At 45.9% G+C, this 57,671-nt stretch carries 42 protein-coding genes and 1 tRNA gene (2 of these 43 only partly in view); 10 read left to right on the top strand and 33 right to left on the bottom strand.

The genetic code is table 11. The annotated features are described in order from the left end of the window. The 6 genes from nuoL to ANPL_RS01840 all read right to left on the bottom strand — a co-directional run. Nucleotides 1-1,762, bottom strand: the 5' portion of a protein-coding gene (gene nuoL / locus ANPL_RS01865) for an NADH-quinone oxidoreductase subunit L (protein ID WP_169193104.1). Its footprint begins 110 nt before the window's first position; only the first 1,762 of its 1,872 coding nucleotides appear in the window; the start codon lies at nucleotides 1,760-1,762; its stop codon lies off the left edge, out of view. A 73-nt stretch (nucleotides 1,763-1,835) separates the two neighbouring features. Next, a complete protein-coding gene (nuoK, locus tag ANPL_RS01860; protein ID WP_169193103.1) occupies nucleotides 1,836-2,162 on the bottom strand; it encodes an NADH-quinone oxidoreductase subunit NuoK in 327 nt (108 codons plus the stop codon). 39 nt (nucleotides 2,163-2,201) lie between these two features. After that, nucleotides 2,202-2,879, bottom strand: a complete 678-nt coding sequence (locus tag ANPL_RS01855; RefSeq protein ID WP_236822875.1) for an NADH-quinone oxidoreductase subunit J — start codon at nucleotides 2,877-2,879, stop codon at nucleotides 2,202-2,204. 683 nt (nucleotides 2,880-3,562) lie between these two features. Next, nucleotides 3,563-4,855, bottom strand: coding sequence for an NADH-quinone oxidoreductase subunit NuoF (gene nuoF / locus ANPL_RS01850; protein WP_169193102.1), 1,293 nt, complete (start codon nucleotides 4,853-4,855; stop codon nucleotides 3,563-3,565). A 70-nt stretch (nucleotides 4,856-4,925) separates the two neighbouring features. After that, nucleotides 4,926-6,008, bottom strand: a complete 1,083-nt coding sequence (locus ANPL_RS01845) for a hypothetical protein (protein ID WP_169193101.1) — start codon at nucleotides 6,006-6,008, stop codon at nucleotides 4,926-4,928. 54 nt (nucleotides 6,009-6,062) lie between these two features. Further along, the gene (locus tag ANPL_RS01840) at nucleotides 6,063-6,518 is read right to left on the bottom strand and encodes a hypothetical protein (RefSeq protein ID WP_169193100.1); all 456 of its coding nucleotides are present in this window, start codon (nucleotides 6,516-6,518) and stop codon (nucleotides 6,063-6,065) included. A 468-nt stretch (nucleotides 6,519-6,986) separates the two neighbouring features. Between ANPL_RS01840 and miaA the strand changes: the two genes are divergently transcribed. After that, nucleotides 6,987-7,889, top strand: a complete 903-nt coding sequence (gene miaA, locus ANPL_RS01835; protein ID WP_169193099.1) for a tRNA (adenosine(37)-N6)-dimethylallyltransferase MiaA — start codon at nucleotides 6,987-6,989, stop codon at nucleotides 7,887-7,889. A 958-nt stretch (nucleotides 7,890-8,847) separates the two neighbouring features. Here the strand turns inward: miaA and ANPL_RS01830 are convergent. Next, nucleotides 8,848-9,534, bottom strand: coding sequence for a hypothetical protein (locus tag ANPL_RS01830; protein WP_169193098.1), 687 nt, complete (start codon nucleotides 9,532-9,534; stop codon nucleotides 8,848-8,850). Between the two features lie 283 nt (nucleotides 9,535-9,817). Further along, nucleotides 9,818-11,149 carry a DNA recombination protein RmuC gene (locus ANPL_RS01820; RefSeq protein ID WP_236822892.1) on the bottom strand — a complete coding sequence of 444 codons (1,332 nt, stop codon included), beginning with the start codon at nucleotides 11,147-11,149 and terminating at the stop codon, nucleotides 9,818-9,820. A 93-nt stretch (nucleotides 11,150-11,242) separates the two neighbouring features. Between ANPL_RS01820 and serS the strand changes: the two genes are divergently transcribed. Then, complete coding sequence (serS, locus tag ANPL_RS01815; RefSeq protein WP_169193096.1) at nucleotides 11,243-12,529, top strand: serine--tRNA ligase; 1,287 nt, start codon at nucleotides 11,243-11,245, stop codon at nucleotides 12,527-12,529. 853 nt (nucleotides 12,530-13,382) lie between these two features. Here the strand turns inward: serS and hemF are convergent. From hemF to ANPL_RS01795, 4 genes are all read right to left on the bottom strand, one after another. Further along, nucleotides 13,383-14,204 (bottom strand): oxygen-dependent coproporphyrinogen oxidase, encoded by an 822-nt coding sequence (gene hemF / locus ANPL_RS01810; protein WP_169193095.1) that lies wholly within the window; start codon nucleotides 14,202-14,204, stop codon nucleotides 13,383-13,385. Between the two features lie 97 nt (nucleotides 14,205-14,301). After that, entirely contained in the window at nucleotides 14,302-15,285 is a 984-nt protein-coding gene (argB, locus tag ANPL_RS01805; protein WP_169193094.1) for an acetylglutamate kinase, read from the bottom strand. Next, nucleotides 15,263-15,847: a ribosome biogenesis GTP-binding protein YihA/YsxC gene (yihA, locus tag ANPL_RS01800; protein ID WP_169193093.1), complete on the bottom strand. Its 585-nt coding sequence runs from the start codon at nucleotides 15,845-15,847 to the stop codon at nucleotides 15,263-15,265. Before yihA ends, argB begins: the two co-directional genes overlap by 23 nt. Nucleotides 15,848-16,124: 277 nt before the next feature. After that, a complete protein-coding gene (locus ANPL_RS01795) occupies nucleotides 16,125-16,367 on the bottom strand; it encodes a hypothetical protein (protein ID WP_169193092.1) in 243 nt (80 codons plus the stop codon). 637 nt (nucleotides 16,368-17,004) lie between these two features. Here ANPL_RS01795 and prfA point away from each other — a divergent pair. Further along, nucleotides 17,005-18,084 carry a peptide chain release factor 1 gene (gene prfA, locus ANPL_RS01790; RefSeq protein WP_169193091.1) on the top strand — a complete coding sequence of 360 codons (1,080 nt, stop codon included), beginning with the start codon at nucleotides 17,005-17,007 and terminating at the stop codon, nucleotides 18,082-18,084. A 1,858-nt stretch (nucleotides 18,085-19,942) separates the two neighbouring features. Here prfA and ANPL_RS01785 read toward each other — a convergent pair. From ANPL_RS01785 to ANPL_RS01775, 3 genes are all read right to left on the bottom strand, one after another. After that, on the bottom strand, nucleotides 19,943-21,472 hold the full coding sequence (locus ANPL_RS01785; protein WP_169193090.1) for an acyl-CoA carboxylase subunit beta: 1,530 nt from the start codon (nucleotides 21,470-21,472) through the stop codon (nucleotides 19,943-19,945). Between the two features lie 288 nt (nucleotides 21,473-21,760). Further along, nucleotides 21,761-22,567 (bottom strand): bifunctional DNA-formamidopyrimidine glycosylase/DNA-(apurinic or apyrimidinic site) lyase, encoded by an 807-nt coding sequence (mutM, locus tag ANPL_RS01780; RefSeq protein ID WP_169193089.1) that lies wholly within the window; start codon nucleotides 22,565-22,567, stop codon nucleotides 21,761-21,763. Further along, nucleotides 22,494-22,673, bottom strand: coding sequence for a hypothetical protein (locus ANPL_RS01775; RefSeq protein WP_169193088.1), 180 nt, complete (start codon nucleotides 22,671-22,673; stop codon nucleotides 22,494-22,496). Before ANPL_RS01775 ends, mutM begins: the two co-directional genes overlap by 74 nt. 25 nt (nucleotides 22,674-22,698) lie before the next feature. Here ANPL_RS01775 and ANPL_RS01770 point away from each other — a divergent pair. Both ANPL_RS01770 and gltX read left to right on the top strand, forming a co-directional pair. Then, nucleotides 22,699-22,769: transfer RNA gene (locus tag ANPL_RS01770), tRNA-Thr, on the top strand. Between the two features lie 126 nt (nucleotides 22,770-22,895). Beyond that, nucleotides 22,896-24,290 carry a glutamate--tRNA ligase gene (gene gltX / locus ANPL_RS01765; protein ID WP_169193087.1) on the top strand — a complete coding sequence of 465 codons (1,395 nt, stop codon included), beginning with the start codon at nucleotides 22,896-22,898 and terminating at the stop codon, nucleotides 24,288-24,290. Nucleotides 24,291-24,583: 293 nt separating this feature from the next. Here the strand turns inward: gltX and ANPL_RS01760 are convergent, their stop codons facing one another. The 15 genes from ANPL_RS01760 to ANPL_RS01690 form a co-directional block, all read right to left on the bottom strand. After that, on the bottom strand, nucleotides 24,584-26,188 hold the full coding sequence (locus ANPL_RS01760) for a porin (RefSeq protein WP_169193086.1): 1,605 nt from the start codon (nucleotides 26,186-26,188) through the stop codon (nucleotides 24,584-24,586). Between the two features lie 695 nt (nucleotides 26,189-26,883). Then, the gene (locus ANPL_RS01755) at nucleotides 26,884-28,521 is read right to left on the bottom strand and encodes a hypothetical protein (RefSeq protein ID WP_169193085.1); all 1,638 of its coding nucleotides are present in this window, start codon (nucleotides 28,519-28,521) and stop codon (nucleotides 26,884-26,886) included. A gap of 30 nt (nucleotides 28,522-28,551) precedes the next feature. Next, a complete protein-coding gene (locus tag ANPL_RS01750; protein ID WP_236822874.1) occupies nucleotides 28,552-30,204 on the bottom strand; it encodes a hypothetical protein in 1,653 nt (550 codons plus the stop codon). A gap of 516 nt (nucleotides 30,205-30,720) precedes the next feature. Beyond that, entirely contained in the window at nucleotides 30,721-31,470 is a 750-nt protein-coding gene (locus ANPL_RS01745; protein WP_169193083.1) for a cytochrome c1, read from the bottom strand. A 1-nt stretch (nucleotide 31,471) separates the two neighbouring features. Beyond that, nucleotides 31,472-32,698 (bottom strand): cytochrome b, encoded by a 1,227-nt coding sequence (locus ANPL_RS01740; protein ID WP_169193082.1) that lies wholly within the window; start codon nucleotides 32,696-32,698, stop codon nucleotides 31,472-31,474. An 8-nt stretch (nucleotides 32,699-32,706) separates the two neighbouring features. Continuing rightward, on the bottom strand, nucleotides 32,707-33,282 hold the full coding sequence (petA, locus tag ANPL_RS01735; RefSeq protein WP_169193081.1) for a ubiquinol-cytochrome c reductase iron-sulfur subunit: 576 nt from the start codon (nucleotides 33,280-33,282) through the stop codon (nucleotides 32,707-32,709). Between the two features lie 322 nt (nucleotides 33,283-33,604). Beyond that, complete coding sequence (locus tag ANPL_RS01730) at nucleotides 33,605-34,402, bottom strand: hypothetical protein (RefSeq protein WP_236822873.1); 798 nt, start codon at nucleotides 34,400-34,402, stop codon at nucleotides 33,605-33,607. Nucleotides 34,403-34,537: 135 nt separating this feature from the next. Continuing rightward, nucleotides 34,538-35,332: a metal ABC transporter permease gene (locus tag ANPL_RS01725; protein ID WP_169193079.1), complete on the bottom strand. Its 795-nt coding sequence runs from the start codon at nucleotides 35,330-35,332 to the stop codon at nucleotides 34,538-34,540. An 80-nt stretch (nucleotides 35,333-35,412) separates the two neighbouring features. After that, nucleotides 35,413-36,294: a translation elongation factor Ts gene (tsf, locus tag ANPL_RS01720; RefSeq protein ID WP_169193078.1), complete on the bottom strand. Its 882-nt coding sequence runs from the start codon at nucleotides 36,292-36,294 to the stop codon at nucleotides 35,413-35,415. Nucleotides 36,295-36,323: 29 nt separating this feature from the next. Continuing rightward, nucleotides 36,324-37,202 carry a 30S ribosomal protein S2 gene (gene rpsB / locus ANPL_RS01715; protein ID WP_169193077.1) on the bottom strand — a complete coding sequence of 293 codons (879 nt, stop codon included), beginning with the start codon at nucleotides 37,200-37,202 and terminating at the stop codon, nucleotides 36,324-36,326. A 136-nt stretch (nucleotides 37,203-37,338) separates the two neighbouring features. Beyond that, nucleotides 37,339-37,929 carry a Maf family nucleotide pyrophosphatase gene (locus ANPL_RS01710; RefSeq protein ID WP_169193076.1) on the bottom strand — a complete coding sequence of 197 codons (591 nt, stop codon included), beginning with the start codon at nucleotides 37,927-37,929 and terminating at the stop codon, nucleotides 37,339-37,341. Between the two features lie 11 nt (nucleotides 37,930-37,940). After that, nucleotides 37,941-38,186 carry a translation initiation factor IF-1 gene (gene infA / locus ANPL_RS01705; protein ID WP_169193611.1) on the bottom strand — a complete coding sequence of 82 codons (246 nt, stop codon included), beginning with the start codon at nucleotides 38,184-38,186 and terminating at the stop codon, nucleotides 37,941-37,943. Nucleotides 38,187-38,261: 75 nt separating this feature from the next. Beyond that, nucleotides 38,262-39,341, bottom strand: a complete 1,080-nt coding sequence (locus ANPL_RS01700) for an efflux RND transporter periplasmic adaptor subunit (RefSeq protein ID WP_169193075.1) — start codon at nucleotides 39,339-39,341, stop codon at nucleotides 38,262-38,264. 27 nt (nucleotides 39,342-39,368) lie between these two features. Then, nucleotides 39,369-40,778 carry a dihydrolipoyl dehydrogenase gene (lpdA, locus tag ANPL_RS01695; RefSeq protein ID WP_169193074.1) on the bottom strand — a complete coding sequence of 470 codons (1,410 nt, stop codon included), beginning with the start codon at nucleotides 40,776-40,778 and terminating at the stop codon, nucleotides 39,369-39,371. 8 nt (nucleotides 40,779-40,786) lie between these two features. Beyond that, complete coding sequence (locus ANPL_RS01690; RefSeq protein WP_169193073.1) at nucleotides 40,787-42,001, bottom strand: PQQ-binding-like beta-propeller repeat protein; 1,215 nt, start codon at nucleotides 41,999-42,001, stop codon at nucleotides 40,787-40,789. Between the two features lie 233 nt (nucleotides 42,002-42,234). On the opposite strand from ANPL_RS01690, the gene der reads away from it, so the two are divergent. Continuing rightward, nucleotides 42,235-43,563: a ribosome biogenesis GTPase Der gene (der, locus tag ANPL_RS01685; protein WP_169193072.1), complete on the top strand. Its 1,329-nt coding sequence runs from the start codon at nucleotides 42,235-42,237 to the stop codon at nucleotides 43,561-43,563. Nucleotides 43,564-43,795: 232 nt separating this feature from the next. On the opposite strand, the gene gpmI is transcribed toward der, so the two are convergent. Beyond that, nucleotides 43,796-45,289, bottom strand: a complete 1,494-nt coding sequence (gene gpmI, locus ANPL_RS01680) for a 2,3-bisphosphoglycerate-independent phosphoglycerate mutase (RefSeq protein WP_169193071.1) — start codon at nucleotides 45,287-45,289, stop codon at nucleotides 43,796-43,798. A gap of 278 nt (nucleotides 45,290-45,567) precedes the next feature. On the opposite strand from gpmI, the gene carA reads away from it, so the two are divergent. The 4 genes from carA (at nucleotide 45,568) to ANPL_RS01660 (ending at nucleotide 50,175) form a co-directional block, all read left to right on the top strand. Next, nucleotides 45,568-46,695, top strand: a complete 1,128-nt coding sequence (gene carA, locus ANPL_RS01675) for a glutamine-hydrolyzing carbamoyl-phosphate synthase small subunit (RefSeq protein WP_236822872.1) — start codon at nucleotides 45,568-45,570, stop codon at nucleotides 46,693-46,695. 839 nt (nucleotides 46,696-47,534) lie between these two features. Further along, nucleotides 47,535-48,485: a 4-hydroxy-3-methylbut-2-enyl diphosphate reductase gene (gene ispH / locus ANPL_RS01670; RefSeq protein ID WP_169193609.1), complete on the top strand. Its 951-nt coding sequence runs from the start codon at nucleotides 47,535-47,537 to the stop codon at nucleotides 48,483-48,485. A 153-nt stretch (nucleotides 48,486-48,638) separates the two neighbouring features. Continuing rightward, nucleotides 48,639-49,079 carry a dUTP diphosphatase gene (gene dut / locus ANPL_RS01665; RefSeq protein ID WP_169193070.1) on the top strand — a complete coding sequence of 147 codons (441 nt, stop codon included), beginning with the start codon at nucleotides 48,639-48,641 and terminating at the stop codon, nucleotides 49,077-49,079. Between the two features lie 493 nt (nucleotides 49,080-49,572). After that, a complete protein-coding gene (locus tag ANPL_RS01660) occupies nucleotides 49,573-50,175 on the top strand; it encodes a DUF2460 domain-containing protein (protein WP_169193069.1) in 603 nt (200 codons plus the stop codon). A 27-nt stretch (nucleotides 50,176-50,202) separates the two neighbouring features. On the opposite strand, the gene ANPL_RS01655 is transcribed toward ANPL_RS01660, so the two are convergent. Then, complete coding sequence (locus tag ANPL_RS01655) at nucleotides 50,203-56,205, bottom strand: type IV secretion system protein (protein WP_169193068.1); 6,003 nt, start codon at nucleotides 56,203-56,205, stop codon at nucleotides 50,203-50,205. Nucleotides 56,206-56,223: 18 nt separating this feature from the next. Then, nucleotides 56,224-57,671, bottom strand: partial view of a type IV secretion system protein gene (locus ANPL_RS01650; protein ID WP_169193067.1) — the 3' portion only. 2,995 nt of this gene lie beyond the right edge of the window; only the last 1,448 of its 4,443 coding nucleotides appear in the window; its start codon lies off the right edge, out of view; its stop codon occupies nucleotides 56,224-56,226.

Raw genomic sequence — 57,671 nt, 5'->3', positions numbered from 1 at the left:
TGGCACAGGTTCTGACCACCCCAGTAATACCATCTAGGAAGAAATAATCAATCACTTTTTGATCTGCAATCACCCAAAACACCTCGGCTATTTTGCTCATTGGCAAGACAAAAACACGTTGGTAAATCTCGTCGAAGTAAAACTTCTTTATCAGAACATTCTTCAGAGCTCCCGGAACCAAATTACCCAATTTTTTTGTATGATGCAGGTAATACAAAAACATCCCTATAATCCCCATAGCTGCCGGAATCAACTCTATCACATGGCTGACCTCCTCGTGCTCACCGATACGCAAACTACCTGCCCAAAACTCTTCGCCCGTAATTCCAAAAAGGTTCTTGAATGCCATGCCGGAAAATATCGCCCCCACCGCAAGCACTAACAGAGGCAACAGCATTATCTTTCCCGATTCATGAATCGAGTCAATCCTCTTGGAATAAGGATTATGGAACACTTTTATCATCAATCTGCACGAGTATGCAGCAGTAAGACATGCTACTACGTTGGTAACCACAAAGCCAACACAGTGACCGTAGCTACTCTCGATTATTAAGTCTTTCGAGTAATATCCTGCCAGGGGAAACACACCCATTAGCGCAAGAGATCCTACCCACATCAGCGCATACGTAAAAGGTACATCACGCCAACAATTATTACTCATATGCTCTATTCTTTGTTCCCCATGGTTCGAGTGGATCACATTACCAGCTAACAGGAATAACAAAGATTTAAAAAACGCATGTGTTAGCAGGTGAAACATAGCCAAATGGTAACTAGACGTGCCGCAAGCAACAAACATATACCCGAGCTGGCTGCAGGTTGAATAGGCAACTATCTTCTTGATGTCCTCTTGAACTATAGCTACCAGCGCCGCAACTAGACAAGTAGCAAGTCCAACCGTCAGTATCACCTCTCGAGCTAAAGGAGAAAGCTCAAACACCATGTAACTACGAGCCACCAAGAAAACCCCAGCAGTGACCATAGTAGCAGCATGAATAAGGGCCGAAGCCGGAGTAGGACCCTCCATGGCATCTGGCAACCACACATGTAATCCCAGCTGCGCTGATTTCCCCATACACCCTAAAAACAGCAAAATTCCTGCCAGGTCGATTACATCAACTTCCACACCCATGAGCTCAACAGTGCCTAAATTGCCACCTTCCGAGATTTTTGCAAATATCTCGTCGAAATTTAGGGTATGAAATGCATAAAAAACTACTAGTATCCCGCAGAGGAAAAACAAATCACCAACTCTATTCACCACAAAGGCCTTCATTGCGGCTTTTGTAGCTGTATCCTTGTGAAACCAAAACCCTATAAGGAGATAGGAGCACAACCCCACTCCTTCCCAACCGAAAAATAGCTGCATAAAGTTTCCACTGGTTATCAGCACCATCATGAAAAACGTGAACAGGGAGAGATATGACAAGAAGCGCACCGCTCCCTTGTCATGGTGCATGTATCCAATAGAGTAAATATGGACAATCAGCGATACTGTGGTCACCACGATCATCATCAAAGTGGTCAGCTTATCAATGTATACGGACCAATGTACCGATACGCCGCCCACTTCGAGCCAAGAAACTATGTCTATTTCGTAGTGCTGCTTGGAAAACGTAAAGAAATACCAAGACAGCGCCGTCGAGAGCCCTATACAGAGACAAGCCACAACGTGCGAAATGTGCTCTTTACGCTTAAGTAATTGCCCCAATAACGCTCCTATAAGCGGTAGCGTAACACACAAAAACTCTAAACTGAACATAACAGCTACTTACTAAAAGTGAACCCATGCAAGTCCATAACGCACGCCTAAATCAATCCCATAGAGTGTTTCATCACATCTTGAGCAAGCTCGCTTCATCAAGGTCTATATTTCCCACATTGCGGAAATGAGCCAACATGATGGCCAGCCCTATTGCAGACTCCGCTGCGGCTACAGTCAGCACAAATACCACAAAAATCTGCCCTTGCACATCTCCACTAAATGAAGAAAATGCCGCAAAGTTTATATTTACACCCAGCAACATGAGTTCTAGAGACAGCAAAACACTTATGACGCTCTTGCGGTTAATAACCACGCCACAGATACCGATCACGAACAATACAGCCGCCAAAATGAGAAAGTGATTTACTGTCACCCCAGCGCTTACTAAAAACTCCACGTTCTGCCTCCTATGAGATCACACGCACCATCGATGACATTAGTCGGTATCACTAACACCCCTGCCAACCTCAGGAGACACCAATCGCACCCTTGAAGATCGACTTACCTGTACACCCACGTCTTGCTTCAAAGACTTTGACGTACCAAAACGCAATGTTAACACCAGAGTCCCTACAGCAGCTACTAGAAGTAAAACACCCGATATCTGAAACGCGTAGAAGTACTCCGTGTACATCTGCGACCCAATTAGAAAAATGTTACTATCCATCGAGCTCCCCTTTACACCGGCACTATTTATGAAATCTGCTTTGGTAACCAAAACTGCATACACTGCACAGCAAAAGAATATCGCACCGAGACCAACTCCTATAGGGTAGTACCTCACTAATCCATGAGCAGACTTCACTCGATCCAGATCTAGCATCATCACAACAAATAGGAACAATACCGCCACTGCGCCGACATACACAATAACCAGCAGCATAGCTACAAGCTCCGCGCCTAACATGACAAACAGCGCACTAGAAACGAAAAAAGTCAAAATAAGAGCGAACACCGAGTGAACCGGATTCGACGAGGCTACAACGGCCCCAGCGGCAACAACGACTACCCCTGCAAAGAGGAAAAATAAAAAACCTACCATCGACCTGGCGCAAAGCCTAACACCGCCTGAATATAGCATAATGGCAGTGGTTAGCAAACCAAATTGACTCACAACCTCCAGCAAAACTTAACTCACGTTCGCCAACACCCTGAGCACAAACTAGCGATGGCCTTTAAGCATGCACATCACTTTAAAAATGGCTTTAACGGTACCCCACTCGGGTACCACCTACCAGTCTAGTAGCACATCATATGTGGCGTAGTTGCAACGGAATTTAGCATTTATCATCCAATGTCAGCTGCACCTCATCACCAACAATTTGAAACACAGCAACATAAATGTCTATTCGCACTAAGTTTGTCTCTACACAATAGTAAGAACTATTAGCCCTGCGCAAAATCACAAAACGCAAAATGATCTTAAATCGCTTATAGAAGGAGTATTATTTACTAAATCTGAAAATCAGATTGCACTAGTTAGTTAGCTATCTTAAACCGTATAATGAAGTAATCAGCCCCTTTAGCGAGCGGGGGTTGCTATAATGACAACAAAAATTACCACAAGGCCACTCCCGTTAGGGTACCTGTTTACCCCCCCCCAACACTCAGGTATAAAAAACCAATAAATTGATTATATTTCGCAAAGTTTTCATGGTTAATAATACGCTTTTATAACCGCCACAGGTATGGCAATGAGCAAATAAACTAAAAGCTTTCGATGGCGCCGCATTATTCTTCGCGAACCTATGTGATAAAAGATGTTTTTACAATGAGCTATTAACAGGAAGATTGCACCTATCCCCCAGATGCAATGCGCCTGTGACGCTGTGATGACCTGATTCTCTCAACAACCATCGACCGAAAATGCCTAAATAGGCCTTGGATTGGCCATACTGCTGCATCTGCAAGAGCGCAAATGGTGTGCCCTTCGATCTGTGATGCCACATCTAGTAGCTTGTCTATCTCATCCTCTTCAGCAGTGCCATCAACTATTTTTCGCATCAGTCGCCACATCCAACCCGTCCCTTCACGACATGGGCTACACTGCCCGCAAGATTCATGCATATAAAAAGCAGCCAGCCTCTCTATTGCCTCTACAAGATCGGTGGATTTGTCCATTACTATCAAGCCTGCAGTACCCAAACCTGACTTAGCGGCTCTTAAAGCATCAAAATCCATAGTTATTTCATCGCATATATGCTTAGGCAACATTGGAACCGAAGAGCCTCCTGGAATAACTGCTAACAGGTTATCCCACCCTCCTATAACGCCGCCTGCGTGCTTCTCTATGAGCTCCCTCATGGGGATCCCCAACTCTTCTTCCACATTACATGGCTTGTTGACGTGACCTGATATACAAAAAATCTTCGTCCCTGTGTTATTGGGGATACCTAGAGAGGAAAACCAGCTCGCCCCTCTACGCAAAATATCTCCCACAGTAGCAATGGTCTCGACATTATTGATGGTAGTTGGCGCACCATAAAGACCCACAGCTGCTGGAAAGGGCGGCTTAAGACGCGGCATACCCTTGCGTCCCTCAATAGATTCCATCTGGGCACTTTCTTCACCGCAAATATATGCCCCCGCTCCCCTGTGTATGTAAACATCGAGATCATAACCAGATTTGCAGGCATTCTTTCCGAGCAAGCCTTGCTCATAAGCCTCTTCTAGAGCCTTCTGTAGAACCGTGTATTCGTTATAAAACTCTCCTCTTATGTATATATAAGAGGCGGTAACTCCCATAGCGAACCCCGCCAGAAGGATACCTTCAAGAATCTTATGGGGATCATACCTGATTATGTCCCTATCTTTGCAGGTTCCTGGCTCTGACTCATCGGCATTCACTATCAGGTACGCTTTCGAACCCTCAGGCAGGTTCTTGGGCATAAAGCTCCACTTCAACCCTGTAGAAAAGCCTGCACCACCTCTGCCACGCAGGCCAGAATCTTTCACTTCTTGAATAATCCTCCCTCGCCCCAGATCAAGAAGCTCCTTGGTATTGCTCCACGCACCGCGCTTCCTGGCAGCTTCCAAATAAGGGCTTTCCCTACCTGCAAGATTAGTAAATATAGCGTCTTCTTCTCTCACGCCCTCTCCCACAAGACAACGACAACACTACCCATATAACTAAGAGCTTAGGTTTTTAAATTATAAACAGCTAGAAAAAACTTCTTATACCAACCCTGGATGCAAGTTCCTTAACACAGAACTGCCAATTATATCCAACTCGCAATACCTCATCCAATTCCTTAATCACATCAGTCCCCCGCTCTTTTACTATATGCTCAACATACGTAAAAACTTGCTTCCACAACTCGTCAGAAAACATACTGTTCTTCCTTGTATCTAACAGGCTATCCTGTAGGGACTCATCTTTTTTCAATGATCTGTACAGACCACTCTGGAGGTCAATGACTTGTTCCACGCTGCCATAACGCATATCATAGATGCGATAAAAACCACCTCTGCCGCCGGCACCATAAAGCCCGTCTGAAATCATTCCTTGAACTATACCCGGCAAATTGCACCGTACCTGATGCAATAAATCATCCTTGCCTAAAACCCCCACTAGCGCTTCCAGACCCGCTATAAATTTATCGAGCCCCAATGCATCCAACACCTTAAAGGCACCTAAGCAGACTCCTGTATCTTCATTGGAAACCAAACGATCTGCTACCTCTACCATCATACCAGTGCGCAACGCCGAAATTGCACAAGTTCCCGCCCAAAAATAGCCAAACCTGTCAAAGAGATTACTACCAATTGAGGTCCGTAGCATACTTATTAAGCAAGAGAAGTTTTTCTGGACAAGGCGGAAACATGGCTCCACGCTTTCCGCATAGAGGATGCACTCAAACGTTGGCCTATGTTGGTAAAACGAGGGAAATGAAACACCCGCGACCCTGCTCGCCAAAGAACCTGACATTCCCTCATGTATTTCACCGTATTGCGCGCTAGTCATGCCATAAGATAACAGAAGCATCTTCCCATTCTTGACCGCCGGGCTATTATAAAACGCAGCTTTGCTCGCACCCTCGGGAATGAGCTCTAGCACACAACACGCATCTCCTATATCACAGAAACCACCGTTAAAACTTCGGATTTCCACCTGTGCTCCTGGGGGCATAGCCCTCCCCTCTTCGCAGTACACCAGGACATCGATTCCAACATCTACACAACGCTGTATAAGGGACTTATGAGAAAGAGTAGGATCCACCACAGCCAATATTTTATTAAGCAAGGACCCTCCCAACACTTGTTAAAAAAAGGCACCTAGGAGATCTAGAGAACCCACCTAAGCACCGAACTCGTCCTTAATTTTTTGCACTACATCCTCAGAAGGGTTTTCCCCCCATCCCGAATATAGAATCTCCCCGTAGAGTGCTACGTCCATAGAGCCACTCTTGCTCCTAGCGAGAAACATTTCTCTCTTGTGCTTATCCACAAGAACATAGTGCCATGCAGGCCTTCCCTTGTCCTTTCCCCGAACCAAAAACAAGCAATCCAACCTGCTTTTCTTAGTAGCCTTTGCAAAACCCTCGCTTCCTGCTCTTGTGGTTCTCAAAACGCTCTTATCCTCACGATAAGAAGCCGGCTTTTCATTTTTTCCAAGAAGCTTGGAGAATACCTTACTCCCCGCTGAGGGAGCCCCAGACCCCTCCTCTTCACTCTTCTTAGCCGACACACTACCCTTGCTGAACCTAGAAGCAAACCCTTTATCGCCACTGGAGAAACCACCCTGATCCGTCATAGCGTAAACCCCTAAAAGTACAATAATCCAGCGAAACAGCAACTTTCGCCGAGTGTAGCACGTGACAAACGCCAGTTCAACAGTATTCCGGCATAACCTTCGCTCACATTTTCACAGCAGCACGGAATTCTCTACCCCCTCTAGAAGGAATGATCACCCTGCTTCACGGACGACACACAGCACTAAACGTACCATGGAATGATAAACTCATTTGGTATCTATTAAATTAACACTCTACTTAACCATGCAGTAAATAAAAAGTTCTGGCATGACATGCATTGTTAATGCGAGTATCCCAGTTAATGCGAGTATCCTATTGCAAAATTATATCTGACTCTATGTGCAATGCCACAGAGCAACCTAAACAAAACCTGGAAGAGTGACTGAGTTGCGCTTATAATCCCGACTCTTAGTACGATCACTTGTATGAGGATGCGGAGGGCTGATCCTCTGCATTTTGTATAGCGCATGGATGATTTGGTGATTCTAACGGGCCCGACAGCATCGGGGAAATCGGAAGTATGTGAGATAATCTCCAATGAGGTTGCCTGTAGGGTAATTAACTGCGATTCAAAGCAAATTTACTGCGATGTGCCAATAATCACCGACCAGCCCACGTCTATGTCTTGTGGCTACTATCGCCTTTATGGATACGTTTCTCCAAGTCAAAACTACTCAGCAGGGTTATGGCTTGAAGATGCTAAGAAAGAAATACAGAATGCCAGGCAGGATGGACTCCTTCCTATAGTCATCGGAGGCAGCGGCCTGTACATCAACGCCCTCCTTAATGGCCTGTCTGACATACCGCAGGTAAGCAAAGAGGTCCGCGATAGGGCTATAGATCTACTGTCAACAATGGGAAAAGATGCATTCTATGAAATGCTAGTCAAAATGGACAAAAACGCAAAAAAGCTTCATAAAAACAATTCTCACCAAATTCTGAGAGCGTTTGAAGTTATGGAGCAGACCGGGATATCAATTTTTACGTGGCGCACGCAGTCTGCTAGAGTTAGGCCATTCAGAAACTATAAAATCTTCGTGCTGATGCCCTCCAGGGAAGTCTTATACAGCAAAATTAATCGTCGATTTCTGCACATGATGAGCTCTGCAGCTATAGACGAAGTGAAGCTTTTAATGTCAATGAACCTCCCAGAAAACCTGCCCATAATGAGAGCACATGGAGTACCAGAGATTGTAAAATACTTGTCGGGAACAATGGGCTTTGATGAGGCCATAGAAATCGCACAGAAGAATACGCGCCACTATGCCAAAAGACAGTGCACCTGGTTCCGCACCCAGCTACCATCAAGCGCGTCGTACTTCGCGGACAAACATCAGCTGGCGCAACATATTATCAGACTATACACCTGAAACTGCCTATTTACACAACATGGCAAAGTCTTTCCTATAATGCTTTAGTGCAGTATCAAGATGCTCAGGGGTGTTTTCTATCCAAGACAGCGGAACAAAACACGGCAACATATGTTGATTTGCTAACAACCTTGCACCCTGAAAGTGTGCCGCGCACAATGTTCTATTCTCTATGTTGCCTTTGTGTAGCGAAAAATATTCCTAGACACTAAAGGCTTAGAGTAACACAACAAAAAAAGTAAGTGCTTACCACAGGGTCCAGGCACCAGCAGCTAGTTCAATGTAAACTCGCTGACTAAAGGTGTTTCTCAGCGTAGTATTCTCTTGTGCTGCCTTTGTGTAGAAATTAAAATGCCAAGAACTTTGCTATCCAATGCAGCACGAGGAAAACACAGAAACATCAGTGTATTTAATCAACCCTCTACCCTGAAATTGTAACGCAGCACAATATTCTCTACGTCCCTTCGTACGATGCAACAGGTTGCAATGAGGTGAAATGGCAACGTTTACTCTATAAGCCTTTGTATAGCGCAAAATATTCCGAGACACTCAAAGTTTAAAGCAACACAATAAAAACAAAACCTATGCACTTACGGCTAATTCAGTGCCATCAGTAACACTACGGGGCTCAGCACAGTTTTGCTTTATACCTCCTTCCTGCCACGATACAATACCCCAGGGCACCTGCCACTGGGTAACAACACAACAATGACCTCGCCTATTTGCCGCAAAACTACTCCACTTGGGGTTGCATGGAAAAGTTCTCTCGATAATGCCTTTGCGTAATGAAAAAATATTCCTAGGTACTAGAAGTTCAAAGCAATAGGACCCAAGGGGCGCCAACCGAAAAGCCCCGTGCTCATGGACAATTTAAGTCGCTGTATACCGAGCGCATAGCTCCCTTTAGGGCGAAATCAAACTCACCGAGCATGGCTATTCTTAACCTTGAGACCGTTCACTAATCTATATACTGATATGCATGGATGGTAAACTCAAACGGCACCACCCCCGACGCCGCCATCCTTATGTTGGATATGGAAAAAGAAAGCTGCACCTTCCTAGTTTGAGTATCAACCAAAATACCTTGCACTAGATGTTTAACCCTGAACTCCACCACTGCACCACGCATTGAAGAAGTACTTTCCGGCAATAATTCTACCTTGTCTACCACGGCTTCCAAAGTCACATCTTCGGTTCCGTACTTGGTTGCTAATGCTTGCACCGCAACACCTTCCTCCATGCCGTTTTTAAACCCCACAAATATCTTTCGTGAAGAGTTGTTTTTGACGAACGCAAGCTGTAAATCCTCATCACCGCGCGTGTAAGATTCATAACGCTTTACATACTCACGCGCCAAGTACTCCGACAGAACGCTTTCCTCTTTCTCGTCTACATCAGCACTTAAACGCTTAATTATTAAGAACTCATCACTATATCTATCAGTGTACTTAATAAAGCTAAAATCTGTCCTGGTGGGAAACATTGAGTATATATCTATCGCTAAAAAGAGCGCCAAAGACGTGAGCACAACCAGGATAAAACTAAGCCAAGCACGCTCGGTAGTAACCGCTAGATATCGCGTACAATACCACCGGAGAGCCCCCTCAAAGTATTTCTCCTTTTCTCCTGTAAAGCTTACTCCCATGCCTCAACACTCATTCAACAACATACGAAACAGCCTCTGCTGCAGATGGTACACACGAACAGTTACAATTGTGTTTACGTAAAACAACTACTATCCCTTAGCATAATCCTTCCCCTTTTACCCGAAAGAATCCTACGAATAGTGACAAAACCAAAGCAAGCCATAACTCCAGCATGAGCGTATCTCATAAACCCTACCTTTTCTCTAACAACAAGCGCCAGAGTGGTATACAAACCACTGAAGCGCTTCTGCACAACTCTTTTGCATCCTCCCTGGTACCGCGCTAGCCATCAGTAGATTCAAGCTCCAAGTTCTTTGACGTCTTGACTCCAAGACTCTTGAGATTTTTAGTTCTAGACAATATATTTCCATGTCCTTCTGAAAGTTTCTTCATGCTTTCCCGATACACGCCGCTCGCAGCATCAAGCTGTTTTCCAAGCTTGCGCATATCTTCCACAAAGCCTGCTATTTTGTCGTAAAGGGCCCCTCCTTGACGGGCAATCTCCATGGTGTTTCGATTCTGTCTTTCAAGTCTCCACAGGGATTCTATAGTCCTGAGAGTGGCAAGTAATGTTGAAGGACAGACTATAACTATCTTCTTGCACCACGCATATCCGTGCAGCTCTGAATCAGCGCGCAGCATGAGAAAATATGCACTCTCTATAGGAATAAACATCAGAACAAAATCCGGGGCATTTATGCCCTCAATGTCGGAATATCTTTTACCAGCCAAGTCATTCACGTGCGATCTTACCGAGTGCACAAACTGTTTGAGGTACGTCATCCTTACTCTCTCATCCTGCTTTTCCGAACAGTACCTTTCGTAGTGCACCAAAGACACTTTAGAATCCACCACTATATGCTTACCTTCCGGCAAGAGTACCACAACATCGGGAAACTGCCTTCCGCCCGTTACACCCTGAAGAGCCATTCCGGTGCTTTGCACCTTATAATCCTGATCTTTCCTCAGTCCTGAGTCTTCCAAAACCTTCTCTAAAATAACTTCTCCCCAACAACCTTGCATTTTTGTATCACCCTTTAACGCACTAGCCAGGTTTTCTGCCTGCAAGGTTATTCTTTCATTGGCCAATACTATCCGTTGGATCTCGTTTTTGAGGGAGAACTGCTCCTTACCGTGACGCACAAATGCTTCTTCGAGTTCCTTCTTCAAGGTATCCATGTTCTCCTTCACCGGAGCTAGAAGAACATCTATCCCTTCCTTGGAAATCTTACTAAACTTGTCCATCTTTTCATCAAATATCCGGTTAGCAAGGTTCTCAAAATGCAGCTTATACTGCTCATCCACAGCCTTGAAGTAGGAATCTAGCTGTAGCTGGTTGTTCTCAAGATTCTTTTTCTCAATATCAAGCACCAAGGCCTTATCTCGCACAGCCTGCAGTTCTTTGTTTAGCGAATTCACCTCTTGACGCAAAAATTCGTTTTCCCTTTCCCCATCTTGCAATCTCCTGACACAATCTGCCTTTTCCGCTTCCAGATCTACACAAAACTGCCTAGGCACCCTAGTCTTTACCAATATTAAGTAGGTGATGAAGGACACTATCGCCCCTTCGACAACCAGCATAGCCATCGTTGACGCGGTAACATTAAGAATCATAAACAGGCCGATACTTGTGGCAAAATAGTACTGACAATTGTATGGCTTATCGTATAGTATGTCTAAATTCTTCTGCATGTGTGACGGACAGAAATGCACGATATCGACTTCATAAAAAATAATCCTTCTATTTTTGATAAGGCGATGGAATCACGCGGGCTTTTGCCTATAGCTGGAGAGATAATAGAGTTGGATAACACAAGACGTCAGCTGCTGTCTGAGTTGTATGCTCTCAGAGAACAACGAAACATTATCGCCAAGGAAGTTCCCTTACTAATGAAAAAGGGCTTGGATTGCGCGCAACACGTTGAAAATTCCAAAAGCATCTCCAGCTCCATAAAAACTCTCGAAGAGCGTTTACGTGATGACAGAAAGCTTGTAGATATCCTGCACAACCTGCCCAACATTCCCGATGACAGAGTACCGTTAGGAAAGACTGCTGACGACAACGTTGAAGTGCGCACCTGTGGAAAAAAAAGAGACTTTACCTTCAGCATAAAACCACACTATGAACTGGGTGAGAATTTAAACCTCATGGACTTCCGCAGAGCTACCACGTTGTCAGGATCCAGATTTTCAATACTCAGTGGTCAGCTTGCTAAGATAGAAAGAAGCTTGGCCAATTTTATGCTGGAGATGCACACCCAAGAATTCGGCTATCGCGAAATATTTCACCAGGCTCTGGTTAATGACCAGGCTATGTTTAATGTTGGGCAACTGCCAAAATTTGCTCTAGATTCCTTTAAAACCACCAATGACATGCGTTTGGTCCCTACCAGCGAAGTTATTCTGACAAATCTGGTTGCCGAGAGTAGTGTCCCTTATAGCTCATTGCCCTTACGATTCACCGCATACTCCCAGTGCTTTAGAGCTGAGGCAGGAAGTGCTGGGTTAGACACCCGCGGCATGATCCGACAACATCAATTCAGCAAGGTAGAACTGGTAAGCATCACTGAAGCCAACCAATCCGACTCAGAGCTAGAAAGGATGCTCCACATCGCAGAAACAGTTCTTAGCCGTCTTGAATTACCCTACAGAACAATGTTGCTATGCTCCGGTGATATGGGATTCTCCGCCAGCATGACGTATGACATAGAAGTGTGGATGCCCGCCCAAAATAAATATAGAGAAGTATCTAGTTGCTCAAATTGTAAGGACTTCCAGGCAAGAAGAATGACAGCAAAGTGTTTTCGTGTAGAAAACCAAAACAAAATTTCCTCTCTCGTCCACACTTTGAACGGTTCTGCTTTGGCAATAGGCCGCACCATAGCTGCAATTTTGGAAAATTATCAAAACCCCGACGGCTCAATCGCAGTACCAGATGCCCTAAGGAAGTACATGGACACCGACAAAATAGTCCCTTCTCTCCCCCTACCATAAAGCTCTACTCCGAAGCTAAGGAGTACAACATCTTTGAGCGCCACTACGCAAGTAAGGTCGGGAGCGACGTCTCCATGCGGAATACCGTGTATGATCAACACAAATCTGAAGCCGATAAAAAATCTCCCGCCAAACATAACACCGCCAACAACGCGCAATTTATTGCCTATGTGAAAAAAGATTAGGAAATCAAAGTGTGCTTGTGTAACAGCTCACAGACTGCATTTAGTGCGCCACAAATTCGCCCTCCCTGCACTCTACATTGAAAATTCAGCTGTCAAATACAAATATAGCTGCATAATGGCTCCGTGATATGTTTCGCAGAGAATATCAGGACAGTACAACAAGGAACGGCAGCCCGCTAACGTACATGCAGCACTGGAACTGCTCTAATGCCAGTAGCCCCCCAACAACCATGGCATAATCTCATAAACAAAATCACGCGGTGCTAAGGATATGTTTGTAACAAGGTAAGCAGTTAGAGCCACAGGTTAATAGCCATTATGTTGCCGTTTAATTTTTAAAGCCCAGCGAACAAGAAGCCCCTTGATTCACAACAAACACCTGATAAGACCTGGCACTTTTCCCTAACGCAAAGCAAGATTCTCTCATCCCCCAGCAATGACATCAAACTATGAGTAGCAAAAACACTATGATAAACCCTATGGCCGATGAATGCGGGAATGATAACCATGCGCGCCACATCAAGATTTAAAATTCACACAGGTTGATCACGTACCGACACCGACGGAGTTGAGCTCACACGCATTCGAATATATGTGCATGCTCGCCAAAAAACCACACAAACATCCATACATTTCGGGCAGTCGCACCCGCGCTGAAATTAAAAATATCACCACTTGACCACCGGGGGCATCGACATCATTAAAGCATCTGGATCGCCGTTGGTCATGATCCCAAACCTAGTGCCCCTGTCATATAGCAGATTGAATTCCACATATCTGCCACGCTTTATCAGTTGATGCTCACGCTCCTCTTCAGTCCACCTCTTGTACATCCTCTTCTTCACGATAGCAGGGTAAACCGAGAGGAAGCATTCCCCCACAGCACGGGTAAACGAAAAGTCTCGGTCAAAATCTTTCTGTAGGTAATCGTAAAATATTCCACCAACGCCCCTGGGCTCTTTTCTGTGTGGCAAATAGAAATACTCTTCACAATTTGCCTTAAACTTGCCGTAGTATTGGTTGTCAAATAGATCACACATCGCACGCAAGTTATCGTGAAAAAAGGATGTGTCATCGTCGTTGCTGTACATAGGTGTAAGGTCTATTCCCCCACCAAACCAGCTTTTAGCGGTACATATGAATCTAGTGTTCATGTGTATGGCCGGCACATGAGGAGAACACATATGAGCAACTACCGAAACCCCACTTGCCCAAAACTGGCCACCACTTTCTACTGCACCCGGAATCTCAGTGGAGAAATTTTCCCCCATTTTCCCGTGTACAACAGAAAAGTTCACCCCTGCCTTTTCAAAGACGGATCCGCGCAATATCACTGACTCCCCACCACCGCCGCCATCTCTTTGCCAACTTCTGCGGCTCACATCAGGAACTTTGTCAGAAAACTCAGACTCGATAACAAAAAACTCGTCGACTATTCTGTCTCTTATGCTCGAAAACCACCGGGAAACTTCGTCTTTTTTCTCATCCATAACCAACAACTGTAAAACTCATTACCAAGCCAAACACAAACAGAGCCGCCTGCATGGCACCATCCACTATCTACAAAACATAGAATATCTAAGCAAACTAGTCCTTGCAAAAATTACTGCAGATCCTTGCGCCAGTTCCATGAGTGGTAAACAGCTCAGCTAGCAACACATGCGGCTTAGCCCCATGAACAACATGTGCAGTGCCACAGGTTTCACGCGCAAATTTAACACAGGTGTGAATACGCTGCACCATAGACTCGGAAACCATACCATCATTTAGTAACCTTTCCACCTGATCAGCAGAATCAGAAAGCACATCACTGCCGCGTTGCATATCCGTAATATCCTCGGCATTATCAGTCAAGATAATAAGCTTCTCCGCCGCCAATGAGGATGCTATAGCACCTGCTACTAAATCGGGATTGACCACATGCGTCGTACCATTAGATCCACTGCAAATCGGCGCTATCACTGGGATAAAATCGGATTCTTCGAGAAAAAACAAAAGGTCAGTGTTGACGTGGTTAGGCTCTCCCACGTACCCAATATCCATTATTTTTTCTACGTTATTAGGCTGGCCACCACGCTCTGTAAAGCACACCTTCTTTGCTTCTATCAGATTCGCATCTTTACCGCTTATACCAACGGCATACCCGCCGTTATTGCTTATTAACTGCACAATCTCTTTATTGACAATCCCAGAAAGGACCATCTCCGTTATTTCTAAAATCTCAGAATCTACGACGCGAAAATCGTTTACGAAAACACCATCTTGACGGCCGAATTTTTTCAGCGCCTCTTCTACCCTATGGTTTCCACCGTGCACTACTATTGGATTGATGCCCACTTGCTTCAGAAGCACAACATCGTTGGCAAAGCTCTCAGCCAGTTTCAGATCCTGCATGGCAACACCGTCATATTTGACAACGAAGGTTTCACCAGAGAATTGTTGAATACACTTTATAGACTCTGAAAGGGCCTGTGCTTCCTTTACCCACCGCTCATTTCCGGAACCCTGTCCTGCATCAGAATCAAGTCCCTGTTTTCCGCCGGCACCTTCAGATACATTTTGAAACTTCATTTACCAACTCCTTTATTCCCCTTCCAGATCTACTACTCACATACATTACGGGATGTGCCAAAAAACGACTTTCCCCGATCTGGCCCTGTACGAAAGATGCCATGGCACTTATCTCTCTCTCAGAGAGTTTATCAGATTTCGTAAGAACTACACTGTGATGAACCCCATGTTCTTCCAACCAACCTAGAAAATCCCTATCTGTGTCCTTGAGACCAATCCTAGAATCTATAAGCAAAAAAAGCCGCTGTAAAGCTTCCCTGCTAAGCAAATAGTGTTCCATAACCCCTAAATATCCTGCTATTTCCTCTTTTGATGCCTTGGAGTATCCATATCCAGGTAAATCAACCAAAGCCACTATGCCTTGATTTAAGTAGAAATTTATTTGCCTTGTGGAACCGGGATTGGAAGAGGTTTTTGCATTTCGCTTATTCCTTGTCACCGCATTTATTAGGCTGGACTTCCCCACGTTTGAACGCCCTGCAAACGCTATTTCGGGGACATTAAGGCGAGGAAAACCCTCCTTGTCCTTGACCCCCGCAAAGAATTTACAACCGAATAACATAGGGGCCCCTCAAACATCGACATTAATGCCAAAACGCATTAGCTAGTAACAACAATACCAGATCTTATCAATTTGAATTGTTTGATCTTCAAAGAAAATGCATCGCATTGAGGGACATCTTAGAATTTACTTCCTTTCAAGCAAGAGAAAAGCAAATTACCAGCCATTTCCCCCGCTTGCACGATCTAATGGGACTGCACCCGGGACAGCACTATCCTACTTTGGTAGCTACCAGCACTAAGCCTTCCGGGGCGCTTAGTCTAATGCCGCAATGACTTTACCGACATTGCCCCGCCGAACGACCGGGCGATTGATGAGCCTGCACACTTTCAACGTCTATGAGACTGCTAGGGGGAGGGCTACCCGCTGCTGCAACGCCACCTTTCGCACTTTCTGAGACGCTTTGTAGTTCGGGATCTTCTTCTCTTGCGGCAGAAGCTGCGATTTGCTCATCATTTGCCCCACACCTCACCCATGGGCCACTATTACTCGCATGCCCGCCTCCTTGACCAGCAGTCATACCTATTCCCTCCGCTCTACATACACAATTTACGCGCTATTGTACCACAATTTGCCACAATTGTCACGATATGGGCCACCTTGCGGAAGAGTTGCAGGCAGCTGTTGCGCGCTTTTTATGCATCATCACATCCCCGTGTTTTTGCCTACTATGATCACTGGCACCCTTTGGCGTTTACGCCAGAAACCTCGACCCTGTAGCGCTCTTTAAACAGATAGTCAGGATTTCTGCGGCTTCCATTGGCTTCGCTAGATCTTGCTGCTACACTCGACGCACAGCACAGTCATAACACCCTCCGCGCTTCCACTACCTGAAAGCGCTTCCACACCACTGTCTGCCATTGCTCCCCTTATTACAAATCATGTCAACATCTGTATTTTGACGACTCACTTTAATCTTTATTCATACTTTCTCACTGAGCGAATACAGAATCTATCAAAGGCCTTGTAAGGTAAGTTTTTACGGACACAATCTGCAACTATATTGTAAAAATACTTGCTCAAATCAATGCGCGTAATTTGTTGCCAAAGATGACGCAAAAATTTACAATTCGAGCGTGGAATGATGTCACTGTTGTGGTTCACTCTTGTCTTGGGTACGCCCATTCTTTCTGGCGTTTGGAAATGCAGGTTTAGTTATGAGCTTTGAAAACAGCCTGGAGGGGTTGTCTGAGAAATTTCGCGTCTTGAAACAGCAGCTTTCGGATCCGGAAGTCTTGGGGTCACAACAATACGTCGCTGCGTCACGCGAGTATTCTGATTTGCAGCCAATCATGGCTCTGGTAGAAAAATACCAGGCAGTGCAAGACGAAATTCTGGATCTGGAAGAGCTGGCAAACTCCGCTGACACGGACACAGAACTACGCAACATGGCCAGAGAAGAGTCGCATGCAAAGCAGAAGCTCTTGCCGAAGTTGAGACACGCGTTACAGCTTGCGCTGCTACCTAAGGATAAAGACGACGATAGAAACGCCATCCTGGAAATCAGGGCAGGAACTGGTGGAGAAGAAGCGGCACTCTTCGCTTACAATCTCTACAAGATGTACATAAAGTACGCCGAGAGAAAAAATTGGAAGGTCGAGCCAATTAACATCTCAACCACAGGCATAGGAGGCTATAAGGAAGCTTCGCTCAGTATCGGTGGAAAGAGCGTCTTTGCACGCCTAAAGTTCGAATCCGGAGTCCACCGGGTACAGAGGGTACCAGAAACCGAATCCTCTGGGCGGTTACACACTTCGGCAGCAACAGTAGCTGTATTACCTGAGGTAGAAGAGGTCGATTTAAAAATAGATGAAAAGGATCTAAGGATAGACGTCTACCGATCTAGTGGTCCTGGTGGCCAGTCAGTCAACACTACCGACAGTGCAGTGCGCATAACACACATACCCACTGGTATTGTTGTAATTCAACAGGATGAAAAGTCACAGCACAAGAATAAGAACAAGGCCTTGAAAGTTTTGCGGGCTAGACTGTACGACATGGAAAAGCGTAAGATAGACGACGAAATATCCAAGATGAGGAAGAGCCAGATCGGTTCTGGTGACAGGTCTGAACGCATCAGAACATATAACTTCTTACAATCAAGAATTACAGACCACAGAATTAACCTCACATCATACAGGCTAGACTATGTCATGAGGGAAGGAGACCTCGATGAGTTTATCGACGCACTGATAGCTGAGGACCAGGCGAACAAACTGAAACACATTGCAGATTAGCCTGTGATAGCAGGATTCAGCCAGCACTTGTAACACAAACTTCACAAAACATTGCTTTTCCTGGAGGGGAATTTGTTCGTCCATCGCTGGTGAGATATAAATTGCCAATCGATGTCTATATGCTTCCATAAAATGCAAAAACATATTTGACACACAATATAGGGAATCCTTAGCACAAAATGTTTTGTAAATAGCAAGCACCCTTTGGTAATTCTCCTTAATCACAGCGAAAAAATCACCTGATACTTTTTGCCAATGTCACATTTGAGCCACAACCCACTGCCGAACTTGTTACACTGCACGTAATACACCTAAGCGCAACCCCAAACTCAACCTACTCATATGTCTCTTTGCGCGCAGATTAGCAACTTAACCGATGTAGCTGGCTGAAGTTTCATAAATTTACTATGGAAAACAACTAAACAACCATAAAATAAGGACACGTAATCTCTGTTTGCTACTATAGATAACTATAACTAAGATCGTGCCTTACTGTGCATTCACTGCTAAGTGGACGGAAGTTGCACGCATCTCCGGTAAAATGCTTAGCCTTGCGCGAGTGCGATTGCTGAACCGCTGTTGCCCATATAAAACTCCTCAGCACACAAAAGAGAACAAAAACGATTCCGTGTACTAATCTCCTGTACGACTTTACTGCCTTCGGTGGGCAACACCTAAATTTGCAATACTAACACCGTGCCGCTCCGTTGATAAATCTGTATTGCACGCCAAATCGGCATTATAGGAAAACCCGACAACGCACAAATATCTTTAGCATACAGCACACACAATAAGTAATACTACCAGCAACAAATATGTACCTTGCCGCTCATGTATCCACTTATCGCTGACTTTGACACTCTTGGAAATACGCACAATGCATAAGACACGTTGCCACGTATAGAACACCACAATCCTGCAACCGCCTACCTCGCACCCTACAAGATCCGGTAAGTAAAACAAGAAACGCGCACAAGGTACTAAGGCCTGCGCTTTGACTATTTCACCTGTTGGTGTGCAGGAATAAAATCACAGCACGATAACACGATGAAAACCTGCATCTGCACTTTGTGTATTACTATGTAAGACACAAAACCACCTTTATATTCCGCAGGGAAAGGCAAATCCGACTTGCAAACTCAACAGTCAAACTTACAGTCCACTACGCAAAATATAGCATTTACAAATATACTATTGGCAGCATTGAAGTCGCACGGAAGATCATTTAGTGCTCTGCAGAAACTGTGCTTTCACTTTGAATCCCAATAGAAAACTCCATGTCGTATATTTTAAAAGCCCAAAACAGATCAATGGTGATAAACTACTGTAACAGTGTTTGTTGCCCATGTAGCAGCCTTTTTGTCCCTCACAGCCGTACAAGAGACTCCGTAGCGTGCACCTGAATGGCAAAATATAGCCCAACTAAGCTTGATAACCCACAGCAACTAACCTTCTACAAGTCACCAGCTACTCATAAATACTGCAATACTTGGCACTAAAACACGTCGCATTAAAACTGCACCATATTGAAACAACTCACAGCCCTTTGGCCACATTTTGTAGCTAACTACCAAACCAACAAAATGTGCCATATTGCCAATACATATAGCAATACAGCTGCTATCCGCTCGCGTTAGCAACAAATGCTTCCGTAACGATCAGACGGTAAAAACCCCTCAGACCCACACACCATTGAAAGGCTCAACCAGCTAGCGACCCCAACAGCACAGGGTATGTAAGCAGAAGGTAAGAGCCGTGCTCCAGAGCACTGTACAAAACACCTGTGATGGCCCCTCAGCAGGAAAAATCTTCGACGCCATGTCGGCAATTAACTCACGCTTCGATCAAAACTCATCACCTATAGCGGCAGGTTATCATGTTTACGCCATACACGATCAACCTTTTTATCACGAAGCAAACTCAAGGCAGCATGGATACGCTCCCTGGTGGATGATGGCACAACAACATCATCTATATAACCTCTCGATGCCGCCACATAAGGGTTCACAACCTTGCTGTTGTACTCAAGAATCAGCTGCTTAAGACGTTCCTGATCTTGCTCACGACGAAATATGATGCCAACAGCACCCTCAGCGCCCATCACAGCTACTTCAGCGCTTGGCCAAGCATAGTTTATATCACCACGCAGGTGCCTAGAGTTCATCACTATATACGCCCCTCCATAAGCCTTACGCACGATGACGCTTATCTTAGGTACGGTAGCTTCCGCATATGCGTATAAAAGTTTTGCCCCATGGCATATAATCCCAGAATACTCCTGAAAAACCCCTGGCAAAAACCCCGGAACATCTATTAAAGTGACTATGGGTATATTAAAAGCGTCGCAGAACCTTACAAACCTCGCGGCCTTTCTTGACGAATCTATATCCAAACATCCCGCCAGATGCATTGGCTGATTAGCGACTATACCAACAGCATGCCCTCCTATTCGCCCAAAGCCAACAATCACATTCTTGGCATAATCTGGCTTAATCTCAAAGAAATAGCCCTCATCACATACCTTGACAATCAACTCATACATGTCATAAGGAACGTTACTATTCTGAGGAACAAGCGTGTTCAAAGAAGGACTCTCCCGGTTCACCGGATCGGAAGTGACGCGAAACTTCGGAGAACTCCTGTTGTTAGGCGGAAGAAACGACAAAAACCTCCTAACCTGGACTAAAGCATCAATTTCATCGTTGAATGCAAGGTCAGCAACCCCGGTTTTGCGGGCATGCACAGAAGCACCACCTAATTCTTCCTGTGTGACATCTTCAAAGGTCACCTTCTTGATCACATCAGGCCCCGTAACAAACATGCACGAACCCTTGATCATGAATGTAAAATCTGTAAGTGCTGGGGAATAAACAGCCCCACCGGCGCACGAACCCATGATCACCGATATCTGCGGCACAACCCCTGACATGTCCACATTACGCTGGAAAATCTCCCCGTATCCCGCAAGCGAGTCCACACCTTCCTGTATCCGAGCTCCCCCCGAATCATTTATACCAATAACAGGAACACCTGCCTTAGCTGCAGTATCAAACACATGGCAGATCTTCTTCGCGTTCATTTCGCTGAGAGACCCACCAAAAGTAGTAAAGTCCTGGGAGTAAACACAGACCTTTTGACCATAAACCGTGCCACTACCTGCTACAACTCCATCACCTGCGACCTTTGTGGTATCCATGCCAAAATTTACAGCTCTGTGTTCCACAAAAACCCCGTACTCTTGGAATGAATCACGATCAAGTAGAACATCAAGCCTCTCTCTGGCGGTTAACCTTCCTCGACTATGTTGTTTTTCTATCCTAGCAACACCACCACCAAGCATGAGTTGAGATCTTTTATTCTCCAATTCTTGCAGTACCGCAGAACTCATAACATACCCTAAAAACTTAACTACTTACTTACACACCAGCGGAAATCTATACTTTATTTGTCGTCCATACGCAACCGCTAAAGCGGCTGATGAGTGTTAAACGTGGTTGCACATTACAAGTAGTTTAGCAATTTTACGCTAACGACGCCACCTAACTGCGTAATATTTGAGACACACAGCTGATTTCGGAAAACACTGCTCCGCAGCAAAAGTGGAAAATTTTTAACAGGCCCGTGTTCCTACAAAATTTTCCAGTAAAACTCAAACTGACAAGCTCAGTACTCGGTGCTACTTTTGGCATTTCATACAAAAAAACGTGCTTCTGCCACACTGACGATCAACCTCTATAGCAGTTCCACATTGATAACAGCCTTTCCCAGCCCGGTTATATACTTTAAAGTGCATTGGAAACCTCCCGACATCACCAGAGGGAGCACGATAGTCCTTTATTGTGGAACCACCAGTAGCTATAGCAAGCTCCAGCGTGTTTTTGGTTGCAGCGACTATTGCCTCACATTCGACACGCGAAATAGTACGTATTTCCCTATCAGGCAGCACGGAAGCTCTAAATAGGATCTCGGACGCATAGATATTCCCTATCCCGGCAACAACTTCGCCCCGCATTAGAGCTGGTTTGATCTTCGCATTACCATGAATACCCATTATATAGTCTACGTTAAAAGCAGGCGAAAAAGGATCAGGCCCTGACTTGGAGAGCATATTGCTAAAAGATTTTTCATTCATCACCGAAACTAAACCAAACCTACGTGGATCGTTGAAAACCATAAAACAGCCATCGTTCAGCGTGAAAACAACATGGTCATGCTTCTCCGCAATGTAAGCGCCTACATGTAAAAGCCTGCCACTCATCCCCAGGTGAAAGACCATAATATCACCGGAATCCAGCTGCATAGCCAAATACTTAGCAACCCTGTATACAGAAACTACTTCACGCCCCAAAACCAATTGCCCAAAATCTGCAGGAACTTCTATTCGTAAGTCCCTTCTGTTAACAGTGACGCTATCGACCCTCTTGCCCAGTACCTTGCTGGCTAGAAATCGCGCTACTATCTCCACTTCCGGTAGTTCCGGCATCGCCACCACTAGCTTTCTTCTTACGCCTAGTTATATTCTCCCTGAGAAGTTTTGATAACCTCTTTTTTCTATCCTCAACATTAGCGTTTCCCTTTGACTTACCCATGGCAAAAAACTACAATCCTCTCACGGCCGTTATAGCTTAGTGGTAGAGTGCTTCCTTGGTAAGGAAGAGACCCAAGTTCGATTCTTGGTTACGGCACCCTCCGGACAGAATGTTACTGTTTTTTTCCATACCTGTGCAGTATTTTCATTGTTACAGCGTCAATTATGTTAAAATCCGCTAAGCATCAGTCACTATGTCGAAATTTTTTATAGGTTCCATGCCGTGAGTGTCATTACCAGATTTGCGCCCTCTCCCACTGGCAGTCTCCACCTGGGAGGAGCAAGGACTGCCCTCTTCAATTGGTTATTTGCCAAGAACAAAGGCGGTAAGTTTTTGCTGCGCCTTGAGGATACAGACAGACAGCGATCTTCTGACATAGTGGCGAAATCCATATTGGATGACCTAGCCTGGCTGGGACTAGGACATGATGGGGAAGTCGTTGTGCAGTCCTTGAGAACCTCAAGACACAATGAAGTCGCGCAGGAGCTCATACTACGGGAAAAGGCCTACTACTGCTTCTGCTCGGAGGAAGAGATCAATTACCAACGGGAAGAATGCGAAAAAAAGGGAATATACTATAAACATCTTTGCCCATGGAAAGACGCTAGCGGTCCGAAGCCGGAGTCATCGTCGAGTGTTATCAGGCTTAAAAGCCCGAGCGAAAGCGCTGTAGCGTTTATAGATGGCATATATGGAAAGATATCCGTAGCAAATGAGCAGATTGATGACATGGTCATTATAAGATCAGATGGAACTCCCACATATCAATTAGCCGTGGTGGTGGATGATCACGACATGGGAATCACGCACATTATTAGAGGTTCTGATCACCTCAATAACACAGCAAAACAAATAGTGCTCGCTAGGGCACTTCAATGGAACAGCCCCGAGTTTTACCACATGCCACTCATACATGACGAAAATGGGGCAAAACTCTCCAAGCGCAACAAAGCCCCTGGAATACATGAATATAGAGAACTAGGTTTCCTTCCAGAAGCTATCTGCAACTATTTGCTAAGAATGGGCTGGAGCTACCAAGATAAGGAAATTGTGTCTATAGAAGAAGCTATAGAGCTGTTTTCAGTAAAGAATATTGGCGTTTCATGTTCATGCTTGGACTACAAAAAACTAATGTTTCTCAATCACCATTATCTGGGAAAAAAGAGTGAGCAAAAGGCCGTAGAGATGTTATTACCGGTGTTGGAAGAGCAGCTTGGATATCCCGTAAGCGGAGATAAAATTTCGCTGCTGCACGCAGGCGTGAAGAAGCTTTTGGAGCGTGCCAAAACGCTCGTTGACCTGGCACGAGATGCAAAGTTTTATGTACAAAGTGTTCCTATAGACAGAGATTTAGAAGCGCAACAAGTGATAGCAGCCAAGCATAACATACTCCCTACTATCGCAGATAGCATGTCTAAGGTTCAACCGGATGATTGGAAAAAAGATCACCTAGCAGCACAAATAAAGGAGCTATCTAGTTCTAGAAACATTGCGGCTAGTGATATATATCATCTCCTACGCGCTCTTATTGTTGGAAGACTGCAAGCACCGAGCATATCAGAGATAATGGAAATACTTGGAAAAGAAGAGTGCTTGCTACGCATAACCCACAGTTAACGCCTAAGCGTTCTCTTCTTACTATGACTCACCAGGTACACCACTTCTTGTATTTGTATTATGGAACTTAAAGCACACACGCCGCTTTCGCACCGTAGGTCATCCCCGAAAGCGATCTAATATTCAGAAAAAGAGTTGCCTTGGCAACAGCCTGGCAAATGTTACATGGTCAAGAAAAACAGAGAAGAGCATTTCCATTGCAAGAAATCTTGAAAGGGAAATGCTCATTTTGGTACAGTTTTACGTCTAATCAGGTACAAAGCCCTATTCTTGAATTAAGGCAAGGCTTCAATTTAGAATTTCACCTTCATGCCAGCAAGTATGACTTGTCCCCTATTGCTACCATCAGTTTCTGAAGGCTTCACAACTTCTGAGGACACTGCAGCATAGTTATGGTAGTTAGCAAATAGCTTGCTTTTCACTCTAGAAGCATCGCCTGAAATATCATACTCAGCCCCGAATGTCATCTCATCAAGCCTGTTGCCACTGTAGCTGCTCCCCCTATAAGCAGCCGATACATACAGGGCACCAAAGTCATAGCCACCACCAACTGTCCAGAAAGATGTACCTTCTGTGTTTATCACCACTCTGTCCGCGTCATTCAGTGAGTAACTACCGTTCTCAAAGTAATACATGTTGCTTACTTTATCAATTTTACCAAGATACCCGTACGACACCGCAAATTTGACACCCTTATACTTCAGCATACCACCAAGGGCCACATTCTTGATACTGTCCATCCTTGGAAAGTCGACACCACGTCTGTTATCGAGGATACGAGATTTCGGCTTGGCGTACTCGCTCACCATAGAAATCTTGAAATCCAAGCCATTAAAGTATGAGCTATAAGTCATCCCAATATTTATGAAATGCTCATACATTGGAAATATAAAACGAGTTCTGTCATGTTTTGGGACGATTGGAAGTGTTAATATTTCCCTTGACCATACGCCACCTAATGAACGCAATGCTGTCCTGCCATCAATATGCACCACTTGATCAGTGCTGATAGCGGAGTTTGCTGCAATCATCTGATCTTCATCAAAGCCGAAAGGCGCGTAACTAACACCCAGCTTTAACCCCCCAAAACTCGGAGAAAGGTATGAAAACCTGAGCGGCAAAGCATTTGCAATACCGAAAGTTCTGTCCGTCGCAGCAGGCTGCACGGTGTTACCCGAAAATCTGTTCGCACCCTCTGTTATACTCTCGCTATACAGTCCCGTGGAAAGATAATACACATTCTCCAGGTAATGCGCTCTCAAAGCAGGCAACAATGGTACGTTGCCCTTATTCACTCCTGAGAGTGGGTCACGTACTCCTTTCAAGTTCACGTACCTCATCCATGTGTTGCTGTTATCTCCTGCACCGATGCTAAATGCATCTATTCTCATGAGAGAATCTACACCTGGCTGATAACCAAAAGCAAAGTCACCGTAAGAGGTGTTCAGATAAACCTTCGCCCCTCTATTTCTAATTTGTCTGTAAGATGTATAATCCGCCTGTTGAGAATATGGAACATCCAACTCCATACTACAACCGTAGTAAATTCCATATGTGTCATTTCTTCCTTCAGCGGTAACATACAACATGGCGTCCGTCGCCACACCACGATCCCCTAGCTGTTCTTGGGAAAGCAATAACTTGTTTTTTATTCCTTGATCTTGATAGTACCGATCTCTAAACGCAAACCACCCGTGAGACATCAAGGATCCACCTACATCTATCGCCGGCGAGACACTTATGTATCTCCCTAAGCTACCCCTGTTCTCAACACGCTTGATCTGCACTTCTCTGTCACTACTTGACGCCTTCTGATTAATGGAGGATGCTTGCGCATCACTCATTCCATAAAACATTAACAGCGATGCAAGAGCAGTAGATATGGAAACTCTCGTCATTTTGTATTACCTGATTAAACGTTGAAAAACATATTAACTGTACGAGCTATACTTAATAAGTGAGAATATGTCTGTCAAGGAATTAATACTGATAAAACCTAATAGATTTAGGATAGACAAGAAAATTTAATGATTTTCTCAGATTATAGCCTAAGATGCGTCACTGCAATAGTTATATAATTTATATTTTCCTGGAAAATATAAATTATATATGAAACTTACTAATATGCGGCGTTATGAAAAGTCTTATGTATTTCCTAAACAACACAATATTACAAGAATAATGACTTATATATCATAATATATGTGGATATAAACACGATAAGGCAAACCGCATCCGAGAATCACTTCTGATTTATTGGAAAGAAAGAAGTGTCACCTGTCAAACATGAAAACAAATGACCAAAAGCGCCTTTGCCGTCAAGAACAGCGCTTTCACAGTAAAAAAGCAGCACCACCTACCAAAATACGCAGGTACACGACCAAAACCTGCCAGTCAACAGCGCCCGACCGCTATCAGGACAAGCGCAGTTGCAGACATGAAACCAGATGTGCCTCACCGCGCGCAATCAAACCCACTGCACAAAGCAAGCCACAGAACGCAAAACCACACGCAAGCCCAACTTACCCGCACAAAGAATCCCCCCCCCCCAACTCACCAGGGGAGAGAGGACCCTTCACACCTAGCCGCCAGACTAAAAGGTAAATCTCAAACCCGTCAGCGCCACAACACCTGAGCTCTTCGTTGTACCCCTACCTTTCAAATGGAACTCACCCGACCGCGACTGCAGCAGATACTTCCTATAGTACTGCTTGGTCGTGTAAAAATGGCAATTTAAGAACATCTCCAAATTCGCACTACCCTTCCTATAGACGTTATAGCCCAAGCCAACTACCACATCGTGCAGCTCATTAACTCCATCGAACGGAGAAATGAAATCACCAGATTCCTCATATCTCGGAACGTACCTTAGCGGGTTGTAGTTCAACCTACTCACATAGTACCCCACACTAGCAGTAACCGGGCCATCCGTATAAGACAAAGAAGACACAAGGTAAAAGGAATGACCTTGTTGCTTAGCATAAGGAACCCTGATTCTCGACCCCTCTGTCACAACACCTTTACCGTCCATTTTAACGTATGACTTAGGCTTACCAGACTTTCCAAGAAGACCAACGGCAAACGCCCCGCGTACACCACCCCAGTGGGCCTCCGCCCCCGTCGAAACTGCCGCCAGGTCATTATACTCTACAAGCCAGCCGGCGCCTTTATAGCTGTAATCCATCGGCAACACGTCTTCAAGCCTTCCACTGCGGGCGTACTCCCCACTAAAGACCACGGCCATCCTTCTCCTGGCCTTTCCAAGTTCGTATCTCAAAGCCGCACTCAAGACATTACTATACCCCGGTTTCGCATCGAACCTAGGCGTACCCAGCGCAAGGACTTTTCGCCCCTTGCAGACACTCTCCCCAATATAACCAGCTCTGCAATCCCCAATAACTTCGGCAACCTCAAACTCGGGCCCCCGATAAATATTATTAGCACCGGGAGTTAGAGCGTAGCTGAACCCGATATTGACCCCCTTAACTTTTGGAGAAACATAGCTAACTCTACTCGGAATAGAATTAAAAACATCTCTAAATTTCGCAGAATAACCATGCACCCGCTCCCAGCTACCATCGGTCCTCAGCAAATTTTCACTATAGAGTCCAGGATGCATATGAAATGGAACCCCACCGGTGTATCTCTGAAAGTACCTCGTATATCTACCCCACGCAGCACCCGTCTCACCGGCAATTTTACCTAAGACATTCACCTTCATTGAAGACTCGACTCCCTCTTGATAACCGAGAGAAAACTCACCTAGCATCGTTTTCGCAAATATCCGACTCCCTTGCCCAGAAAGTGAGTGCAACACAGATCCACCAGCTGCACCGACAGGCACAGACAACGTAAAATCCGCACCGTACACATTACCAAACTTATCACTCCCAGTCCTAAGGCCCACAGAAAGCGCGGCATCATAACCAGCACCCCAAGTATTCAAACCCTTAGCCAAAGACCTATGAAGGTCGTTACCTACATCAACATAACCATAATCCCGGTAGCCAACCTTAGAACCATAAAGCTTCAATACCAGGTCGCTTCCTTCCTTCCCTTTTTCATTGTTCACGTCGCCGTCGTTCAAAACCCATGCATAAGACGAAACCCTACCAGTAACTACAGTACGCTCCCCATCGACCTCCCCCACAGTTGAGACAGCAGCACCTGCAGCATTATGCACAAGGAGAAGCGTCGCAGCTAATGATCCTGCTACAAAAGAACTACGCATAAAAACCCCATCTAAAACACACACCTTCTACTAGAACAACAGCTTCGCCCCCACAGCTAAAGAGTCGAAATCGTACTCCAAAGGAACCACTGCATCATTAGCGCGAGCACCCCCGAGGCGCCGCCTTACAAAACCATCAGCAAAGTCGTACCTTGCGCTAACCCTATTGACCTGCGCAAACAACTCACACCTCATATCTTCACCGCGATAGAGCTCATAACTGACCCTTACACCTAGATCTGAAAGGCGGGCCATAGTCAAATATCCACCCTTTCTGCTCCTAAAGTATGAACCATCCACACGCAAAGCACCCAAGGAATAACCAGCCCCCAACACTACATACGAAGCAGGCTTCAACACCCTCGAAGATTCAACTCTATCCCAAGAAAGCTCCGTATCTTTCCAAGGCCCCTTAGCATAGCCAGACGTACCCAAGTACCCATAACTTGCAGCTAATGAGAGACCTCTACCCTGCACCAACGCGGACACCTCAAATGAACCCAAGTCGTGGAAACCACCCCGCGGCATCCGCCCCTCATGGACCGTAACCGCCTTAGCGCACTCGCCACTGAGAACCAGATCCACCTGCAAACCTTTAGCTGGAACACCACCATAAATCCTCCTAAGCGCCAACACAGCACTCAACACATTTCTATACACCGGCGCATAAACAATCTGACTCCCAGCAACTCTGGCCGAAACCCTAGTACCATCTGCCGAATCTCCAATGCCATAAGCCCGTCTAAAATCACGCTTGCCCAGCCTCTCACTCGGCCTGACAGCCAAGTATCTGTGGACAGGCCCCGCCGTCCCCGCATCTACCCACCCTCTAAATAGATCATCAGCATAGCCGGTGGGCGAGTAACTCACACCAAACTGTAGACCTGCAAGCCTGGGCGACTGATACGAAATCCTGAACGGTAGATTGTTTACAAAGTACTTAGTGTAATACCTACTCTCGCTCTCTATACCGTAGTAATCTAAGTAATTATTAGCACGGAAGATACTCTCACTATAGAGACCTGGGTACAGCAGCGCCGCATTACTCAGCCACCAGTGCGATGCGCCACTGTCAAAATAGCTCCCCTTCAGAAGAGGTAACCTATACTTTATGAAGGAAGGATCCCTCCCTCTGATAAAATCGTTGAACCCCCCTCTGGAGGTCATAGAGGACTCTACTCCCTCTTGGAACCCCATAGACAACTGGCCATAGGAAGACTGCACATACACCCTGCTACCCTTATTAACCACAGGATGCCCCCTCTCTACAGCGCCACTTACCTCAGGAGCAAGCACCATGAAACCCGCACCATAGACACGCCCGTCGTTACCGGAGTACTCTAAAGACATCTCTCCGGAAAAATCAAAACCTCCTCTCCAGCCAAAACTCCTCTCCTCTTTACCAGTAGCACGCATAACTTCTCGTAAACTACTAGCTATGTCGACATCGCTTCTTTTCTTGAACGTAGGCACCGCACCCTTCAAGCCAGAATTATAGAACAACATCCTACCGTGGAACGAGAAGGCACCGTCCCTTCCACTTACACCGGCGTGCCCTCTCTCTTCTGACACACGCTGGACACGCTCACCATCACCCCGAGGAACACTCGCACCAGCAGAACGCGAATTCTCAGAAAAAAGTAGCATACTACAAGAGACAGCAAACGCAAACCGGACCCACATAGTATAAGAACCTCAGCCATCAACACGCCCGATAACGTACATCATTGTTAATACTAATACAACTAAAATATGCACCAGCATTGCTACAAACTGCTTATCACACAAACTTCTAGAATGCATCGGCAAGTTTATTTTGCATGGCTTGATAAGAAATCGGAACATAATAATCCCAACTATCGCTGCTTTAGCTTATATCTCAAGGTGTATGCTATGCTAAGAAACCACTATTAGGAGTAGCGGAGTTGTATATTAACGCAGCCTTTATACCGCTCTTTGGTGTAAATTCATTCAGGATAATGCACCAAAATGTGGCTTAGATGATTATTGCACGATCACAACAGCAAAATTCCATCTCTATGCAAACTGCTGCGCTCCATAACTTGACCTCTAAAGGCGCGGCGAAGTGAACCCTGCATAAGAGCACTACATGCCCTCCCCCAAACACGTTGCCAGTGGGGTGAGCGGGGATAGTAACTAACTGGTAGCAAGACTCACAGTATTACATCCATAAAGAGCTTACTTCTTTAAGGTGCTCCAGAGACGCCTATTAACAAAAATCACCAAGATCGTGCCTGCTGTAAGAGACATAACAACCTTGATGCCAAGCTTTTTCCTACTCTCCATCTCAGGCTCTGCTGCCCACTGCAAAAAGTTCACCACATCACGTGCCATATTTTCAATTGTGGGCTCTGTGTCGTCCATATATGAAACCAAACCTTTTGAAAGCGGCGGAGCCATCGCTATCTTGCCTGCCGGAAAGAAGGGATTTGCGTACAGCCCACTTTCATCAGGCTCAGTACTTTCATAACCCGTCATCAACCGATAAACGTAATCTGGTCCGTTATGCCTTGCCTTTGTAATCAGAGACAGATCTGGTGGGAAGGCACCGTTATTTGACGCAGCTGCTGATTCTCTATTGGGAAAGGGGTTGGGAAAGTAATCTGAAGGAATTCCAGGCCTCTCAAACATGTCCCCATTTTCATCCGGACCGTCAGTGTAAGTATACGACGCGGCAAGCGCTTTCACTTCCGCCTCGGTAAAGCCTATTTCCCTCAGATTACGAAAAGCAATCCTCTTCATTGAGTGACAGCTAGCACACACCTCCTTGTATACCTGATACCCTCTTTGTACGGCAGGCTTATCTACCTTTCCCATTATCCCTGAAAAACTCCACTTGGGAACTTTCCCCCCCACTGCACCGTGCACAAACCCTGTTACCGGCGATACAAACAGAAGGAGCACCCAGAAGACTGTTAAACGCATCATATCACTTCATCCCAGGCACAGTGTCACTCAAAGTACTAGGCAATTCTCGACACTTCTCATACTTAGCAAGCAGCGGCAACACTATGAAAAAGTAGGAAAAGTAGTAGAGTGTAGCAAGACGCCCCAAGGAGACAAAAGGCTCTTTTACTTCTTGTCCTCCTATCCACATCAAAAAACAAAAATTGATAACAAAACCCCAGTAAAAAAACTTAAAAACGGGGCGATATTTACCACTCTTTACCTTACACCCATCGAGAAATGGCAGGAGAAACCACACCAATATCGAACCAAACATTGTGATAACACCTAACAACTTACTCGGTATTGAACGCAACATCGCATAAAACGGCAAGAAATACCACTCGGGCACTATGTGCTCGGGCGTAACCATGGGGTTAGCCTCTATGTAATTGTCAGGATGTCCCAGGTAGTTAGGCGCATAGAATATGAAAATGTATAAAAATATGAAAAACAAGCCGAAAGTGATGCAGTCCTTAATTATGAAATACGGATACAAAGGTATGGTGTCTCGCTTAGATTTTACCTCCACCCCACTGGGATTACCAGAACCAAACCTATGTAGAGCTATTACATGTAGCCCCGCTAACCCGAGAATGCAGAACGGCAACAAATAATGCAATGCAAAAAACCTGTTTAACGTGGGGTTGTCCACAGAGAACCCTCCCCATAACCACCTGACTATGCTCTCTCCAATAACAGGAACCGCGGAGAAAAGGTTCGTGATAACAGTAGCGCCCCAAAAGCTCATCTGTCCCCATGGCAACACATACCCCATAAACGCAGTGGCCATCATTACCAAAAAGATGATAATCCCTGCAAACCAAACTAGCTCCCTAGGGCTCTTATAAGAGCCATAGTACATGCCCCTAAAAATGTGGATGTAAACTACTATAAAGAAAAAAGACGCTCCCACTGCATGAGTATAGCGCACCAGCCATCCATAGTGAACATCCCGCATAATGCGCTCAACACTGTCAAAAGCATGATCAACGTGGGGAGTATAGTGCATAGCTAAAAAAATGCCGGTGACGATCTGTAAAACCAGAGCTATGCCGGCTAGCGACCCGAAATTCCACGCATAATTAAGGTTCTTAGGCACCTGATAATTAGCCAGTTCCCGCAAAAAAGCACAAACAGGCAGCCTATATTCTATCCACCCTAAAATACCCTTTTCCGGCCCCTTGCCTCCGTTTTCGTCACTCAGCATCTTCACCCCTATACAGAAGCACTTTTTCTACCAATTACCATGGTTTTATCATTAACAAAATAGTAGTCAGGCACAGGTAAATTTGTCGGTGCTGGCCCTGCAACAATCCTGCCTGATGTATCATACTTGGATCCATGGCACGGGCAATACCAACCTTTTTCCCCACTCTTCACCTCAGTTGGCACACACCCCAAATGTGTACATATACCCACCATCACCAGCCATTCCTCTCTACCAATGTAGGTACGTTGTTCATCACTTTGAGGGTGGCGTAAGCTTGCCAAGTCAACCGCCCTGGCGCCCTCTATTTCTTCCTTAGTTCTTCGTCTCACAAATACAGGCTTTCCTTGCCACTTAACTACCTTGGTGCTGCCTTCCTTTATCCCTGAAAGATCAACTTCAACTGTGGCTTGGGCCATAACCTCGGCAGAAGGGCTGAGAGACTTTAGTAAAGGGTACACAAATGAAAAAACACCCATTACCGCCATAGAGAGCGTAGTGAGACCCAAAAAGTCCCTTCTTTTAACATCAATGGCAGAAGATACTTCCCCACCCTCTCTACCAGCAATCTCATCGTTAGCCATACCAAACTACCTCATGACCAAAACCTGTTCCACAATTATGCCACATCCCACACACGGCGACGGCTCTAGAGAGAACCAAAACACACACTTCCCACCGAGAAAATTACCTCAATCCCCAAGAGCCATATACAACCAAATTTTAAGATTTAAATCAAGAAATATCCTACAAAAGGGCAGACCTCAAGGGCACTTGTAAGCGCAAACTTAAGAATAACATACACCCTATACCAATGAGCTGACACTATTTTCCACAGTACCCCATGGCCATAGTTGACTCCCTGAAGCCTGTAATCAACTATAAAAAAAGCCCTGATCGGCAATATCACGCATATAAAGCAACGCTCTCTTGTTCAGAATTAATGCGCTCTAACTCTCTCACTATTTTTTCACAACACGACGCAGTCAAAATCCCCGCCAAGATTTTGCCTTTTACTAAAGGTGCAAAACGCTCGGAAGTTCGAATATCACGTCTTATATGCTCTTCTAGGGAATGGTAGAGCTCTAGGCTCTTCAATATGTTTACATAGCGCTTGTCCTCTTTTCCAAGAGTATTACCAAGCTTTTTAATCCGCTTCTCACAGCTCTTGCGCTCTTCGAACAACTTTGAGGCAACAGACTGAACACCTATCATCGCAAATATAAATAGAAATACCACCACTACCCCACTCACAAAATCAAGCAGTCCTGCTGTCTCAGGTTTTAAAGCTTCACACTTAAATAAGTACGTTGCTACCACTAAAGTAATAACTGCTGAAAGCAACATAAGCACTAAAGAGGCGGAGATGCTCGAAGTACATGCACCACTGCCGCGCTCATTACTGTTGGCAACAGAGAGGTACTTCTGCGGAATGTCAGTTCTTATAGTGTCGCTTAAACAAAAAAACGCAAAATGATCTTCTACTCTTCTCTCAATAACTAGGCGTTTAATTCGTGTATTTTCCAGCGCGCATTTTAACTCTTGGCATTTCCTGATGTCGGCATAACAGCTCACATCCATATCTGAACATCGCAGCCTTTTCATAAGAAACAGAAACGCAAGGGCTATACCTCCTACAGTGAAAACATTACGCAAACGGCAGATCCCCTTCAACGGGAAAAACACTTGTGTAAACTCAGCCATATGAGGAGCTCTCATATCAATCTCTACAGCGTCTACCTATCAGCTTACGCCACGCAATTCAAGTTTAAAAACCTGCATCACACGCATGACGAGGCATAATAACGCCCTCACTAAATTAACACTACTTATGAAGACTTACTTTTTGGTCAGAATGTGCGCCAGAACCAGTAACAGGAATGAAGTGACAATAGTCATGGGGCCGGGAAACGTATCAAATCTCACTGAAAGAACCAACCCCAAAAACCCAGATATTATAGAAAGAGCAACCGATACTAAAACCATCTGCATTGGGGTTTTGGAAAGCAATCTAGCCGCCGATGCTGGAATGATCAAAAACGAGGTAATTAATAATATTCCCACTGACCGCGAAAACAGCACCACAGCCAATGCCGACATGATCAAAATCTCCATCTTGATTCGCCTGGGACTAATCCCCGTAGACAAAAACAGATCTTTACTTATTGATACGGAAACCCAGTATTTCCACCTACATACCGTCACGCAAACGCCTATTAGTGATGTACAGAGCATTCGCAGGAGGTCGCCATTACTGATCATCAATATATCACCGAAAAGCGAATGCATTATCCGCTCTCCCGATAACGGCATGAACGACAGCAAAATCATTCCTAAGGACATAACGACGCTCGTCATAATGTTGAGCACAGCGTCAATAGAATGAATTTTGTCCATTACGAAGGAGATAACCACTGCAAGCAAGAGAGCAACAAGCAATACCGTAAAAGACGCGTTTATATGTAGAATGGCAGCTATACCCACTCCTAACAAGGAGGAATGCGCAATGCTGTCCCCCATATAAGATAAGCGATTCCACACCATAATGGAACCTAAGGGAGCCGTGACAATGCTTGCTATTAGTATGGCGCAAACCCCGTTTATGAAGAAGCTCTCAGAGAGAATATCAAGCATGTAAACCCACAACAGAGAAGAATAGGCAGCGGGTACGCTGTGTTTTCAACAGCGCCCCACGGCCGCAAGTATTAAGGATCCTATCCTCCAACAGAAAGCAGTTTGTAACCAATTAACCGGATTTCTCCTCCTAAACTCTGACTTTTCTGCTGTATCAGATCACGGATTCTAGTCTGATTGTCGATAACAAACACCTGCTCAAGCAGCACCATATCCTCGTAGAACTTCTGCATCCTCCCATCAACGATCTTCTGAGTCACTGCAGCAGGTTTTCCCAAGGCTTCTACTTGCTTTGCAACTATCGCCATTTCGCGCTCCACCACTGCGGGATCCAGCGTTTCCACAGACAGAGCCTCTGGCTTAGCGGCAACAACATGCATAGCTAACTGCTTCGCGAAACCAGCAATGCCTTCCAGATCCTTCACAGTTGACTCCAGCGCAACCAGCGCTGCAGCCTTGCCTAGACCATCCCTGACCATACCATGAACATAACTACCAACCACTCCTGGGCCTGTGAGGCGCAAAAGCTCAACGCCTCCCACAACAACATTCTCCCCCAGAACTGCCGCAGCAGCTATCACCTCATCTTTTACGCTCAGGCCTGACTCACTACCAACACACTTAGAAGCTAAAAAACCGTCAAGATTTTCTTCCCCATAACCGTGAAGACACTTGGCCAAACATAAAGCAAGATCACAAAATCTTTCATTGCGCGCCACAAAGTCGGTTTCGCAACCTAGCTTGACAAGAGCCCCACAAGAACCTTCTGAAACCATGGCCACAAGCCCTTCGGCAACATCTCTGTTCGCCTTCTTATAAGCCTTGGAAAGCCCCTTCTCTCTCAAATACTCCTTGGCCTTATCAATATCCCCCAAACAAGCTTCAAGGGCTTCTTTGCAGTCACCAAGACCTGCACCAGAAATCTGCCGTAGCTCTTTGATAACTTCCACATCAATTTTCATTCATACTACCTAAAATAAAAGGAGACATATCAACACGGAGCAGCATCGCCGTCAGCAACTGCATCCATAGATGTTTCAGCGGTAAGAGCACCCTCGATATCCGAATAGTCCTTGGCATCAAGGTCTTTTTTCTCATCTTCCGCACTAACCTCGCTGACCGCCTCTTTATCTTTCTTGCCAGCCGCCACAACACTAATGCCAGAATTCATCAAATCAGATCTGATTGCCTCTAATATCGTGTTAGACACCGCCCTACAGAAGAAATCTATAGACCTTATAGAGTCATCATTACCAGGAATTGGATAATCTACGCCTCGTGGATCGGAATTTGTGTCTAGAATAGCTACTACGGGAATTTTAAGCTTATTTGCTTCCTGAATAGCAATGTGCTCCTTGTTAACATCTATCACAAACAAAACGTGAGGCAATCCTCCCATTTCACGGATCCCACCTAGAGATCTTTCAAGCTTGTCACGCTGCTTACCGAACATAAGCAGCTCTTTCTTTGTGTAACGCGCATCGGAATCACTTAACAACTTCTCAAATTCCAACAAACGCCTTATGGAAGAAGAAACCGTCTCCCAGTTAGTAAGCGTCCCACCAAGCCACCTGTGGTTAACATAATACTGTCCACAACGCGCTGCTTCCTCAGCAACGATATTAGAAGCCTGCACCTTGGTGCCAACAAAGAGAACCCTTCCCCGCTTGTGTACCACATCATATAGAACGTTCAATGCGTTCTTTAGAAGAGCAGCAGTTTTTCTCAAATCTATTATGTGAATATCTTTATGTTTATGAACGCCGTATATGTAAGGCGCCATAGCAGGATTCCAACGACCTGCTTTATGCCCAAGGTGGATACCCGCTTCTATAAGATCGCGGACACTAAATTCAGGTATATTACCCATAGATAACTCCAAAAATCACAACAGTTAAACCTCCACAGCACAACCTACAACTAAGCAGGACCATCGTGCAGCTGTGTGCGAAATAGTAGATCATGAAACACGACCCACCCGATACTATCAGGCGACTTGCGCCTGATCAAGGAATATGTGTCAAATTGAAATACCTACTCAATAGGCAATACGTCTCATGCAGTGGGAGCCCGACTATCGAAGAATAAGACCCCTGCATCCACGAAATTAAGGTGGCAGCCAAACCCTGTATGCTATATCCCCCAGCCTTCCCTTGCCACTCATCAGAGTCTATGTAATAACTGATTTCACTTGCTGAAAGACGCTTGAATTTGACCACACTCTCAACGCTGCGTGTATGCAACTCACCCGATGGAGTGCACAAACAAACCGTCGTACAAACCCTATGACGCCGCCCAGATATCATCTCCATATACTCAGCGACTTGCTCTCTGTCATATGTCTTCAACATAATCCTGGTGCCACAATATGCAGCGGTATCTGCACCTAACACGAACTTATCAGATCTCTGCGAATGTACTGCGAGCGATTTCTCTCTAGCAACACGCGCCGTATAAACACGGGGTGCTTCACCCCCGTTGACGGACTCATCAATATCAGGGGATACCACTTCCCCGGGAACAATGCCTATCTGCCCTAACAAACGAAGACGGTACTCAGAAGATGACGCCAGCACTAACTCATCTATCTTCCTCACCACAATACCCATTAGTCTTTATTTCTGAGCCTACTGACCACCCTTCCCTTACCCAGCCCCTCTTTATTGACGCCGTAAGAACTAACTTCAACTATTACTTTATCATGCATCAGAATACGTATCTTGCTCTTCCGTATTCTTCCAGAAGCGTGTGCCATTATCTCGTAGCCATCGTTCAGCTTCACTATAAACACAGCATCCCTGAGCAACTTCGTGACAACACCTTCTATCCTTGCAACTCCCTCCTTAATTTTCACCATTCACCAACAAAAACGACATGGCCGACATTGTAAGATATACCCATAACCATTGCAATTAGTTTAAAGGTATAGCTACGTGCCATGATTTGGGATTTTCATACCATCCGTGACATACTCATGTCCTCGCATGACTAGCGTTATCCGGTCTTCGCGGACAAAATCTCCCGTAACCCAAACGTTACCTTCACTGTCATCGTCTACTATCTCAGCATCCACAAAACTGACCACCCCACCGCTAGCGAGCACCTTTATACCAACCGCCCCTGTATCTGTTATACTAAGAGAGGAGGCGGGAATTTTGTAGGACCTCACCTTTTTGAGAGCTAACTCAACACTCGCATTCATCCCGTCTGAAGCAAAGATTCCACCTTCTTCGTTGTCCAGCAACGCCTCCACCCTGTATGACATAGTTTCCGGAGTTGCTACTCTGCCAACAAAACAAACATCTCCCGCCAATATCACGCCCTGATTCAGAATAACTTTGACCTCGTCACCAGGATTTACATGCGATATATCGCGCTCGGAAACATAAGTAACCACTTTTAGCTTATCAAAATTCGATATCCTCACCACTGGTTGACCCTCTGCAACCATAGAACCAACCTGCGACATAATCCTGTCGATGATACCACTAAAAGGAGCCCTTATTGCGCTATTCCTGTATGCAAGCAATGCATTTTTGTAGCCGACCTCTGCAGCTTTAAGACTAACAAGTGCCGCTTGCTCTTGCATTTGAGTGCTATGCCCCGTAAATCCTAAGCTTTCAGCCGCGTCGTACTCCTGCCTTCTTTGCTCCAGCAACTCCTTGGCGTACTCCAGCGCCTCAAGCCTCTCACGTTCTTCAAGTTTCAAAATTACCTGATCCTTTTCCGCAAAGCTGCCACTTTCGAGAAAAACCTCTTCTACCTTTCCACCAGCCTGCGCGGCTACATCCACTGATTGAGAGGCATATACTCCAGCAGGCAAAACCCGCACCACTGTCCTTTCTTCTGCACCAAGCTCCTGCAGAGCAATAGACGACCCCACATCAGCAGTCCCAAAGATGGTATCCCTGTTACGCTCCCCATCAGGCACAAACAGCCCGCTAATGAGCCACGCCAAACATCCACAAATCAACAACAGCGCTATTCTGTATTTTAACTGCAAACCCATGAACAATGAAAATGCTCCCCCATACCACTAGTGCTTGCCGCACGCAATTTCGCATGCATCCCTGAAAGCCTCATTAACATCTGGATGTGAATGACAAATACGACAGATATCTTCCGCTGTAGCTCTGTAGCCCAACGCTACTGCTGCCTCATTTATCATGGTATCGGCATGCGCTCCCACAATGTGAACCCCAAGAATCACTCCCGTTTCCTTACAGACAACTACCTTTACAAAGCCTTCACTCTCACCAGCGACTCTGGCCCTCCCATTAGCGGCAAAGCTGCTCTTTCCAACCTTATAACTGTGGTTAACAGACTTTAAATAGTCCTCACTCATTCCCACCGCAGAAGCCGCAGGGTGTGTGTATATTACCGATGGGATTACTCCATAATCAACACGCAAGCCCCTTCCTGACATCAGCTCAGCGACGGTGATTCCTTCCATTTCAGCTTTGTGTGCAAGCATGGCCCCACCAATAACATCACCTATGGCAAAAATACCCTTTATATTAGTCTCATATCTGCCATCCACTTGGATAAACCCTCTCTCATCTAACTGTAACTCTCCTAACTCAACAACACCCTCAACACTGGGCTTGCGACCAACAGCAACTAATACTTTATCCACCTCAACATCTGTGCGCTTACCATCAGAAAGCGCCTCATAACTCACCGCAACACGAGATCCCCTCTTGGCCACTGACACTACCTTCTGCGATAGCTCGAAGACTATGCCCTGCTTCTCCAACACCTTCTTCAGTAACTTACTAACTTCCGAATCAAAGCTCGCAGCAATGCGACCACCATATTCCACCACGGTCACCCTAGCTCCTAACCTGCCCCATATGGAAGACATTTCCAAGCCGATAACCCCACCACCAATAACTAGTAGCTCCCCGGGCACTTCCATATTCAGCGCGGCATCCGAAAACAGCACCGACGCACCATCAACATCTACACCAGGCAGGGATACAGGATGAGACCCCACGGCGAGAACAACGTTCTTAGCAAGAACCTTTTCTAACTGACTCCCATCTTGCGCATTCACAGAAACAACAAAATTCTCGCCTTCCTTGCCGACAACCTTCGCCATACCACAGAGCCTACGCACCCCAGCAGAAGAGAAAAGACCCTCTATCCCCGCACTCAATGCAGATATCTCCTTATCTCTAGCCTCAAACATCTTCTCGAGATCAAAAGTCACGCTCTTGGCCGAGACCCCAAATCCAGGAAAAAGATTCTTCGCCGAATAGTACTTGTATGAATATTCAAGCAGCGCTTTCGAAGGTATGCACCCTTCTCTAAGGCAGGTTCCACCACACTGAGAGTTCTTATCGATACATACCGTCTTCAGACCGAGCCTTGCGGATTTCACCGAACACTTGTACCCCCCTGGCCCAGCTCCTATAACCGCAACATCGTAGTAACAGCTACTCATAAACACACCTACGAAACAACCACCAACCCATCTCTTCCCGCAGTTGCGTATAAAGAGCCACCAATCAAAACCGGTGGTTTATAAAAATGACCAGCCTCCAGTTTATACATCTCTTCCACCGCACCAGAGAGGGCACTGACGCCCAAGAGATCCCCGTTACTACCCAAAACCCAAAGTTTTCCATTAGCCATCACCGGAGCATTCCATGACCACCGTTTCTTCCCTATCTCTTGCAGGGTCAAACTCCACAGCTGCACGCGACTCTCAGCATCTAAAGCGACAAGCTGTGAATCAGCTGTGATTACAAACACCGTCTTTTCGTCCACCTTGGAGATTCCGCGCACCCCAATTCCTTGTGACCAGATAAATTCACCAGTGTTTGCACTCAAACACACCAGCGAACCCTCACCGTCTGCCGCAAAAACAAAGTCACCCACGACAACCGGAGCGATTCGAACATCACCCACAGAACCTTGATTGTACTCCCCCACAGCACTCTCCCATAAAACATCCCCGCTGCGGGAATCTAGTCGCTTAGCCTTTCCATCGGGAAACAACACAAAAACCGCATCCTGACCATTGCGTGACAGGTAAGCAACTGACAAAGCACCACTTACACGAACCTCAACTCCCGGCTCCTCATGGTGCCATAACAAACCACCGGTTTCTACATCAAACACATACAGATAGCTATCAATCGTAAGAGCGGCTACAGAATCGCCTTCATTAACCAGAACCAGCTCACCACTCAAAAAACTACGCAAAGTGCTCTTCCACTTTATCTTCCCGGTGCTTGGGTCAAGACCGTACAGGAAATTGTCTATGGCACATAAGACCGTTCCCTGGGAGTAGAGCAAACTTGCAGAGTAGAGCGAGCGCTGACCACCTGCAAGCGCCACATACCACAAGATTTTTCCACTATCGTTATCGAAAGCTGTTAGCCTTCCATTATCATCCAAAGTAACTACCACACTCCCAGCCTCAACAGGGGCAACCCTGGAACTGGAGGACACCCCCTTCAGTACCCTGAATTTGGTAAAGGTTTGCTCTCCACCAGATGGCAACACCGAGAAACTTTGAAGTCCTCGACCTCTGCCATGCACAACGGCAGCGCTAGCCTCTTCATTGAACACCCCAACACTACCAAAGAAAAAAGCAAGAAACAGGAATACAGCCGCAAGTAAGTGCATTTTAACCACAACGTACAAAAGGACCCGGTTCATGATCCGACAACTGCCACAAAAAATCAACCTATATTTACTATACACGCCCGTTTAAACCACACAAAACCCAGGAAGATAGATTACCTATGGACGGTGATTACAGCGCGGTCTTACCATACCGAGAACCTTATGGAATATCTCCCAATGGCCACTTGATCGGGCAATGGACTCTTAACACTTTGCGTATTGGCAAGTATAATCCTTAGTTCTAATCATCGGACATTGGTGTCAGTATGCAAAAAGTGGCTATAGTGGGGTTGCCTAACGTGGGTAAGTCTACCTTATTCAACCGCCTTACTAAGAGTAAATCCGCTATAGTGAGCAACATTGCTCACGTCACTAGGGATCGCAAGGAAGCACCGGCTAATTTTTGTGGCCTGAAATTTACAGTAATTGATACTGGAGGGGTAGCCGAAGGCACGGGCATACAGTCTTTGGTAACCAAGCAGGTGCAACTTGCTGTCGCACAATCTGATGTTATTTTTTTCGTTATAGACATCAAGACATCTACCACCGATAACAATATTGCACTGGGAAAGTGGCTACGTAAGGCAACAGAAAAGCCAATTGTCCTCCTAGTAAACAAGTGTGAAAGCAGCAAAAATGACTTTCCTGTAGATACCATGGAATATCTGGAGTTTATCGGCCCGGTGCACATATCTGCGGAACATAATTTAGGGATGCAGTACCTATACGATGCTATAGCACCATTTCTGGAACAAACCCCCGTCCAAAAAAGCAGAGACAATTCCATACCAATATCTATAATGGGGCAACCTAATGTGGGTAAATCCACATTTCTCAACTGTGTTCTTGGCGAAGACCGAGTGATCACTGACGACGCAGCGGGAACAACGCGTGACTCGATAAGCACAGAGTATAATCATAAAGGCATAAAACTACTCATTACTGACACCGCGGGACTACGAAAGCGCACAAAAGTGACCGAAGACATGGAAAAACTTTCCACTAAATCCGCTATTCATGCACTCTCAAAATCATGCGTGGTCATACTGATGGTAGATTTTTTACAGGGAATAACCCAGCAAGACCTGTCCATAGCCGGCACCGCAATAAGAGACGGCAAAAGCGTTGTTGTAGCGCTAAACAAGGCTGACTTAATAAGCGACAAAGCCACAGAGGAGGAAATCTTAAAGGCCATTTGCCTTCACAGCAGAGTAGATTTTGATGTTCCCATTATGAAAATCTCAGCGTTAAAAAACATCGGATGCGATAAGGTACTAGATAAAGCGATAAGACTCTATGAATCTTCTAGCACTCATATAAGCACCCCCAGACTCAATAAGTGGCTGCGAACAGCTGTTGAACACCATCCTCCACACGTACAAAACTGCAGGAAAGTAAAACTGAAGTATATTTCCCAAGTAAGCGTGCTGCCACCAACCTTTGTTGTCGCAACTAACACCCCCGGACATGAAATTGAAAGTTCATACAAGTCATATCTCAAAAACAGCTTTCTAACCCATTTCTCCCTGCAGGGAGTACCTATCAGGATGATATTCAGGAAGGGAGAAAATCCGTACACAAAGGCAAAAAACTGACAATAACAACAGTACAAGCAATACATGCAGATGGACTGGTGCCTTCAGCAGAGAATGCTCATAACCTACAGAGTTTGCGCAGTTTTGATAATCTCCAAAATGGTAGGGACCGGATCACGAGCCTGCCATATGCCAAATTTACGTTCATCCACATGCCACATCAACAAGTGTCACCATCATGAGCATGCGGAAAACAAGCCCTAGTCGAAATCTCAACAGCCCTGCTCACCCCTCACAGGCTAGACGGTCGAAGCAAAGAACGTCCTGTCATTTCTGGGGGCTGCGCAATCTTCATAATCTCCAGAATGGTAGGGGCTATGTCACAAAGCCTGCCATCAGCTAGACTTATTTCTCGCTGCATGTTGCAAACAACAAACGGTACCGTACTCTCCGTATGCGAGGTGAAGGGAGCACCTTCGTTGACGTCGAACATCTTCTCTGCATTGCCGTGGTCTGCGGTGATTAACATTGTAGCCCCTATATCGGATGCAGCATCATAAACTCTTTGCAAGCAAGAATCCACAACCGTGACCGCCCTCTTTGTAGCCTCCATGTTCCCAGTGTGCCCCACCATGTCAGCGTTGGCATAATTGACCACGATCAGCGAATATTTCGCCGAACGTATTCTACCCACCAGGGTATCCGTAACATCTATAGCCGACATCTCCGGCTTTAAGTCATATGTGCTCACATCAGGAGAAGGAATTATCACGCGATCTTCGCCAACAAAGCGATCTTCCCTACCCCCATTAAAGAAAAACGTAACATGTGCGAATTTTTCCGTCTCCGCTATGCGAAGCTGCTTCAAGCCTTGCGCAGCTACCACTTCTCCAAGAGACCACTGTATGTCTCGGGGCGGGAAAAGGCTCGGGATCAGGATCTTAGAGGAGTACTGCCTCATACCCAAAACGTTCTTTACTTCGGGCATTCTATGCAGAAGCATGCTTAACAACTGCAAAACTCTGTCGTTTCTGAAATTGATAAACAAAACGCCATCCTCTACACTTACACCGCTGTAGTCACCCACAACGGTCGGGACTATAAATTCATCCGTTACCCCTTTACTGTAGCTGTTTTCCACAACTTCTAACGCATTTTCACACCTGGGCCCCTTCGCATATGCCAAAGCATCATAAGCTTTACATGTCCTATCCAGGCGATTGTCCCTGTCCATCGCATAATACCGACCACCCACAGTCCCCACTACCGCGTCGAGTGAGGCAATGCTCGCCTCGAGTTGATTCACGTACTTCTTGGCTGAAGATGGTAAAACGTCTCTACCATCAAGAATAGCATGCACATATACCCTGATGCCAAACCCCGAAACAACAGAAATTAGCTTCTCCATGTGTGCCTGCATAGAATGCACCCCACCATCAGAAAGCAATCCCACAACGTGACAGGCACCTTTACTATTCTTGAGATTATCAACGAACTTCAGCAGTTCAGGATTGCTGTGAACTTCATCTATCTCCTGATTGATCCTCAATAAATCCTGCAGGACAACCCGGCCACACCCTATGCTTATGTGCCCAACCTCTGAATTTCCTACCTGCCCGGGAGGAAGACCAACATCATCACCACTCGCATACAGGCTACTCCTCGGACACCGTGAAACTATTGAGTCCCAAAATGGCTTATGCGCCCCGTGAATTGCATCATACATGCCACCACTTCCGTTGCCCCATCCATCAAGTATACAGAGCACAACATTACTCCCAAACATACGTATTCAGAGACCATAGCCAAATGCGGCAATTCTACATATGTCCCACGCGCTAGTAAACAAGAATAACACGCTACGATTTTGCCGGACCTGTGCCTGCTTGACGCGTAGCAAAGCGCTGGAATGGCACCAACCCTACCTTAGCATTTGTGGCTTAAAACTGACGGCACTTACATACTGAGCTAGAGTGTTCAACACTCAATATGCACTGTGTGTTTTGCGCATATCAACGCAATGTCCCATAATATCTCTATTAATATTGTTACTGCTCTGGTACAATGCCGGAGTTTGACTTTTCCATAAGTATGACAAATTGCTATCACAACGCAGTCGTAGTTCTTGCCGATGGAAGACATTTTTTTGGCAGATCCCTTGGAAATAGGACCGACAGCGTAGGTGAAGTGTGCTTTATTACGGGACTCACCGGGTACCAGTACACGATCACAGACCCCTCCTTTGCAGATCAAATAGTGACATTCACATTTCCGCATATAGGCAATGTGGGCATTAACGACAAAGATTTTGAGTGTAGTAGAGTGCTGGCCAAGGGGATCATTGTGCGAGAGATGTCATGTGCATCTCATGTGTCTTCCAAAACCGATCTAGAATCTTGGATAAAAGCCAATGGACTCACTGGAATATCCGGTGTAGACACCAGAGCGCTAACAATGCACCTACGCGAGCATGGTACACAGCCTGGAATAGTCCACCATTTTGAGAATCGCAACACGGTTGATTTGCTGGCATTACAACACATAGCGCGTGCCTATACAGCCAAAACACTTGCTACTGCTCTGCCGCATCTAGCTGATCATCAAGTGTCGACCCGCGGTGCAGAGGTATGTGTTATAGATCTAGGAGCCAAGCAAGGTATACTGAATGCACTCACAAGGATGGGCTGTGCTGTCAGTGTTGTGGCGGGGATTGACGATTTTGCCACTCGCGTTCTGTCGCTTAACCCCAAAGGCATAGTAATTTCCAACGGCCCGGGGGACCCATCAGATCTGGAATCACATGTATTAACACAGCTCAGAGTACTGCTGGATTCGGGCATTCCGACGCTGGGGATATGCCTGGGACATCAACTTTTGGCACTAGCTTTGGGTGCAAAAACAATCAAAATGCATCACGGGCATAGGGGCAGCAACCATCCGGTATATAATATAGAGACCGGAACTGTAGAGGTTACAAGCCAAAATCACGGTTATGCCGTGGATGGACAAACCCTACCGGCGAATGTTGTGGTGACCCATAAATCACTGTTTGATGACACAATTGAGGGAATCAAGCTGACAGATTACCCAGTAAGGTCTGTTCAATACCACCCAGAAGGCTGCCCAGGGCCCCAAGACTCTCACTATATATTTCAAGACTTTGCCAACCTGATAAATTGTGGATTAGCATAGGCTGAGAACGCATTACCATTGGTAAACACAAGCGCGGCTCTATGTTGAGATTTTTGTATTATAAGCACTCTCTGATGCGGCTACGGATTGCGCAGACAACACTTTATAACTTAGATTCTACCAATACAACGCACTATGTCCACTTTAGCTCACTCGGTAGTACTATCTGGAAGCAAGCTTAGGTCATATTCACTCTTGCAAATTTTCCAAGTATGGTCTCACGCCTAGACTAAAACACACTGTTACACTACAGACTGTTCCGCAATACCCTAAATGACCGACACGACTTATATTCCGTTAACACATAGTGTTCTAGAACCGCTTTAATATTAACCTGGTAAATTGCGGATTAGCCTAAATTTAGGAAATATTCACACCTGCAAATTCTCCAATCATAGTTTAATGCTTATATCAAAGCACATTGCAGACTGTATCCACAGTACTCCTCAACTGATCGACCAACTTGGATTCTATGTAATACAAGCACCCTTTAATCCACAGATCCAGGCACCTTAATAGCACAGCGTGCTTAACTTTAGTAAATCCATTCTACTTCGCAAGGTCATAGTTTTTGCATCTCTAATACCTATTAAAAACTAAGTACAATAACTACTACACAAACGTTACTCCTTGCAGCAGCTGCAACTATCAGGATTGTACTTGCCATATTATGTGACGTATTACACACTGACTATCCGTGCACGCAGTTTTCAACCTGAGCAGGGTTGTCATTGAGCTACTGTTAATATCCACTGCTTGTTCTTTATTGGGTGTTGTGGAACTAGCTATTGCGGGCCATCAGTTTCTCGCGACGATGTAGGGGGTAAATGGGCGAACTTATCGAGGTTATTCTGGCTCAGCCTCGCGGTTTTTGCGCGGGGGTTGAACGTGCAGTGAAGATACTGGAAATGGCAGTCGAGAAATACGCGGACCATAACCAGGTATACGTCCTGCATGAGATCGTTCATAACAACCATATCGTTGAAACTTTCAAAAAGAAAAACGTGCGGTTTGTCGATTCCTTAAGTGAAGTCCCTGCAGGTGCGGTACTAGTGTTTAGTGCGCACGGAGTGGCAAAACAGGTTCGTGCTGATGCTGAAAACAAGGGGCTGCTCGTCATAGACGCAACGTGCCCATTAGTAACAAAAGTGCATTTAGAGATGCATAGGTACCACACTCGGGGCTATCAGATGATCTTGATCGGTCATAGGGGCCACAGAGAAGTCGTCGGGAGTATGGGACAGATTGAGGAGAAGGTTCTTCTGGTACAAGATGTGGAGGATGTTGCTCACCTCGAAGTAGATGATCCTAACAAGCTTGCATACACAACACAAACTACTTTGAGCATGGATGATACCCTAGTGATTGTAGAAGCCTTGAAGGCAAGATTCCCTTCAATAGTGGGTCCTGACTTGAGAGACATCTGCTATGCAACACAGAATCGCCAAAATGCTGTAAGAAAGCTAGCTAACGAAACTGACATGGTATTGGTAGTTGGGGGAAAAAACAGCTCCAACACAAACAGGCTTTTGGACCTCGCTAAGCTACACAACGGCCGCTCCTTTCTGGTAGGATCCCACGAAGACGTGGATTTAAGCTGGTTCTGCGATGTTAAAAGAGTGGGAATCACCGCTGGCGCCTCAGCACCGGATTTCGTCATAAAAAACCTGCTGGATTACCTAGGTGCGAATATGAATGTGCGCATCTCGGTCATGGACGGCGTAAAAGAGAGCGTAGTATTCAAGTTACCTGCACTGCCTGAAGCCTTATCGGCACTCCCCAGAGCTTAATTTCACCTATGCGTAGATATACATAGCAGCTTCTGCCCCGCTGCACGGAACAATTCGGTGCATTTACTGTGCGCGACACGTACCCGCGGATATCTCTTGATTTATTAAAAAAAGAAAGCTAACCTACACCCCACAAGGTTTACTCGGACTGACATGAAGGTAGGAATAAAGAGGCTTGAGTGGGGAGTTGGGCTTCCGTTGCCTTCTTATGCGACTCTACAGAGCGCGGGGTTGGACCTGTACGCTGCACTTTCTGATGGCGTTACTATCAAGCCGGGAGACAGAAGCCTGATTCCGACGGGCATAGCCGTTGAACTGCCTGATGAATACGAAGCACAGGTAAGATCAAGGTCTGGCATGGCTGCGAAAGCTGGAGTCATAGTTTTGAACGCGCCTGGCACGATAGATGCTGATTACCGCGGTGAAATTGTAGTAATTCTAGTTAATCTGGGGCAAGCTGACTATGTGGTGAACCGCGGCGACAGAATCGCACAACTTGTGATCGCTCCTGTTACCCGCATCACTTGGGAAGAAACTACTAACATAACAGCTACCGCACGCGGCTCGGGCGGGTTTGGTTCAACGGGAACGTAGGGTTTTGACCGGTCTATCGGTTCGCAGTGCTAGACGCTTGTATTTCACAAAAAACTGAAGGTAGACGGGGCTTGTGCTATCGTGTAGGTGACCTGCACTGCCTCGAGTCAGTAAGAGACACCACTATTTGTAATTACTCAGCTTGCTAAAACACTACTGCATATTAAGAAAAAAACAGCGAGTGAACACGCCTCGACATGTTGTTTTGCACTGAGAGACAAAGGCCTGGAATCTGCAAACATGCCAAGCTATAAACACCTGCAGTCTCGCAGTTTCGTGCAGCCCTGTTGGAGGTGTAAAGTCAATAAGTGGAAACTTGTTGTGGATATTCTAGTTCGGCTCTCGGCTTTTGTGTGTTGACATGTTCTCGTATCAGCTCAACGTCGGGTAAACCCTCAGTACACTTGCATGTGTTGCGGCAGAAATATTAGTTTCACAAAGTGGTTACTCAAACTGCTACAGCAGGATAGACTTGCCTTATTTAGGTGAACTCATGTCCCAAAATGAGCGGTTTCCAGAAGACATCTCTTACGGTTCCATCGGTGGTCCAGCATTTTCTACCAGCATTTCAGAATTACAAAATGGACAAGAACAGCGCAAGATAAACTGGGCTTACCCGCGTTGCCGGTACAACGTTGTGTATGGCGTGAAATCTCATGCCCAGTTTGCGATGCTTCGGGACTTTTTTTATGCCCACCGGGGGCGTGCATTGCCGTTTAGATTTAAAGATTGGACAGACTATAAAGCAGTTAGACAGCACCTTGGTGTGGGGAACGGAACATCTCTAAGTTTGCAGCTAGTTAAGAAGTATTCTGGTGGCGACAAATCGTTTTTCAGAACCATAAGCAAACCGGTATACGACACAATAAAAATATACCTTGAAGAAAAACTTCTACAGCAAAATCAAGACTACCTCGCAGATTGTGAAACAGGCAGGATAAATTTTACCATCGCACCTAAGTCTGGAACAAACGTGTACGCGGAATTTGAATTCGACGTTCTAACAAGGTTTGATACAGATTTCCTTGCCTGCACTCTTGAAGGCTACGGTAACTATGGGTGTGATGACATACCCTTAGTCGAAGTAAGGTGCTAGTGCAAACCAGCCTTCCCCCCCCCTAGCTTATAAATCGCTATCTAGCCCGTTTATCTTGCCTTCTATTTCCTTAATCTTCTTTTCTAGCTCCTGCAATTCCTGCTCTGTGAGATTTTCGCTCACCATACGGCTCCGAAGATTTGAAAGCTCACTCTTCATTTTGGCAACACTGTCTCTGGCACTCTGTGACCTTTTCTCTTGTTCGCTCGGTAAACCCACAATCTTTCTAGCTATCCCAGATGCTCCCGACTCTGCGCCACCTACACCTGTTGCCTCCATCCAATGCGCAATAGGCTCAGGATCACTAGGCGCTTCCCCTGAAACATCACTTTCGGTCACCGCCTCCGACTCCCTTGAATCCTGTGCTTGATTATCTGACTCTTCTTCCTTCTTTCTATGACGCCGTTTTTTGGTTTCTTCAGAATCCTCATCACCACTTGTGGACACCATATCAGGTTTATTAGAAGCCTCGATGCCTTCCTTGTAATCACCACTCATATAACTGCCCATAGTAGTCTTAATGCTATCAGAATGTTGAATTTTATCGTTGTCAAGATCAAGCACTCTTCCATCACCTATATCCTCATCCTGCCCGGACTTCGCGTCATCTCCTTCAGAGGAATCATGCTGCGTTTTGTCTCCGGTCTTACCACTGAAGATTACGCTCTCAGTGCCAACATTAGCAAAACCATCTCCTAATCCCTGCGCAGCGCGCGTCACACCTGAATGCTCAATGCCTTTTTCATTTACAGGATCATAAGGCAAGTCTTCAAAATCGTTCGAAGCGTCACGGTGGCTTATGTCATCAAGCGGGCTTTCACCTTTATCCGTGCCGTCCACTGCCCAAGTTTTAGCATGTACTTCCTTTTCTACGGTTTCAGGCGCTGCTAGCCCTTCTTGTTCCTCTTGCGAGTCAAGCAACTTCTCTTGATCGCTATGCTCTGAGGTGAACTCAACTTTCTCCTCTGCAGCAGATTCTGAGCCATCCACCACTGCATCATCTACCCTTTCCACTGAGCCTCCATACTCTTCTGCATCTCGATCATCATGGTCTGATATACGAACACCATCCCCCTCATCTACCGCAGCTTCTGCTTGCGCTGATGAATCGTCAGCATCTTCAGGTAGATGTTCTTCTCTCTCACCAAGGTCATCATGCTCCTGTTCTACCACACCTTCAGGGTCCATGGTACCCTCTGGATCTGTAGTATCCTCCGGTACAGTTTCCATAAGATCTTCGGGCTCTGCAGGTGATAGCACACCGTCGGAGGATGCTTCTGCAGAACTTAATTCCTCTTCTACATCTTCTGTTACTCGTTCGTCGCTGCCACTTACATCGTGAATCTCATCTTTCTTTTCAACCTCTGCCAGAAGATCTACCACTGGTGGCTCTGGCTCCTGTTCTACCACACCTTCAGGGTCCATGGTACCCTCTGGATCTTTAGTATCCTCCAGTACAGTTTCCATAAGATCTTCAGGCTCTACAGTTTCCATAAGATCTTCGGGCTCTGCAGGTGATAGCACACCGTCGGAGGATGCTTCTGCAGAACTTAATTCCTCTTCTACATCTTCTGTTACTCGTTCGTCGCTGCCACTTACATCGTGAATCTCATCTTTCTTTTCAACCTCTGCCAGAAGATCATCAACGCGGCGAACGGAGTCCAACTGAACAGCTTGATCTCCCGCAGCCAATTCCTCATGATCTAAATGCTCGGCAAATGAAGCACCTTCTTCCCGAGTATAGGTCTCTTCATGACACTCTTCTATATCTATGGTACCCTCTGGATCTTTAGTATCCTCCAGTACAGTTTCCATAAGATCTTCGGGCTCTGCAGGTGATAGCACACCGTCGGAGGATGCTTCTGCAGAACTTAACTCCCCTTCTACATCTTCTGTTACTCGTTCGTCGCTGCCACTTACATCGTGAATCTCATCTTTCTTTTCAACCTCTGCCAGAAGATCATCAACGCGGCGAACGGAGTCCAACTGAACAGCTTGATCTCCCGCAGCCAATTCCTCATGATCTAAATGCTCGGCAAATGAAGCACCTTCTTCCCGAGTATAGGTCTCTTCATGACGCTCTTCTATATCTGATGCTCGATCACCCTCCTGGCCTAAATGATCTTCAAACAACTGGGATTCAATATCACGGCGAGATAAATCTTCAGAAATCTCTTCTTCAGGAACCCTATCCTGTTCATGTCCCACGTGGCTGTCAGCAAGATTTTCACCTTCAGATACACCAGGATCGAGCGCTAAATCTCCAGAGTCAGAAGTCAAATTCGACTGGCCGACTGAATCAATATCCGCTGATTGGTCATGAAATAAATCTTCAGTCTGGGTCCGCGCTTGAAATGCACAATCTTCTTGTTGCCCTTCTTCTCCTTGCATCGACGCAGCATGCTGTTGTGTATAATCTTCCATTACTCTCTGTGGATCTCTAGAATCTACACCAACCACCGCTCCATCTTGTCCTTGAGGCACTGCAACCCCATCACGACCTATATCTAGATCAGTTGAAACACTGGAAACCTCATCATAGGAGGAATAAGGGATTTGTCGCGAATCCAAAGCACGTTCTGAGCCATCTTGCACTGTCGCGGCATCACTCACATGTACACGATCCAACTGACCAGGATCGCTAAATCCTTGCACCGAAGCGTCAGAGATCATGCGGCCTGTTTCTTCTATTTCCCTGAGTCTCGCAACACTGCTTTCTGATTCAGACCCTGGCACGGAATGGAGCCCATCAACATCAAGTTCACGCGACGGTAACCCTGGCGTTCCTCCCACAGCATGCAAAGCAACAGCCCTTGCTTCCAACGCTGCAAAGTCGATTTCCCCTGTGGGGCTCACATATTGCAGCAACTCTGCAATTTCCCCGGGACGCTGCTCATGCACATTGCGAATCTCATTCTGCAGCCTATCTATATCCCTATCGATAGCTGCTTGCGCAATATCACTATCAGCCTCGCGCCTCATCACGTTTAGGGCATGCATTGCATCCATGGCATGCCAGAAATTCTCACGATTTACTTGCAGGTTACCATGATCATCAACGAGGGCAGGAGCACGCTCTCCTTGCCCCATAGAATTCTGTGCATCATCCGGCCTGCGGAATGGATTTGCCCCACCCTCACCAAAACTCTTCTTGGGCACATAAACTCCGGGCTGATGCTTGTCAACACCCTTAGTGAGAGTGCGTATATTACGTAGAAGTGCTGCCCTGTCTTGTTTAAAATTGTGCAGCAAGCCACCGCTGGTAGATCCTGTAGCCCGCGCCGCCATATAAGATCCCATGTATTTCAGAGCATCTAAAGGAGATCGACCAAGATGGGCCCCCATCCATGCGCGAGCATAATCTAACCCCGGCGATACAGATTTCATGTTGTATATATCTTCCTCAGTGTTCGCGGACATCAAGCCACCAGCAACGTGTCTTGTCCCCTCTACCATGGAGCCTAACAAGCCACCCACAACTGGGATTCTACCAGCTGCTTTTTCCGGTAGCTTACTGACTGCTGATGCAACACTATTTATCCTGTCACGAGCAATCATCCGCACCCCATCAATGCCACGGTCGATGCTGTCAACAACGCGGCCAACTACCGGAGCACTTGCAAAGATTCTGGTGAATCCCTCACCATACATAGAAGCAATGGTCCTGGACATCATACCCCCTCCGGCCAGGACCACCCCAAGGTTCTGGACAAATGCCCTCATCTGCCAAATCAAAAACGTCATCAAGATGAGGCCAAAAACCTCTGACCACATCACAATCCAGCCCTGCTTTATGTTCTTTATAATGTTGTAGTCATACTGCTTTTCCAGTTCTTCTAACTTCGTACCCGGAGTTGTATGATTAAAAAGTACTCTACCTGTCAACAGATCGATTAATTCCTTTTTTAATGTAGCTTCTTGTTGTGGCGTTTTTGCTCCTTTAGACTTAGAATCTGCGATTTTCTTCCTAAAATCTTCCAAGTCTTGCCTATTATGCCGGTCGCCCGTGGGCACCCCTGATCTATCCATTATACTTCCGAGCTCCTTATCTATCCCCGTTAAAAGGCGATCAATTGCTACTTTACGCTCAGCAGCTATTAGAGAGTTAGTAAGCAGAGCAATCTTATTATAGCCGGTTGCTTTGTCGGTTTTCGCAGCATCCTTACTCAAAACTACCCCACCGGGGACAGTATCGCTTTCAGTATCAGGATCCAAAAACGGGTAATCCACATACCTGAAATCGTATGTGTCGTAATTCGGCGGAACCTTCATTACTGATCCCCCACCGGTAAATGTATATCTAGCAGTTGTTCCAGCAGCAGGGTACTCTCTGTCTTCAATGCCTCCCCAGCCGATTTTTATCGTGTCATACTTCTGTCCTGGAGTCCACTCACTGTACTTCTGATCCACCAAGAACTTTAACTTCAGATGGATCCACTCGTTATAACACGCTGTGAACCCAAAAATTCGGTAGTAGTAGTGCATTATCAACGTGCTAAACATAGCTATTAGGGTGAACATCAATATAGCCTGCATCGAAAAGCTGATGCACTGAGTGAGCCAGCCATCAAATAAACTTCTGAATCTTGGGAACAATATGCCCACAAACAAAATAGGCATGAGACCAACTAGAAACGTTATCGCAACAAATGCAGTAAGGTAGATGACGAAACCGTATATACACAAACCTATGTAGAAAAGAACAGCGATTAGTATGATTAAAAGCGCGAAGATGGATGACCAGTCGGCAGTAATAAGAGCCCTAGCCTTTGCTTCCCAAACAACAGGAGCAAAGATCTTATCTCTGATCATTTCATCCATAAAGGCAAATGGCCTCTCCGCGTCAAACTTATGCCCTACCGAATAGCCGTTGATCAGAGCAATAATCTCATCCACTCCCTTAATGAACAGCTTCAGCAAATGATTATAGAAAAAGTCCCAACTACCAGGAGATATTAACAACAAGACCAGAACCACTTTGAGCAATCTGATTATCAGATCGGGCAACGGAGTTCGTACCATGCCCAACACATAAGCTAGAGTGGTCACGACTAGAAAGAGAGTAATTATCGCGAAGATAAAGTTTTTAAACGCCGAATTTTGTGTAATATTTTTGAAGATTTTCTCCCCTGAGTTGTCTAGCTCCTTTCTAACCAGCTTGCGCACATGCTCAAATATGTCGGAAGATTTTGAAGATACCACACCCTTGGTAAACTCCAGACTGTACCCCCCAGCATTATCGTGATAGTAGTCGTCGAGTATTTTTACGTATATCTTCCATCCTTTTTCAACATTATTCACAAGCTCGCAGTCGCTATCGTATATCTTGCCGTTTGATGAGTAATTACCTGCTCCCGCTCCATCAGCACTACCATATGCCAAGTGAGTTGTAGGTGACTTAGGAAATTGCATTAGCCCCAGCGAGGCATTAGGATCTTCATCCCCAGGTTTTTTAAATAACAAATATGCTCCATAACCGTTCTCTAGCCAGCAAGGGCGACCTATGGCAGCGGAAGTACTTTCAACACTGCTTTTATCGTCAGGAATTTTGCTACACTGTAATCGGCAACTGCCCACCTGTTTTTCGTACGTGATATAACTGCAAACTTTCTCTACATCTACGACAGAATCGTAAAATTCATGGGAAAGGTCTGCTGGCCTTACAAGTCCTGTGTTTACCGCAATTGGAGAACTTTTCTTGTTACCGTATTTGTCCCAAGGAACCCAAGCACCTTGAACCTTCACTACTATTTCGTTGCCATCAGTAACCAAGCCTGTATCTTGCCAACGCACTACTTGTTTGGTGGCCCCAGGTGAAGTACCGTCTCCCAATTCCCCATTCTCAGCCCTGAATGCGTTGGTATTAGCATCCGAATAATACGCTGAAACCGCAATTGTAGTATTGCTATTGAAATTATCAGCAGAAACACATCTTGGAAAAGGAACTTCGCTCCCACATGATGACATTGCCAACATGCATAGTGCAGCTGTACACCTCAGGAAGTTTCTGCTAGTAAATTTCGTCCACATAATCTTCTCTGCCAGCTGCTACTTGTCTTCCTCATCGTTTCCTGAACGAACATTATCAGGATCCTTACTTAACTTTTCCTCAAAACCATCTCCTGTGTTTTGCCCTTGTTCTTTGTCGCTATCAGTCCTGGCTTCAGCCCCTTCAGGATAGCTAAAGTCTTGTTCCCGCACTGTGTAATTGTCACGCGCACTCTCAGAATCTACCTCCGCCGAATTAGCCTCCTTGGCATCAACCATGGTATCTATATCTCTTGTTGCCGCCGAGGTTTCAGCACTCGGAGGCAATGCATTTGGGCTCGTGCCACCATCCGGATGGGATTCAAATCCTCCTTCTCCCGAAGAAAAATCAGTGCCCCTTTCCAGAGCACCACTTTTCCGATCACTTGTCACTACGTCTTCTGATTCAGAAACTGCGCTCTCTATACCAATCGAATAGTTTCTTTCCTCTCCATCATCTTCCACTGAAGAAGTGCTTTCACCCGCCCCTGCAGCAGATCCAGAATCAGCAGCCCCCGTCTCGGAAACGGAACCACCAATTTCCTCTCTGCTCTCAGGGAAACTAGCGTCATCACCGAAAGAATGAAGAATATCTTCTCTTGCCGCATAACTCTCATCATTTTCTTCATTATCGGGCAGACCAGATGCATTTGCATCTTCACCTCGAGCAATATCTGACCTAGAATCATCGGATGCTCCCCTTCCACTATATTCCGAAGAGGTAGTGAGCGCAGAATGTGGGTCAGTAGAACCAAGCAAGTCTTCAAAACCTGCAACCCCCGACGCGTGGGCACTATACACCACATTGTCACCACTTTCCACACTGGAAGCTCCACTTGCGGAACTATAGGTATCTTGCGATGCACCGTTACTTCCCACCATGCTACTATTAGGAATACTGGTTCCCGCTCCTCCACCACCATCAGGTAATGCTCTCACCTCTTTTCCAGAGTCTCCCCCACCATGCACCACATCAGAACCTGCATACTGTTCACCCCCTTGCGCTGGGCCGACGCCTATTTCGTCAGAAGCTTGATGCCCTCCAACATCCACCCCGGAATCGGCTACGCGTCTACTTGCAGGTTCTCCAAATTCAACCGCTGCACCATCACCCCCTGCTCCTCTCACTATATCACCGGACGCACCTACATCTTGGACAGCCCTAGCCGCGGTCACAGATGCTGGCCCTGCTATATCACCCACATCTCCCCGGCTATCAGCAGCTCCTTGTGGACCTCCTGCATCCACAGTGCCTTGGGGGTCAAGGCCAGGTCGATGAATTGCGCCTTCATAACGTGGCTGCGACGATTCTGCAGTATCGAATGCCAGTTTTTCTGTCCCTACAGGCGTCATGCCTCTTGCAGATTTGATTAAATTCTGAGTAGCGGCATCCAGGCCAACAACTCCCAACATTGCTTGCGTTGCACCTGCTGCACTTGCAGCTACCCCTGCTACACTTCCTGATATGG

Source organism: Anaplasma platys, assembly GCF_012790675.1.
Classification (GTDB): domain Bacteria; phylum Pseudomonadota; class Alphaproteobacteria; order Rickettsiales; family Anaplasmataceae; genus Anaplasma; species Anaplasma platys.
Note: the sequence above shows the minus strand (reverse complement) of the source record. Positions and strands in the feature narration are given on the sequence as shown.

What these genes read in the sequence shown, in the direction of transcription:
- argB (WP_169193094.1), bottom strand. Translation starts at nt 15,285, where the DNA reads ATGAAGTTTCAAAATGTATCTGAAGGTGCCGGCGGAAAACAGGGACTT.
- ANPL_RS01785 (WP_169193090.1), bottom strand. Translation starts at nt 21,472, where the DNA reads ATGAGTTCTGCGGTACTGCAAGAATTGGAGAATAAAAGATCTCAACTC.
- ANPL_RS01820 (WP_236822892.1), bottom strand. Translation starts at nt 11,149, where the DNA reads ATGATTCTTAATGTTACCGCGTCAACGATGGCTATGCTGGTTGTCGAA.
- ANPL_RS01840 (WP_169193100.1), bottom strand. Translation starts at nt 6,518, where the DNA reads ATGACGGATCAGGGTGGTTTCTCCAGTGGCGATAAAGGGTTTGCTTCT.
- miaA (WP_169193099.1), top strand. Translation starts at nt 6,987, where the DNA reads ATGGATGATTTGGTGATTCTAACGGGCCCGACAGCATCGGGGAAATCG.
- rpsB (WP_169193077.1), bottom strand. Translation starts at nt 37,202, where the DNA reads ATGGGTAATATACCTGAATTTAGTGTCCGCGATCTTATAGAAGCGGGT.
- petA (WP_169193081.1), bottom strand. Translation starts at nt 33,282, where the DNA reads ATGGCTAACGATGAGATTGCTGGTAGAGAGGGTGGGGAAGTATCTTCT.
- ANPL_RS01690 (WP_169193073.1), bottom strand. Translation starts at nt 42,001, where the DNA reads ATGAACCGGGTCCTTTTGTACGTTGTGGTTAAAATGCACTTACTTGCG.
- ANPL_RS01700 (WP_169193075.1), bottom strand. Translation starts at nt 39,341, where the DNA reads ATGGGTTTGCAGTTAAAATACAGAATAGCGCTGTTGTTGATTTGTGGA.
- ANPL_RS01660 (WP_169193069.1), top strand. Translation starts at nt 49,573, where the DNA reads ATGTCCCAAAATGAGCGGTTTCCAGAAGACATCTCTTACGGTTCCATC.
- carA (WP_236822872.1), top strand. Translation starts at nt 45,568, where the DNA reads ATGCCGGAGTTTGACTTTTCCATAAGTATGACAAATTGCTATCACAAC.
- ANPL_RS01830 (WP_169193098.1), bottom strand. Translation starts at nt 9,534, where the DNA reads ATGGGAGTAAGCTTTACAGGAGAAAAGGAGAAATACTTTGAGGGGGCT.
- ANPL_RS01730 (WP_236822873.1), bottom strand. Translation starts at nt 34,402, where the DNA reads ATGGCTGAGTTTACACAAGTGTTTTTCCCGTTGAAGGGGATCTGCCGT.
- ANPL_RS01750 (WP_236822874.1), bottom strand. Translation starts at nt 30,204, where the DNA reads ATGTGGGTCCGGTTTGCGTTTGCTGTCTCTTGTAGTATGCTACTTTTT.
- ANPL_RS01775 (WP_169193088.1), bottom strand. Translation starts at nt 22,673, where the DNA reads ATGGGTAAGTCAAAGGGAAACGCTAATGTTGAGGATAGAAAAAAGAGG.
- ANPL_RS01740 (WP_169193082.1), bottom strand. Translation starts at nt 32,698, where the DNA reads ATGCTGAGTGACGAAAACGGAGGCAAGGGGCCGGAAAAGGGTATTTTA.
- hemF (WP_169193095.1), bottom strand. Translation starts at nt 14,204, where the DNA reads ATGGATGAGAAAAAAGACGAAGTTTCCCGGTGGTTTTCGAGCATAAGA.
- prfA (WP_169193091.1), top strand. Translation starts at nt 17,005, where the DNA reads ATGAGCTTTGAAAACAGCCTGGAGGGGTTGTCTGAGAAATTTCGCGTC.
- serS (WP_169193096.1), top strand. Translation starts at nt 11,243, where the DNA reads ATGCACGATATCGACTTCATAAAAAATAATCCTTCTATTTTTGATAAG.
- ANPL_RS01795 (WP_169193092.1), bottom strand. Translation starts at nt 16,367, where the DNA reads ATGACTGCTGGTCAAGGAGGCGGGCATGCGAGTAATAGTGGCCCATGG.
- yihA (WP_169193093.1), bottom strand. Translation starts at nt 15,847, where the DNA reads ATGTTATTCGGTTGTAAATTCTTTGCGGGGGTCAAGGACAAGGAGGGT.
- gpmI (WP_169193071.1), bottom strand. Translation starts at nt 45,289, where the DNA reads ATGTTTGGGAGTAATGTTGTGCTCTGTATACTTGATGGATGGGGCAAC.
- der (WP_169193072.1), top strand. Translation starts at nt 42,235, where the DNA reads ATGCAAAAAGTGGCTATAGTGGGGTTGCCTAACGTGGGTAAGTCTACC.
- ANPL_RS01745 (WP_169193083.1), bottom strand. Translation starts at nt 31,470, where the DNA reads ATGATGCGTTTAACAGTCTTCTGGGTGCTCCTTCTGTTTGTATCGCCG.
- ANPL_RS01760 (WP_169193086.1), bottom strand. Translation starts at nt 26,188, where the DNA reads ATGACGAGAGTTTCCATATCTACTGCTCTTGCATCGCTGTTAATGTTT.
- ANPL_RS01655 (WP_169193068.1), bottom strand. Translation starts at nt 56,205, where the DNA reads ATGTGGACGAAATTTACTAGCAGAAACTTCCTGAGGTGTACAGCTGCA.
- ANPL_RS01725 (WP_169193079.1), bottom strand. Translation starts at nt 35,332, where the DNA reads ATGCTTGATATTCTCTCTGAGAGCTTCTTCATAAACGGGGTTTGCGCC.
- mutM (WP_169193089.1), bottom strand. Translation starts at nt 22,567, where the DNA reads ATGCCGGAACTACCGGAAGTGGAGATAGTAGCGCGATTTCTAGCCAGC.
- dut (WP_169193070.1), top strand. Translation starts at nt 48,639, where the DNA reads ATGAAGGTAGGAATAAAGAGGCTTGAGTGGGGAGTTGGGCTTCCGTTG.
- ANPL_RS01755 (WP_169193085.1), bottom strand. Translation starts at nt 28,521, where the DNA reads ATGCGTAGTTCTTTTGTAGCAGGATCATTAGCTGCGACGCTTCTCCTT.
- lpdA (WP_169193074.1), bottom strand. Translation starts at nt 40,778, where the DNA reads ATGAGTAGCTGTTACTACGATGTTGCGGTTATAGGAGCTGGGCCAGGG.
- tsf (WP_169193078.1), bottom strand. Translation starts at nt 36,294, where the DNA reads ATGAAAATTGATGTGGAAGTTATCAAAGAGCTACGGCAGATTTCTGGT.